Source organism: Rhodospirillales bacterium (assembly GCA_023898765.1).
Lineage (GTDB): Bacteria > Pseudomonadota > Alphaproteobacteria > Micavibrionales > Micavibrionaceae.
The window spans coordinates 1655629-1712789 of sequence record CP060238.1 but is presented as its reverse complement, the minus strand read 5'-3'; the positions used below and the strand labels follow the sequence as shown (position 1 = coordinate 1712789).

Below are 57161 nucleotides of genomic sequence, written 5' to 3'. Positions count from 1 at the left end.
TGCAGTTCGCGCTGCTGCGGCGGGGGCTGGGAAAACTGCCGGAGGCGAAGTTCGATGCGCGCCTGCGGACCGCCGTGCTGAAAATCATTTTCTCCAGCGTGCTAATGGGCGCGGCGCTGTACGGGTTTGCTTACATCGCTGCCGACTGGTTTGCCGGTGCTCAAATGGAGAAGGTTCTGGCGTTGATCGCCCTTGTCGCGGGCGGGGCGATGGTTTACGCTTTCGCGATTATTCTGACCGGCGCCGTCAAACCGGCGGAGTTGAAGAGGTATTTGAAGAGATAGATTAAGGTTTTTTCTAACACGAAGGAACACAAAGTATATTTTCCTGCAGAAAAACTTCGTGTGGCTTTGTGTCCTTCGTGTTTAAAAATTTACAGCGCGCCGGCGCGCGCGTGGTTTGAAATGGTTTGAAAAGGAAGTAAAGAATGAAACGTATCCTCTCTTGCATGCAGCCGACAAACAGGCTTCATCTGGGCAATTATCTGGGGGCGCTGCGGAACTGGGTGCGGCTTCAGGATGACGGGGAAAGCGAATGTCTTTACGGCGTCGTGGATATGCACGCCATTACGGCCGGGCACGATCCGGCGGCGCTGGCGCACTCCACGCGGGAAATTGCGGCGGCCTATATCGCGGCGGGCGTAGACCCGAAGCGCTCTTCCCTCTTCGTGCAATCGGCCGTGCCGGGACATTCGCAGCTTCAGTGGCTTTTTGCCTGCCTGACGCCGCTGGGCTGGCTCAACCGCATGACGCAGTTCAAGGAAAAGGCCGGCAAGAAAAAGGACCAGGCATCGCTGGGGCTGTACGGCTATCCGGTCCTGATGGCGGCGGATATCCTGATCTACAAGGCGACCCACGTGCCCGTCGGGGACGACCAGAAACAGCATCTGGAACTCGCCCGCGATATCGCGGCAAGCTTTAACCAGCATTATGCCGGCGGAGAAGAATTTTTTGTGATGCCTGAGCCTGTGATTACGGGAGAAGCAACGCGGGTCATGTCCCTGCGCAACGGAACGGAAAAAATGAGCAAATCCGCCGATAGCGATATGACGCGGATCAATTTGACGGACGACGCGGACACGATCGCGCAGAAAATCCGCAAAGCCAAAACGGACCCGCATCCCGTGCCGGGGAGCGCGGCGGAAATGGAGGGGCGTCCGGAAGCGGCAAACCTGATCGGCATTTACGCGGCCCTGTCCGATACGACCAAAGCGGAGGTCATGGCGCAGTTCGGCGGAAAGCAATTCTCGGATTTCAAGGGGGCGCTGTCCGACCTGGCGGTGGAAAAGCTCGCCCCCATTACGGCGCGGATGAGCGATCTCATGCGCGATCCGGGTGAAATCGACCGGATTCTGGCCGCCGGAAACGAAAAAGCCAACGCGCTCGCCGCGCCGACGGTCGAAGACACCATGAAAAAACTTGGGTTTTGGGGGTGACGCTGTACCACAAATGTCATTCCGGCTGGAGCGAAGCGGAATGGAGGAATCTGTGAAAGAAGGAAAAATAAAAGATCCCTCGGCTACGCTCGGGATGACATGAGGGGGGATTGCGGCTACAATGCGATTCATGTTTCGGATTCTTTTGCTCATTACCGTTTTGTTTTACGCCTCTCCCGCCCGGGCGGACTACTTCCTGTGGGAAGACCAGAAGAGCGGGCTGACGATCTCCTTCCCCGACACATGGAAAGTGCAAAGCAACCGGAACCCGGACGACATCTTCACCGTGATGGCGCCTTCGGAAAACGACCAGCCCGTCTGCAAGGTGAAGGTCCGCGAAGAGCGGCGCTATGTGATTTATCCGCCGAAATTCGGCTCCGACGTGCAGAAGGTGGCGGTCAGCGCGCCGTTCTGGGAGCAGTATCTGGGCGAATATAGCGGGCACAACCTTTCGAACGTCTATGACGGGGCGGGGCTGGGGCGCTGGTTTGCGTCTTACGCGCTGGCAAGTTATGCCACATATAGCGGAAACGTGCTGCAGCACCGCCGCGCTCTTATGTTCGCCTCTTTATATAACGATAAACTCTATATTCTGGAGTGCTCAACCCTGAATCATGCCTATGAAGACTGGCGCGTGATCTTCCAGAGCATTGTGAAATCCATCGACTTCAAAAAAGCCTATAACGAGAACGTCACCGGCTATTACGCCAATTTCCTGAAAGGCGCCGACCATTATTTCTGGTCGCAAACCGACCCTGTCGGCACGGCCGGATACTAGACGTTCTGCTTCTGCAATCATCTGGTCGGGCACGGCCCGCTTTGTCATCCTGAGCCGAAGGAGAAGGATCTCAGGGTTTCCCGGAGATTCTTCGCTGCGCTCGGAAATGACAGAATGGAAACAACCACACGCTCAGAATGACAGGGCTGCGCTCGGAAATGACAGGAGGGAGGTTGACTTTTCTTATCTTATGTAATATAAAACCGTCTCCACGTGAAGAGGAAAAGCCGGAATGTCCAGACGCAATCCATCCAAGGAAGGCCCCGGGATCAGGGTAAGCGATCCGTTGCCTCCGGAATCCGGGACGTCCGCAAAACCTGCCGGATGTTTGAGGGTTTTTGCCGTTGCCGCGATACTGGGTCTGGGCGGCAGCGCTTTGGTCTATTCCTTTCACAGGCTTTCCGAGGAAAACGCGGCCCGCGAGGCGCGCCAGCGCGCGGAGATACTGGCCCGTCAGGAAAAGGAGGCGTCCCGCCGCCGGGAATGGGAGGCCGCCGGGAGGGAAGCCCGCCGCAATGCCTGGAAGGAAAACGGCTCTATCGCGATTGCCGTGGGCAGCCGCAGGGACGGGAGCGGAAACAATATCTACGGCGTTGCCGGGGAGTTTTCCTTTGTCACGCGTCCGGACGCTCTTGCGCAGTGTTCCGGTGCAGCAGGCTATAACCAGTGTTACGCCCTTCCGGATATCGAGACAAAGAACCGGCCCACCTGCGCCGGGGTCGGGGTGGATTACCTGAAACTGCCGTCCGGCGCGCAGAAAACGCCGAAAGAAAAACTGATCGGCTATGCGCTGGAAATCCGGGAGACGCCCGAAGAGGCCGGAAAAGCGATCAGGGACGCCTGCAGGCAGCGCAGAGGGCAATGCCGTCTGGGCGCAAAAGTTTTTTGCAATTACACGCCTTGATCCGGCGCCTGATTTGTCTTGGGTTCCTGCTCTCCCGGTGATAAGAATTCTTCCATGTTTATCCGGACCGAAGATACGCCGAACCCGTTAACGTTGAAGTTCCTGCCGGGGCAGAACGTTATGGCCTCCGGCACGGCGACCTTTGAATCCGCCGAAGAGGCGGGATCTTCCCCGCTGGCTACCCGCCTGTTTGCGCTGGAAGGCGTGGACGGCGTTTTTTTCGGCCATGATTTTATCTCTGTCACGAAAGACGAAAAGGCCGCGTGGGAGAGCCTCAGGATGGAAATCCTGCAAGTCATCATGGCGTATTTCCAGACCGGCGCGCCGTTGTTCCATGAGACGGAGGCCGCCGCCCCGGACGCAGCCGAATTGCCCCAATCCCCCGGGGAGGCTGCGGAAGACGACGAAATATCGCGTCATATCCGGGCGCTGATCGACGAGCGCGTGCGCCCGATGGTCGCGATGGACGGCGGGGATATCGTTTTTGAACGTTTCGAAGAGGGAATCGTTTATCTGCATTTGCGCGGCGCCTGCTCGGGCTGCCCCAGCGCGGCGGCGACGCTTAAAATGGGCGTCGAAAACATGCTCAGACATCATGTGCCGGAAGTTATCGAGGTGCGGCAGGTATAGCATCGCCCGGCGGGAGCAGGAGCATGCCCAGCCAGCGCCAGCGCGGCAGGGCGTCCTGCGTATCCGCAGGGCCGGGCAGGGTGCAGTTCATCCGGGTGCGTTCCTGTGTCAAAGGCTCTTTCAAACGCACTTCCACGCGGCCTTCGTCCAGAAGCTCGATATCCGGTTTTTCCTGCCCCGACACAAAACACGACAGCGATTTCAAAGACGGCGCCAGCGCCTCGTCCACCGTGAAGCCGATGGCGGGGGCCGCACTTTGCACAAGGGGGGCGGCGGGCTGCAGGTCGCTTACGGGAAGCGGCAGCGCGCGGGCCGTCATCTGGAACCTTTCCAGGCTGCCGTAATTTTCGCTCATCGTAAAACGGGGCAGGGCGAAGAGATCATCGGAGGCATGGACCACGCCCGAATGCTGCCCGAAGGCCGCAGCGAAGCCCTGCGCCCGGACAATTTCCTTGAAAACGGGGCTGAATTCCCCGAAAGGATAGGCGAAAAACAGGGGCTCGGTTCCCAGATTCTCGCGGTAAAGCGCGCGCGCCGTATTGATCTGGCGTTTGAGTTCCTCTTCGGACGCCTGCGCCAGATGCGCGTAGGACGCCGTATGCAGCCCGATCGTCGCCAGCCCCGTTTTTTGCAGTCTGCGCAAATCTTTCCAGCCGACGGTCCGTCCCGTTTCTTCGCCGATCTGACCGGCCGGGATAAACAGGGTGTAGGGCAGTCTGCGTTCTTCCAGCAGCCCGGCGGCATAGCGCAGGAAGGAGGCGTCCGCCCCGTCAAAAGTCAGCGCCACCGTTTTGCCGGGGAGCGGTTTGCCCGACGTCACGGCCTGAAGGATCTCCGGCAGGGGTTTGACGGTATAGGCGTCTTCAACCAGTTCGTGAATATGCGCGGTGAATTGCTCCAGCCGCAAAGAAGAGGCCGGGGCGTCATCTTCCCCGATCTGCCCGTAGGCAAAAACGACGGCGGAAGAGGAATCGTAGCCGGTCGGGGGAGCGGCTGCAGCTTCGGCCTCGGCTTTTGCCGGAACCGGGGGGAAGGCAACGGCCAGTAAAAAACCCGCCGTCAGGACGCATTTTTGGAAAAAAGCTACCATGTTGAGGAGGATTACCTTATTTAAGCCGTCAGGAACATGAAAAGTTTTGAAAACATACTGGCCTTCGATACCGCGCTGGGGGGAATGAGCGTCGGGGTTGTCACAAGGGAGGCAAAGGTGACGCGCCGCATCGAAACGGCGCGCGAACAGGCGGCCCTGCTCGTCCCGCTCATCCGGGAAACGCTGGAGGAAGCGAACCTGTCTTTCGCCGACCTGGACCTGATTGTCTCAAGCACCGGACCGGGATCCTTTACGGGCCTGCGGATCGGCCTGTCCACGGCGCGAAGCCTTGCTCTGGCGCTGGACAAGCCCGCGCGGGGCGTAAGCACGCTCGCAGTCGTTGCCAGACAAACGCAGACACGGGATAAACGCGCCGTTTTGCTGGAAACCAAGCGCCGGGATTTTTACGTGCAGGTGTTTGACGAAAAGGCTCGCCCCCTTGGAAAGCCGCAGGCACTGGAAGGGGAGGCGCTTTTGTCCAGTCTTCAGGAAAACGGCCCCTGTCACCTGGCAGGGGACGCGCTGGCGCGTTTTACACGGGAGGCGGGCGCCGAATGGGTGCGGGCGCATGCCTGCGGCCAGAGCCCCATGGTCCTTCTCGACCCGCTTGTCATGGCCCGGATGGGAAAAGAGGCGGCGGCGCTTCCGCCGGAACCGCTGGAGCCGCTTTACCTGCGCGGGGCGGATGTGTCCCGGCCGAAAGTCCCGCCAAGAACGCTGGAAGGCTCTTTTAAGTAATTCTATTGTTGAATTTAAATAAAAACAGTGTATTTCTATCTCCTGTTCAAGTTATGGAGGTAAAAATGCCGGATAAACCATCACAAACGGAAATTCTGGCGCTGACGGCAGACATTGTCGCGGCGCATGTTTCAAACAACGCGGTGGAGACAGAGGATATATCCGGCCTGATCGAACAGGTCTTTCGGACGCTCTCCCGCATGGGCAGCGAAGGAAACGCAAACAGAGACCATCTCCAGCCCGCCCTTCCGATCGAAAAATCCGTGACGCCGGATTATCTGGTTTGCCTGGAAGACGGCAAGAAACTCAAAATGCTCAAACGGCATTTGAAAACGGCCTATAACATGACGCCGGAAGAATATCGCGAACGCTGGGGCCTGCCGATGGATTACCCCATGGTGGCGCCCAACTACGCCCGCCAGCGCAGCAAGCTGGCCAAGGATATCGGCCTGGGGACGCAGACGAAGAAATAGGCGTTTTTTTTGCAGGGAGGCCCTAGCCGGACAGCTCTTTGCTGCGCTTTGTTGCGGCCTGAACGGCTTTGTCGAGACTGTCCTGAAAAGTTCCATCCATCAAAATTTCCAAGGCGGCTTGCGTGGTCCCGCCGGGGCTTGTGACATTTTCACGCAATGTTGCGGCCGGAACCGCGCTTTCAAAATCCGCCAGCGCGGCGCTCCCGATAACGGTCCGGCGGGCCAGTTTCATCGCAAAATCCGCCTCAAGTCCCGCAGCCTCTCCCGCTTTGGCCAGCGCCTCCATGAAATAAAAAACATAGGCCGGGCCGCTGCCGGAGACAGCCGTGACGGCGTCCATATCCCCTTCATTCGCCGTCCAGAGAACTTCCCCGACAGCGGACAAAAGCCTCTCCGCAATATCTTTCTGGCCGGCCGTCACGCCGGCGGAAGGGCAGGCCACCGTGATGCCCTTTCCAATGGCGGCCGGGGTGTTGGGCATGGCCCGAATAACGGGCTGCCCGGCGGAAAAATATCCCTGAAAAGACGAAATGCCTTGCCCGGCGGCGATGGAAAGGACGGGCAGGTCTTCGGGCAGGCCCGGCGCAAGCTGTTTGCAAACCTCTTTCATGACCTGCGGCTTTACGGCCAGAACCAGCATATCCATATGGGAGGCGAGGGACGAAAAGTCCGACAGGCTTTCATGGCGGCCTAGATCTTTGAATTCTTCGGACAGGGGGTGAGGATCGAAAATCTCGACGTCACGCAGGCCCGCCTCCCGCCAGCCCCGCAGCATCGCCCCGCCCATTTTGCCGCAGCCCACAAGGGCGATGCTCAGTTGAGAAAGATTTGTCATGAGAGTTCATTACCATCCATGTACGAGGCCGCCAAGGTTTGTTTGGCGAAAGGGCACATTTAATTGACATAATTAATACAATTTTGTTATGTTGCTTTCATGAACAGCGAAGCGCAAAAGGAGCCGGTTTTCGGGCATAAACTTGATGGAGAAAGTTACGGCTTTGATCCGTCCAGACCGCTGCATGTGGATTGCAGCGCCGATCCTCTCGATGTTCGACCGCTTCTTACAACCACGCTGGCCGAGATAGACCGGATCAGGGAGGAAGAGCTTGTCGAGGGGCAAAGAATAGTTCTTCTTGCGGGAGAACACCATCTAAGACCTTTCGGTTTGATGTTTTGTTCCGCTTTGGCCTTTGCCTTGTATAAATGCGGGCGGGAAAATGCAGCGCAAAGAATGCTGACGGCACTGGAAATCCCCCATAGCTATATGCCCGGAATAGATATGCATTCGGCGCTTTGTCATGCGGCAGAAGAATCTACTTTTTATATGCCCTATACAAACGCATATTTTATGAATCTTCTGCAGAAAAAGCGTATCCCGACTCTTTTTAACGATTTGTCTATGGTACGGCGTGGAAAAAAAGTTTTTCTCGATCCCAACGATCCTTTTACGGCAAAATTCACGGAAGGTTCAGGGCAGGAAGGTATGGAAATTAACATCACTTCACCCGAAGGTGTGGCGATACGCAATCAGTGGATGGCTTGTCTTGCCATGGCGAATGACGCGTCTGTCGTTTTGCAAAACACCGGTGGAGGGCATATCTTCGGGTATGTTCCTAAAGGGGCTGAGTTTAAGGACAGTCTGTATCTTGCATACAAGGAGGGGGTAAAGGACGAGAAACCTGCACCTTATATTTTGCCGATTATTCTCAAGAATAATATTTTTAAACTTCGTGATCTACCGCAAGAGGCCCGCAATGTGTTAGTGCACAGTGTTATCGGTCAAGGAGGGGACGAAACTCTATTTGAGGTCTCCCCTCAGGAGGACAACGAAGATCGGCAGGCGTATTTTCGACGTATTGCATGCGATCTTGCGAAGGAAAAGAGACATGTAAGAAAGATTTTCGAGCATTCCGGCGGGCGGGAGACTTTTCCTTTTGCCCCCAAGGGGTTTTCTCAAATGGAGAAAAAGATACAGCGGTCATATCAATGGGCGCGCTTTGCTGCGCGTATAAAAAACGCTTTGTCTTTTACGCATCCTTAAAGGGACTTAAGACTCGCCGGCGGGGTCCATCATCGCCAGAGCCAGCGCCGCGCCGCTTTGTTTTTTCGCTTTCGAAAGCAGGTCAAAGGCGGGGTAGTAACGCTCGCATTCCGACAGGGCAATATCGACCAGATCTTCCAGATGATCCGCGCCGGAGCTGTAGGTCATGCCCCGGAACAGGCTGGTATGGCGGAAGGACGGAACGTTCGTCTTCGGACGGATATCGAAATGCCCCAGCCAGAGGCCGTTATTGATGGCGGAGGCCGTTTTGGCCGCCCTGTCCAGCACATCCGCAGGGATGGTCAGGTCATATTCACAGCAAAACTGCATGGCGCTGTAATCTTCCTGCCAGACGAAAAACATTTTATATTCGCCCATCTTGCCGGAAATCTGGACGCAAAGCTCTTCCTCGCTCATGCGGTCAAACGCCCAGTCATTGGCGCAAAGAATTTCCTCCACGCTGTCAAGCGGGTTGCTTACATCCTCGAAGACGTCGATTTGTTCGTTCATAGTGAGAGAAGTCACTATCACCGCACTTTCATGAGGGCAAGACCGAATCGGAATGCTATTCCCCTTTGCTGTGGAAAAGAATTCGTGTGAGTATAGGTTTTGGATTTTGCAGGCCAAGTGGTATGACTTAAGGGGACGGATTCAAGAAGGGGAATAAAGATATGATTATTGTAACGGGCGGCGCAGGGTTTATCGGGTCCAACCTTGTCGCGGGACTGGAAGAGCACGGGTGCAGGGATATCGTCATTTGCGATGTTCTGGGCTCCGAGGGCAAATGGATGAATATCGCCAAGCGCGAGATTCGCGATGTGGTCCATCCCGACCGGCTTTTCGATTATCTGCATACGCATGCACAAGATATCGAGATGATCTTTCATGTCGGCGCGATCTCTTCGACAACCGAACGCAACGCGGACCTGATTATAGATACGAATTTTGTCCTCTCCCGCCGGATCTGGAAATGGTGCGGGAACAATAATGTCCGGCTTGTTTATGCGTCCTCCGCTGCAACATACGGCAGCGGAACCAACGGGTTCGAAGATGACGGGACCATAGAGGGGCTTGCAAAGCTGCGGCCTTTGAATGCCTATGGCTGGTCCAAGCATGTGTTCGACCGCCGGATCGCCCGCGTGGTGGAGGAAAAACTGGAATCCATCCCGCCGCAATGGGCTGGGCTCAAATTTTTCAATGTTTACGGCCCGAACGAATATCACAAGGGCGAACAGATGAGCGTGATGTGCAAACTCTATCCGCAGGTTGTGGCCGGCGCGGCGGCGAAGCTCTTCAAGTCGTCCAACCCGGATTACGAGGACGGGGGACAGCTGCGCGATTTCGTCTGGGTCGGGGATTGCGTGGATGTGATGCTGTGGCTCTATGACAACAAGCAGGTCAGCGGCCTGTTTAACGTCGGAAGCGGGGAGGCCAGAAGCTTCAAGGATCTGGCCGAAGCCACTTTCCGGGCGGCAGGGAAAGAGCCGAAAATCCAGTATATCGACATGCCGGAGGTCCTTCAGGCCAAGTACCAGTATTACACGCAGGCCGATATGAACAAGCTGCGCCAGGCCGGATACGACAAGCCTTTCACAAGTCTGGAAGAAGGCAGCAAAACATATGTGAACGATTATATGCGCGCGAAAGACATTTACAGGTAACGACAGGTAGCCGGTTTACATGAGTTTGCAATTCCCGAATATCGACCCTGTGGCCCTGTCCCTGGGGCCGCTGGATATCCGCTGGTATGCGCTGGCCTATCTGGCGGGATTTTTGCTGGGCTGGCGGTACGCGCTTTTCATCATCAGCCGGAGCCAGGGGCAAAGACCCGGCAGGACCGATATCGACGATTTCATGTCATGGGCCGTTCTGGGGGTTATCCTCGGCGGGCGGCTGGGCTATGTCCTGTTCTACCAGCCCGCTTTGTACCTTGCGCATCCCTTGAGCATCTTCAAAGTCTGGGAGGGCGGCATGTCCTTTCACGGCGGCGTGATCGGCGTGATTGTGGCGCTTGTGAGCTTTTCCCTTGTCCGGAAAATCAATGTTCTGCGCCTGTCGGACATTTTTTGCGCCGCCGCGCCTTTGGGGCTGTTTTTCGGGCGGATCGCGAATTTTATCAACGGGGAGCTTTACGGACGTGTCACCGAAGTTCCCTGGGGCATGGTCTTCCCCGGCGGGGGGGCGGAGCCGCGCCATCCCAGCCAGCTTTATGAGGCGGCGCTGGAGGGCGCGGTGCTCTTCACGGCTTTGTTCTTCCTCGTGACAAGGCCGGATATCCGGAAACGCCCCGGGCTTGTGACAGGCGCTTTTCTGGCCGGATATGGAAGCGTGCGGATCGGTGTCGAGTTTTTCCGCGAGCCTGATTTTTATCTGGGACTGTTCTGGGGAAGCGTTTCAATGGGGCAGCTTTTGAGCCTGCCGATGATTTTGCTGGGGGGCGCTGTTATTTTTTACGCGCACCGCAGGGGCTATGACTCCGCTCGCTAAAATCATCCGGGAGGAAATGCGAGAGCGCGGCCCGATGGATCTGGGGCGGTATATGGCGCTATGCCTCGGGCATCCCGAATACGGTTATTACATGACCCGCGACCCTTTCGGCGTAAAAGGCGATTTTACGACCGCGCCTGAAATATCGCAGATTTTCGGGGAAATGATCGGCGTCTGGCTCGCCGATACATGGGAAAAAATGGGCGCGCCTGCAAATTTTATCCTGCTGGAATGCGGGCCGGGCCGGGGAACGCTCATGGCCGATGCGCTGCGGGCGACCAAAAATGTGGCGGGGTTTCATGCGGCGCTCGCGCTTCATTTGCTGGAAATGAGTCCGGTCCTCAGGCAGGCGCAGGAGGAGGCATTAAAGGCGCATAACCCTGTCTGGCATGCCGGGCTGGAGAGCGTGCCGGAGGATATGCCTCTTCTTGTCATTGGAAACGAGTTCCTGGACGCGTTGCCCGTGCACCAGCTTGTGCGGCAAAAAGACGGATGGGCCGAGCGGACCGTTGAACCGGCGCAAGGCGGCGGCTTCGCTTTGGGGGCGCGCGAAGCGTCACAGGAGATGATTGCGCTGGTGCCGCCGTCCCTGCTGCCCTGGCAGGACCGGGACGTGGTCGAAGTGTCTCCCATCTTAATCCGGTTTCTTAAGAGCCTGTGTTTTAGATTGAAAAAACAAAAAGGTAGCGCCCTTTTTATAGATTACGGCTATATGTCTTCCGCCGCCGGGGAAACCCTTCAGGCCGTCCATAAGCACCGCCCCGTATCGATATTGGATGCACCGGGGCAGGCCGACATCACGGCGCACGTCAATTTCGAAACGATCGGTACTATCTCTATGGCGGAAGGAGTCACGGTTCACGGTCCTGTCCCGCAGGGCGCCTTTCTGGAACGGCTCGGGGCAGGGATTCGGGCGGCTGCTTTATGCAATAACGCAACGGAGAGTCAGGAAAAGGACATTGCCGAGTCAATGAACCGGCTTTGCGCGAAAAACCGGATGGGAACGCTGTTTAAGGCGCTGGCCATTTGCGATGATCCCGCGCTTGATCTGAGTGGTTTTCAGGCGGTGGAGGGGCCATGATTGTTTTTGAAAACGATACGTTCCTGAAGGGGAAAAAATCTGTCCGGTTCGGATTTTTCGGACGCCGCGGCGGGGTCAGCAAAGGGATTTACAGCAGCCTGAATTGCGGATCCGGGTCAAAGGATGACCCGGATATGGTTGCGGAGAATCGCCGGCGGGCTGCAAACCATCTGGGAGGGGACACCGGAAGCCTCGTCTCCCTCCAACAGGTTCACAGCGCGGATTGCGTGGAAATCACCGCGCCGCCGGACCGTCCCCCCAAGGCGGATGCGCTTGTAACGGATCGCCCGGGACTGGCCCTGAGCGTTTTAACGGCGGATTGCGCCCCCGTGCTGTTTTACGGGGAAAAAGCCGATGGCGCGCCCGTCATCGGCGCGGCGCATGCGGGCTGGAAAGGGGCTTTAAACGGGATATTGCCCTCAACGCTCCGGTCCATGCGCGCGCTGGGCGCGGAACCGGAAACCGTTCGCGCCTGCGTCGGGCCGTGCATCGCACAGGCTTCCTATGAAGTCAGCAGGGGGTTCGAAGCCCCTTTTCTGGCGCAATCGGGCGAAAACGAGCGGTTTTTTAAAGCCGGCCAGACGGACGCGCATTTGCTGTTCGACCTGCCGGGCTATATCGCCAGCGTTCTGGCCCTTTCCGGAGCGCGCGATGTCTGCCTTATGGGGATAGACACATACCGGGAAACGGAAAGCTGTTTCAGCTACCGCCGCATGATCCATCGGAAAGAAGCCGATTTCGGCCGGCAGATCTCGGCGATTATGATAGCTTAAAATACTTGTTTACATAATTATTTTATGTTACCTTTTACGTTGTTTTTTGCGGTAATAAGGTATTTCTTATGAGTTTTCTTGCGATCAGCGCGTCCAAATCACCCTATCTTGCGCATGCCCAAGAGTGGCTGAAAGCCCATTTCCATGATGCGGGAACTATTCTGATTATCCCTGACGCGGTGCCAAAAAGCTATCGCCTGAAAGCTTTGGCAAAAGAGCTTGAAGATTGCGGCGTTGGCGATGCCGTGGCCATGGCCGGAGCGTCCCTGGCAAGGGTTCTGGCCGATAAGGAGGTCAGCGCGGATATTATGGCTTCAGCAACAGAAGCATATGCGGCGGATAATGAAGCCTTTTTTAAAGGGATCGGTATTGATTGCGTTTCCGCCCATCGTTTGAACGATCCTGTCAGGGCTTTGTATAACGGAGCCTTTGGCGGAATTTATATTGGCGGCGGCAGTATCGTTGATCTAACGGAAAATCTGCAAGCCAGCGGCCTGTTTAACGAGATTAAAGAGCGGGCTCTGGAGGGCATGCCGGTTGCCGGCGCGAGCGCCGCAGTTCATCTGATCTCTCCGGAGGCGACAGCGACAACGGTGGAGCAGCCTTATGATGGGCGGGAGCTTCCAGAACTGGAAGGGATGGGCCTGATTCAAAGTCAGTTTGTTGTGCATGCGGACCCTGAAAACATGGGCGGGAAAAGGGCTTTTGCAACCGCCTATTTCGAGAAAGGCGGCGTGAATCCGGTTATTGTTCTGCCGGAGAACGGGGCGCTGGTTATTCCCGTCACGGAGGCTGAAAAATACGGAGAGTTGGCCGCTCATATCAGTATTTTGGGCGAAGACGGCGTTGAAGTTGTCTCGCCGGGAAATCATATTCAGGCGCAAAAGGGACAGATGTCACCGCTTTTCTCTCCCCCCGCACCATAAAAATACGGGGAAACATAGCTTTTCCCTGTTGCTTTCTGCGCATATTTTCCTATAGTCGCCGCAAGCTCACATAACCGTTCCATAACCGGATGAGAGACAAATGAAAATTATCTCTGGAAATTCGAACCGCCCGCTGTCCGAGGCTATTTCGGCGCATTTGAAAGTTCCCCTGACCGAAGCCAGTATCCGCCGTTTTTCAGACATGGAAGCGTTTGTCGAGATCAAGGAAAACGTGCGCGGCGAAGACGTTTTTGTCGTCCAGCCGACCTCCTACCCGGCCAACGATACGCTGATGGAGCTTTTGATTACCATCGATGCGCTCAAACGCGGTTCGGCGCGCCGGATTACGGCTGTGATCCCTTATTACGGCTATGCCAGACAGGACCGGAAAACCGGAGGCCGCACGCCGATCACGGCCAAGCTGGTCGCCAATCTGATTACGGCCGCCGGCGCGGACCGCGTGTTGACGATGGAGCTGCATGCCGGCCAGATTCAGGGCTTTTTCGATATACCGACCGACAACCTGCATTCTTCCCCCGTTATGATCCCGCATATGATGAAGCATTTTAACGGAGACGAGACGGTGATCGTATCGCCGGATGTGGGGGGCGTGGTGCGCGCGCGGGCCGTGGCCAAACGGCTGCACGCCGATCTGGCCATCATTGACAAGCGCCGCGAAAAAGCGGGCGTGTCGGAGGTGATGAACATTATCGGCGCGATTCAGGGAAAGCATTGCGTCCTTGTGGACGATATCGCGGATTCGGCCGGAACGCTGTGCAACGCGGCCAAAGTGCTTACAGAGCGGGGCGCCGCTTCCGTTTGCGCCTATATCGTGCATGGGGTCCTTTCCGGCGGGGCTGTGGCGCGCGTCGCCGAATCGCCCATGGAGAAACTGGTGATTACAGACACAATTCTGGCCACGGACGCGGTGCGGGCGTCTCCCAAGATCGAGCAACTGACCGTCGCGCCGCTGATGGGGGAGGCCATGCTCCGCATCGCCGAGGAACGCTCGATCTCCGCTTTGTTTAAATACTAACAACTGTTGACATAACTTTTTGCTTTGGTATTTTCGGGCCTCATATTTGGCGGCGAGAGGTTTATGTTATGCGTTTAATAAAAAAGAGAGAGCGGGAATATTATAGTCTAATTGTGGATTTTCGGTGTTCGGTGGGAAAGGGACAAGAGATCGATGAGAAAGACCTGTTGAATCTTACCCGGTTATCCATTGATTCAGGTGAATTATCAATTAGCGAACTGGAGAGAAAAACAGGTGGTTTGCCTGTCACTGAAACTTTTAACAAGGTATGGCACGAAGTGCAGGGGTGGCATGCGAAGGAACTTGATGTGCAAGGGGTGGAGCAACCAAGATTGCCTGAAAACATCAGAGCTGTTGTCGTCCAGGAACTGAAAAATTTGCACCTCTAGGCTTTCAAATCAGTATTTTCTTGAAATTTTGCCGTATTTCTGCTCTTTAGGTGCGCGAAAAGGGCCGTTCATCCCCCTGGAGGTGCGGCCGTTATTTTAAAACCGAAACAAAAAAGAAGGAAAAAACCGATGACAAAGCACTACGCACTGTCTGCGGCAAAACGTGAGGGGACAGGTAAGGGGATCGCCCGCGCACTACGCCGTGAAAACAGAATTCCCGCCGTGATTTACGGCGATAAAAAAGAACCCGTCTCCATTTCTCTCCCCGCCAAGGAATCCAATCTGGAGTATAACAAGGGGCACATGTTCACGACCCTGTGCGAACTGGATCTGGAAGGTGAAAAAAATCTTGTTCTGGCGCGGGACGTTCAGGTGCACCCTGTTACGGACCAGGTCCTGCATGCCGATTTTTTGCGGGTAACGCCTAAAACAAAGATTACAGTGGCGGTGCCTGTGAGCTTCATCCATCAGGAAGACTGCAAGGGCCTGAAAGAAAAAGGCATTTTGAACGTCGTGCGCCATACGGTCGATCTGGTTTCTCAGGCCACGAACATTCCGTCTGAAATTGAGGTGGATATGACTCCCTTTGCAATCGGCGATTCTATCAATATTAGTGCCGCTACGATGCCGGAAGGGGCAGTGCCGGCCATTCAGGACCGCGACTTCACACTGGCCACTATTGCCGCGCCGCGCCTTCTGATTGAAGAAGAGCCGACGGAAGAAGCCGCCGAAGGGGAAGCTGCCGAAGGTGAAGCCAAGGCCGAAGGCGAAGAAAAAGCCGAAGACAAAGAAGACAAAAAGGACTAGCTGTTTTTTATTAACCACCAAGGACACCAAGGTCACCAAGCGTATATTATTTCTTGGCGTTCTTGGTGGGCTTGGTGGTTAAATGTTTTCATTTCTACAAAAGAAAAATTCCGATATGTGGCTTTTCGTAGGGCTTGGAAATCCCGAAGACAAATATGCCAAAAACCGGCACAATATCGGTTTTATGACGGTGGATGAAATCGCCCGGGAGCCTTCTTTTACGCCTTTTAAATCCAAATTTGACGGCCTGCTCAGCGAGGGGCGTCTGGGCGGCAAAAAAGTAGCGCTTCTCAAACCCCAGACCTATATGAACGAGTCCGGCGTCTGCGTCGGGAAAGTGGCCCGGTTTTATAAAATTTCACCGGGGCAGATTGTCGTGTTTCACGACGACCTTGATCTGGTTCCCGGGAAGATAAAGGTCAAGCAGGGCGGCGGCAGCGGCGGCCATAACGGATTGAAGTCTATCGACGCGCATCTTGGCACGCAAAATTACTGGCGCGTGCGCATGGGGATCGGGCATCCGGGCGATAGAAACCGCGTCACGGGATATGTCTTAAGCGATTTTTCAAAGGAAGAACAAAAATGGCTGCCCGCGTGGATAGAGGCCGTGGCAAAGCACGCGCCTTTGTTGGTGGAAGACAATAAATCAGACTTCATGACGAATGTGGCGGAGGAGATGAATGGGATTTAACTGCGGAATTGTGGGGTTGCCGAATGTCGGAAAATCCACCTTGTTTAACGCGCTCACGGCGACGGCCGCCGCGCAGGCGGAGAATTTTCCCTTTTGTACGATCGAGCCCAACGTGGGCAAGGTCGCCGTGCCGGACGCGCGGCTGGACCGGATCGCCAAAATAGGGAAGTCGGCGAAAATCGTTCCCACCCAGCTTGAGTTTGTCGATATCGCCGGACTGGTCAAAGGCGCCAGCAAAGGGGAAGGGCTGGGCAACCAGTTTTTGTCCAATATCCGAGAAACGGATGCGATCATTCATGTCCTGCGCTGTTTTGAAAATCAGGACATTACCCATGTGGAAGGCTCCATCGACCCTTTGCGCGATGCGGAGGTGATCGAAACGGAACTGATGCTGGCGGACCTGGAGTCCCTGCAAAAACAGTGCGACGCCATCGTGCGCAAGACAAAATCCAACGACGCGGAGATCAAGGCGCAATATGCCTTTATGCAGACGGTCCTTAAAGCTTTGGAGGAAGGGAAATCCGCCCGCACGGTGACGCCTTCGAACGAGGACGAAAAACGCTGGATGCATTCGCTGCATCTTATGACGGCAAAGCCGGTCCTTTATGTTTGCAACGTAAATGAAAACGATGCGGCGGCGGGGAACGACTGGACGAAAAAAGTGGAAGAGATGGCGGCGGCGCAAGGGTCCGAGGCCGTGACGATTTGCGCGGCGATTGAATCGGAGATTGCGCAGCTCGATAACGCCGAAGACAAGGCCGAATTTCTGGAAAGCCTCGGCCTGACAGAGCCGGGGTTGAACAAGATTATCCGCGCCGGTTACGCGCTGCTGGGGCTGCACACCTATTTCACGGTGGGGCCGAAAGAAGCGCGGGCCTGGACGGTGCGCATCGGAGCCAAGGCGCCCGAAGCCGCCGGTGAAATCCACACGGATTTTGAAAAGGGCTTCATCAAGGCCGAAGTGATCTCTTTCGAGGATTACACCGCCCTGGGCGGCGAACAGGCCGCCAAGGATGCCGGAAAAATGCGGCAGGAAGGCAAGGACTACGTCGTGCATGACGGCGACCTTATCCTGTTCCGGTTTAACGTTTAGACCAAATCGTTAATTTCGTGTAATTTCAAGTCATCTCATATATTGCTTAATTGCATGATATTTAAAGATTTTATTCTCTCTTAGCACATCATTACATTTCTTGCCATCTCATATAAAACCGTGTACAGTATCGGGTATGGTTCAAAAACACGGCCATTTTAAACCGTGTATAAATGTGTGAGGCAAGATGCTTACTGATAGTGCGTGTCGTGGTGCGAAGCCGAAAAAGAAGCTGTATAGAATAAAGGATGCCAAAGGGCTTTATCTTGAAGTTAAGCCTAATGGTGTGAAGGCGTGGCGTTATCGCTTTGAACTTGTCCACGAGGGTAAGCGTAAAGAAAGCATGTTCGCTATCGGTGAGTATGCTTACGTTTCTGGTAAAGAGAATGAAGAAGAAGCTGAAACACGTAGAAATGATAGGCGCTTTACGTTGGCCGAAGCCCGTAAGGAGCGCGATAAAGCCAGATCGCTTGTTAAGCAAGGTATAAATCCGGCGCATAATCGCCAATTAGATAGGATTAAGCGGGAACAAGAATTTTCCAATACTTTTGAAGTGGTGGCTGACAAGTGGGTTGATTTGCGGGATTGGGAAGAAATCACCAAAAAACGTCGGCGCGATATGCTGAAACGGGTTGTCTATCCGCATATAGGAAAACTTCCCATCCGTCAGGTCACTTCGCGCCACATTCTCGATATTCTACAAAAAGCGGCAGATAATAACGGCCCATCTGTGAAAGATGAGGCTAAGCGTACTATGTCGTCGATTTTTGAGTTTGCTATTTCAAATTTGATGGTTGAGGTAGACCCTGTTTATCCAGTCCGTAAGGCCTTGCCCCCTAATAAGACACAGCACAAACGTCCTTTGGAGAAAGAGGAAATTGGTGAATTTTTACGTGATCTTGCAGGATATGAGCGGAATTTTCAGGTGGTTTCTGCTTTCAAACTCATGTGGCTGACTCTGGCTCGTCCGAAAGAGATCGTGGGTATGCGTTGGGATCAAATAGATTTTGAAAAAGCTGTTTGGCACCGTCCTGCTGATCTAATGAAAAAGCGTAAGCAACATACAGTGCCTTTGCCTAAACAGGCTGTAGAGATACTTGAAAGCATGAAAAAATTTACAGGCCATCGACCTCACGTTTTTCCTCACAGGGATAAGCGTGATGAACCCATGACGGACAATACCTTCCGCCAGGCGCTAAAAAACATGGGTTGGTCTGGTCGTTATAGCCCTCATGCTACGCGCACCACAGGAAGCACTCACCTTAATGAAATGGGGTTCCATGCTGATTGGATTGAGCGTCAACTTGCTCATTCAGAGCCTAATGCGGTGCGCCGAACTTATAACCATGCCGATCACTTGGAGGATCGTAAAATTATGATGCAACAATGGGCAAATCTTCTCGACACTCTTGCCAATGGCGAAAGCGATAAAGTTGTTGTTGCCAATTTCAGAAAGTAGGAAGCTGAAATGAGTGCGGAAGCGGCATTTATTAACGAAATTATTGAAAAATCAGACTCTTTTATACGCTCTCATGGAGGAGAAGTCGGTTATGAATTGTTTCGTGAGGAGTATTCCAAATCAATATCAATCAATACCGATATAAATGAGTTTGCCCTTGAATATATTCAGTCAATAGAAAGAAAGGAGGCTGAATCGCCGCTTTATGCAAGGGTCTTACTTTCTCTTTATGTGGTTTCTGAACAGAATGGGCAAGCACCGGATTTTTTAAAAGACTGGGTTTTTGAAAGGTTGATAAAAGTAAGTGATGGCGCAAGTGCTGACGATGCCTTTCATCTAAAACCCCAACGTGGAGTAAGGCAGACAAAACGCCAGCATAATAGATTAAGGTGTGTCTGCTATGTGGAATTAAAAATGAGAGAGGGCGTGAGTAAGACGGAAGCTGTTCAGGCTTGTAAAAAAGAGTTTGGGGCAGACGAAAGAACGATATTCGGCTTTCTTAAAGGCATAAAAATTGGCAGTGATGTATCTGACCAAACCCTTATCTTTTATCGCGATTGCGACATTTCTAATGATTATTTTCCCTACTGAAATCAAATAGGGGTATTTGCCGTCAGTTATCAGTGACACGGAATGTGATTTCCTAATGCGTATTGAGGCAACGCAAAGGAGATTTTCAATGTCACAGCACCAGCAAACTCTATCAAACTTTGACCAACTTCCTGATTCCGCGCATGTAAGGCAACCTGTTGTAGAGGCCTTGTATATTTGTTTTTTAAAGGGTTGATCGACTGATATGGAACGTAAAAGTGCAATAGACAGAAAACGTGATGCGGCTATTCGTTTTGGTTCCGTCCATTATCAAACCTGCAACATTTTTTGCCAACGTTGGATGCTGATAATCATGGGTGTTTGCGCGTATGGGGAGTTCTGCGAGATGACCCTTGGCATTTAGCAGGCATTTTTGCATTTCGAGAGCAAGCCGAAGCGTATATAAATGAATTTGATGATGATTACAGAGTTGTGTTTGGAAGTAATCGTATCGGGACTGATGATTTTATTTATTCGTGATTTTGGATAGGTGAAAATATAAAACCGAGTACAGAAACGGGTATAAAAACAAATGTGTAATTATTTATACTATTTAAATCAGCTATTTAAGTCCGATTTAACGGTTTAACGTTTAAGAGCGCGGCAAATCCGCGCACATCCCTGGATCCCCGCCGTTTAAGCGATGCTGCGCATCGTCGCGGGGATGACGGTGAAAGGGATTCAACTTAAACGTACAATGCTCTAGCTTTTAAGCGCCGCCTATTCCAAGGTCCATGGTAGGGCCCCGGTTGATTTGGGGGGCTGGCCTGTCTGCTTCGGGGGCTTTGGCTTCCGCAGCTTCCACAGGGTTGAAGAATTTTGAAAAGAATCCGCGTTCCTCTGTTACTTTAATTCCTTCGTCTGCCGCGACCGGGGCCTGGAAATTTGCGCCGGACTGCGTCACGGTGGCATCTTTGCCCGAGGCGGCAGCGGCTGCCCTGCGGTCGATTTCATTTTCTATCGAGCTGGCAATATATTTCTTCATGTTCGCCAGCTGTTCCTCGAAACTCTTGGGTTTGTATTCAGAAGGGGCCGCTTTAATCGCGCTGTTGTCAACGGCAGCCTTTACAGGGCTTTGGCTTTTGGCGATCATTTCTTTCGGGTCGCCGATGGCGGGCTCCGGTTCCCCTGCGGCTTTTATGGATCTTTCAATGGCCGCGATTTTGTCCGGCTCGCCTGTCGTCATGACCACGGCGTTTTTGTATTCTGTGTGTCCCCGGCGTATCGCATCCATATAATGGTCCGTTTCGGCATGAACGTTCAGCAGGGCAATCCTGTTTTGTTTCAGGTAGCCAACAAGTTCCTCCCCGTCGAGATTGCGGATAGCCTCTGCGTGTTTCTGGCCGTCTTCCCCGCGATGCTCCAGAAAATTCACGAGTCTCTCCCTGTGATCGAGCATCCGGGACTTTCCGGCGACCATGTCTCTTAGCTCCGGCGGGTTCTCTTTCATCTCGGCCAACACATCCACATTGAGTCTGGGATAGAGGCTCTCGGCGGAATTTTCGAATTCCGTTTTCAGCGTAGATGCCTGCGCATCCAGCGTTCTTGCCGCCGCATGTTCGTTGCGCGCTTCGATGACTTTTGTATAGACGGCATGGTCGCCCATATATTCCCTGGCCATAAATTCTTCGCGTGTCGTAACGCCCGGCGCCTCCGGGTCCACCCCTTCATCCTGCGCGGAGGGGAGGGATTTCATCGCCGTGATCTGGTCATCGCTCAGCCCCGCGGCTTTCAGCTCCGCGACGCCTTGTTCTGTCCCGACATCCGGAACATAAAGACGCCCGCCATTGGCGGCGTTGAAAACCATGGTGGGGTTGGTAGAGCCCGTGGCGTTTTCAACAAAGTTCAGGTCTTCAAAATCTGTCTGGTATCCGGCCCGGATATAATCATTCCCTGCATCAAGGGTGGCGCGGTCGATCCGGCCTGTTGAAGGTATCCCCAAAACAGCCTGCGCCATTTTAATCTGGTTGGCGTCGCCGCTTTCCATCCATGTCTGGACTTCTTCCGCCATGTGCATTCCGTTCACGCCGGCACGGGCGACGTCAAGCGCGCCGCTTTGAACCTGCCAGCCCTTTTCTCCAAAGGCCATGTCCTGTACATGGTCCAGACGCATGCGGCCTTCCTCAAAAACGCCTTCCTGCTGCATATATTCGGAGTCCGTGGCCATGAGCTCGTTGAGGCTCTGCGCCCGCTGCATTTCCGTCAATGTCCCGATCTGGTCCGGCCTGATGAGGCCTCTGGCCGCCAGCGCGGCATCCACATTGACTTCCAGTTCCGATTGCGTGACGGCCGCCAGTTTGGCTTCTGCAGCTTTGGCGGCGGCGTCCCGCGCGGAGCTTGCAAAGTCCCCGCGCAAAGAATTGATGGACTGTCCCTTGGCCAGCCCGTCCGCGATGCGCTGCGCATCCGCTTTTTCCGCCGCGCTTATCGTGTCGTCAAAGACCGGGTTGCCGCCATAAACAGCCAAAAGCGCGTGAAACTCCAGCATATCCGGACCGGCGCCTTTGATGCCTTTGTCCAGAACGGATCTGGCGGCCTCGCGCGTGCCGGTTCTGGGGTCGGCGTCTTCTTCGCCTGTGAAGCGGCGCATAAAGTTGCCAAACCTGGAAGCCAGATCCTGCTGCCCGACTTTCGCACCGGGCGTTTGCAACTGTTTGGCCTGATTTTCGATCAGCGCTTTCAGCGGACCTGCGGGCAGGTTGGGAACCTTGACATCTTTGGCATCCATCCCTTCAAGAAGGCCCTGAAGCCCCTGATAGGTTTTGCCCAAATCCTGCTCTGTCAGTTTATCCAGTCCCATCGATTTTCCCGCGTTATGTAATTGTGCCTAAATTATACGGGAAAAGATTAAAAAATTGCAAAAACGGGAAAAAAACCCGTTTTTCCTGTTTTGTTTCAAAAGGTTAAGCGGCAGCGGCCTTTTGGGATCTTACGAGGGATTCGTAGGTATCGCGGAGCTGCCGGGTTACGGGTCCGACCTTGTATTGCGTCTCGTCGATTTTCCCCACCGCCGTGAGTTCGGCGGCGGTTCCCGTCAGGAACACTTCGTCCGCCGCGTGAAGCTCTTCGGGTTTGATGTGGGTCTCTTCGAGAGGGATTTTCAGCTCTTTGGCCAGCGAGATAACCGTCTGGCGCGTCAGGCCGTTCAGGAAACAATCCGGCGCGGGCGTTTTGATCGCCCCGTCTTTAACCATGAAAAGGTTGGCGCCCGTGGCTTCGGCGACAAAGCCGCGGTAATCCAGCATCAGGGCGTCATCAAAGCCCTTGGCTTCGGCGGCGTGTTTCGACATGGTGTGCGTGGCGTAGATCCCCGCGGTCTTGCTGGCGGTGGCGGCTGTGCCGGGCATCGGCGCCATCCATTTTGCCGTCTGAAGATTGATTCCCCTTTCGCGCTGTTCTTTCGAGAAATAGCTGGGCCACTCCCAGCAGGCGATGGCCATGTGCGTTTTCGTGGCCTGCGCCGAAATGCCGAGCTGTTCGCTCCCGCGCCAGGCGATCGGGCGGATATAGGCATCCGTGAGATTGTTCGCGCTTAAAATTTCCATCTTGGCTTCGTTGATTTGTTCCGCGCTCATGGGCATGGGCATGTCGATCAGCTCCGCCGAGCGGATGAGGCGCTCCGAATGGTCCTGCATGCGGAAAATCCGGTTGTTGTAGGCGCGCTCCCCCTCAAAGACGGAAGAGGCGTAATGCAGGCCGTGGGTCAGAATGTGAATTCTGGCGTCCCGCCAGGGAATAATCTTCCCGTCCATCCAGATAAGTCCGTCCCGGTCACCGAAATCTGATCCTGCTGCCATGGTTTTTCCTTCCTTACCGCTTACATCTCCCCTAAAATGCCGCTATGACAACAAATTATCAAGCGCTTCCTCATATTCTTGTCGTGGATGACGACGAGCGCATCCGTAAACTGGTCTCCCGTTACCTGGGCGGGCACGGATTTCTGGCTTTTTCGGCGGCGGACGCGCAGGCCGCGAAAGAGCTGCTCAGGGTGGCCGTGTTTGACGCGCTGGTGCTGGACGTCATGATGCCGGGACAGGACGGGCGGGCGCTGACGGAAGAACTGCGGCAGACAAGCGACATTCCGGTTATTCTCCTTACCGCGCTGGGTGAAACAGAGGATAAAGTCGCCGGGTTTGGGGTGGGGGCGGATGACTACCTTACCAAGCCTTTCGATCCGCAGGAACTGGTTTTGCGCCTTCAGGCCATTTTGCGCCGCCGCCCGAAAGTCGAAACGGAAGAAAGTTCCGTTAAGGTGGGGGAGTGGATTTTCGATCCCCGGCAAAACGAACTGGCCAGAGGGGAGGAAAATATCCGCCTGACGGATGTGGAAGCGACGCTTCTAAAGGCGCTGGCGAGCCGGCCCGGCGAGATTTTAAGCCGGGAGAGACTGGCGGCCCTGTGCGGCATGGACGCCGGAGAGCGCACAATCGACGTACAGGTGACGCGGCTGCGCAAGAAACTGGGCGAAGACAGCAAGGCCCCGCGCTATCTTCAGACCGTGCGCGGAAAAGGGTATCTTTTGCGCGCGGAGGTGGTCTAGATGAGTTGGAACGTTATCAAAAAAATGCTGCCGCGGACGCTTTTCGGGCGTTCGCTCCTTATTCTGGCGACCCCGATTTTGCTGACGCAGGTGATTACGACCTACATTTTTTTCGACCGGCACTGGGAGCGCATGACGGACCGTCTGGCCTATGCCGTGGCGGGAGAAATCGAAATTATTGCCGACCAGATCGAGCAGACATCCGATCCCGAAACGATTTCCCAAATCGGCCGTTATTTCGGACAGGGACTCGATTTCCGCGTGTCTTTTCAGGAAGGGGCGCAGCTCCAGTCCCAGAACCAGACGCGTGAATCCTGGGCCTCCGTCGTCGCGAAAACCCTCTCGCGCGCCATCGAAGCCCAGGTGCGCCGCCCGTACGACATTCGCATTGATATCACGGAAAAGTGGGTTGAAATCGCGCTCCAGCTTAAAAACGGGGTGCTGGTGGTGGTCACGCCGCAGCGGCGGCTGTTTTCCTCTTCGGCTTATATCTTTTTGCTCTGGATGATCGGAACGTCGGTGGTTTTGCTGGCGATTTCCGTCCTGTTCATGCGCAACCAGATCCGCCCGATCCGCAGGCTGGCCATTGCCGCAGAGCGCTTCGGGAAGGGGCGCGACGTGCCGTTTTTTAAAATTGAAGGGGCCAAGGAAGTCCGGCAGGCCGCGCGGGCTTTTCTGGAAATGCGCGAGCGGATCGACCGGCAGATCCAGCAACGCACAGCCATGCTGGCCGGCGTTTCCCACGATCTGCGCACGCCGCTAACCCGTATGAAGCTGCAACTGGAAATGCTGGGGGACGGGCAGGATGTCCGGGACCTCAAGGGCGATATCGCCGATATGGAGCGCATGATTTCCGCCTATCTTGATTTTGCGCGCGGGGAAGGCGTCGAAGCGCCGGAACGTACAAATATCCGCGATGTTCTGGAGCGGGTCGTCGCCGCAAGCAAACGCGAAGGCGCGAAGGTAAATCTGGCAGAGGGGGAGGATCTGTTTCTGGTTCTGCGTCCTGTCGCTTTCGAGCGCTGTTTTTCAAACCTGATCGGAAACGCCGGGAAATACGCAAAGGAATGCTGGGTGTCCGCGCAGCGTAAAGACGACCATATTGAAGTTTTGATCGAGGATGACGGTCCCGGCATCGCGCCCGGTTTGCGTGGAGACGTTTTTAAGCCTTTTTTCCGCGGGGAAGGGTCCCGAAACCAGAAAACCGGCGGGGTCGGGCTGGGCCTGCCGATCGCGCAGGACATTATCCTGTCGCATGGCGGGCAAATCCGGCTGGAAGACTCCTCCAGAGGGGGGCTGAAGGTCGGGGTATATCTTCCCGTCTAGAAAAAGTTAAAGCCGGAATACCCGCTTTTTAAGAGTTCGTTAACCTTAATCGCCCAGAGTAAAGAGGGGTAAAAAATAACGAATCTCGAATCGATATGAGCATCATCGGAAACGATAATTTCAGGCCGGGGCTGAAACCGCCGCCGCCCATAAAGAATACCGGATGGCTGTCCAGTAACATGGCGCAGCTCATGGTGTTTTTGAACGGCCTGATTTTGACGGTTACGGCCTATGCGACTTTAAGCGTTTTTATCAGCGAGATTATCAATGAAAGCCTCGTGAATTCGACGGAAGATGTTCGAACGCGCATCGCCTATTATCTCGACGATATAGGGGAAAGCTTTTCAACGGCGGAGGCTTTTGTGTCCCTTGCACAGGAGAGCGACAAAGAAGATGTGCTGGAGACGGTCTATCAATCCATTCCCAATGTCGATATTTTCGAACAGTTTTACGATGTCCGGTTTTCCGAAGACGGGGAAGCCGACGAAGTGAAAACGCTTCTCGGGTATAAGGTGGACGGCAGGAAATCCATTCTCAAAGAAATTCTCGAAAGAAGACAGGAATCAATGCAGGGCAGGGACGTCTTGATGAGCGGTCTTGGTAGGCAGAATACGGCGCTTGTTTCTGAAACCTTCGGCGTGGAGAGCCGGATGGCCGCGCTTTTGAAGCCTTATGGTCAAAAAAGAGGTGTTATTGCCCTGTTCGATCTGCAGCAGGCCATAGACGAACTCTGGCTGAAAAAGAATGAATCTTTGTCCCGCCTGGTTGTCGTCGACCGTACAACCGGAAATTTTTTGCTGAAAGTTTCCAATGTCGGCGCAAATAAAAATGAAAAAGCGGCATTCGAAAAAACGTTTCAGTCTTCGCTGGGCGGATCGATAGTCGATGTTTCGGTTTCCCTGGATATGAGCAAGCGGGAATCGTTTTTGCAAAAAATTCCCTTCCTGATGCTCCTGTTCGGAAGCACGCTAACCCTGATCGGGACTCTTTACGTGCGGAACAACCAGAAACAGTCCCTGCGGCTGGCCAATATGAACAAGGAACTGGCCCAGAAAAACTTCGAGCTGAACACGCAGGTGAACGAGCGGGAAAAACTGAACCAGGCGATCCAGAAATCCGAACGGGAAAACCGCGCCGTGATCGATTCCGTAAGCGATATTATTTTTGAAACGTCCGTGGATGGAGAGATACTCTTTTTGAACGAAACGTGGAAAAAGGTTACAGGGTTTTCCATTGAAAACTCCCTGTCCCGGACCCTTTTCGATATGCTCTATCCGCAGGATCAGGCGGAGCAGCAGAAAAACTTCGAACAGCTTGTCAAAGGGCACAAGCAATCCTACCGCGCCTTTACGCGCCTTCGGACGTCCGACGGAACCTTTCGCGCCGTTGAAATGGCCGTGTCCATGATGCGTCAGGATGGAAATAAAAACCTGCGCATCGTCGGAACCTTTACGGATGTCGAAGAGCGCCGCCGGGCCGAACGCGCCTTAAGCGAGGCGGAGAAAAAATACCGGACAATCGTTGAAAACGCCGCCGGCGGTATTTACCAGACAACGCCGGACGGGCAGTTCCTGAGCGCGAACCGCTCTATGGCGCGTATCCTTGGATACGACGCGCCGGAAGAGATCCTGCGGGACGTCCGCAACGCCAATACGCATATTTACGTCGATGCGGAAGGGCGTTCGAAGTTTCTAAACGAACTGGCCAAAACGCAGGAAACGAGAAACATGGAAGCCAGAGTCTACTGCAAAAACGAAGACATTATCTGGGTCAACGAGAATGTGCGCAGCGTTTTCGACGAAGAAGGAAACCTCCTCTACTTCGAAGGAAGCATGGAGGATATCACCAAAAGAAAAGAGGCCGAGATCGCCCTGCGGGAAGCCAAGGTCGAATCCGATTTGTCCAGCCGTGCCAAATCCGAATTTCTGGCCAATATGAGTCACGAACTCCGCACCCCGCTCAACGCGATTATCGGTTTTTCCGAGATCATCAAAAACGAAGCGTTCGGCCCCGTCGGACGCAAGGAATACTGGGAATACGCCCGCGACATTTACAGCAGCGGGAAAAAGCTTCTGAATGTCATCAATGAAATTCTCGATGTGTCGCGCATAGAGGCCGGCGAACGGCAACTGAATGAAGGGATCGTCGACCTGAACAAAACGGTGAAGATTGCCCTGGAGCTTATGGATCCGAAAATCCAGGAAGGCGGCATGGTCGTCAATAACCTGATCGGGCCCGATGCGCCGAAAGTGATAGGCGAGACGCACGCCATCAAACAAATGCTGCTTAACCTGCTGTCCAATGCCGTGAAATTTACACCGGATGGTGGGCGGATCAGTGTCGATACCGATATAGATTCGTCGGGCAATCTGCGCGTTTCCGTCACGGACACAGGGGTCGGATTGAACGAAAGTGAAATCAAAAAAGCCCTGTCTCCTTTCGGGCAGGTCAATACGGAGATGAGCCGGAACGATTCCGGGACGGGGCTGGGTCTGACCCTCGTCAATGCGCTGATCCGTCTTCATGGGGGCACGTTGGAACTCTTCTCGCAAAAGGGAATCGGAACCACGGCGACCCTTGTCTTTCCGGCCAAGCGCGTCTCCACGTATTTTGTGGAAACGGAAGGTAATGAGGCCGGTGAATTTTCGCGGCACGGAGAGGTTTCGGAACCGACGGAAGATATAGAGCCGACCGAAGATATAACGAGTTAAACGTCGTCGTCTGTCCCGACAATTTTTTGAACAATATCGTAAGAATATCCGGCGCGGGCGAGAGCGGCCATTTCCTTCTGGATGTCCGGCTCTTTTTCCTTGCGGCGGAAGGGGCCGATTCCTTTTTTTCTGGCGAGGATAAGCGCAGCCTCCATCTCTCCGTTCCGGCCGTCATATTCTTCTATGTCGTAGGTTCTCACGGCGTTTGCAATGTCTGTGGCGGCAAGGCCTTTTTGTTGCAGTCTGGCGGCAATCGCACGGGAAGAAAGTCCGCGCCTGCGCAGGGATGTCACCATGCCGCGCAGATAGGCGGTATCGTCCAGAAGTCCGAGTTCCTGAAATTTCAGGACCGTTTTTTCCAGCATTTCGGCGCAGGGTTCGGGCGCCTGATCCTTGTGAAAACGGCAGGAGCGGTCTATTTTTCGGGCCATGACGGCTTTGAAGTGGTGCGTGGAGGCCGGAAAACGCTGCAAATAGGCCAGACCCGCATTGTACAAATATCTCTCCGAAATCTTTTTCGGGGGTTTCTTTTGGGGAGCGGAAGGCTTATTTTTATCCATAGTCGGATCATAGAGGCTCCCGCTTTGGCGGGAAAGACAGGAATTATCATGCAGGACTTTAGCCCCCGGAAAATCGGCGCGGTCAATATCATCGGTCTTCGAACCCTGGTTGAGAAAGAGGTTTTGAGATTTTTGAACGTGTTTTCACAAACCGTTATCGCCCCTGTCATGACCACATTGCTGTTTTATGCCGTTTTTGCGCTGGCGTTCGGCGCGATCGCCAAAAGGGTTGGGGACGTTCCCTATCTTGAATTTCTGGCGCCGGGACTGCTGATGATGACGATGGTGCAAAACGCGTTCGCGAACACGTCGTCTTCGATAGTCATCGCGAAGGTTCAGGGGAATATTGTGGACATTCTGATGCCGCCCATTTCACCGGCGGAATTTTATACAGGCTATGTCTTGGGCGGGATTTTGCGCGGCCTGTGCGTTGGCGGGGCGACGGCCCTCGTCCTTTACATGATTGTGGGCGTTGAAATTCATTCTGCGGGCCATATTTTCCTTTTCGCGCTTCTGGGGACGATGTTCCTGTCCAGCCTCGGTCTGGCGGGCGGCATATGGTCGGAACGATTCGACCATATTTCAGCCGTGACAAATTTCCTGATAACGCCCATGACGTTCCTGTCCGGCACGTTTTATTCGATCGGGCAATTGCCGGAATTCTGGCAGAAACTTGCCCTGTATAACCCGTTTTTCTACATGATTGACGGATTCCGCTACGGCTTTATCGGTCAGGCGGACGGGAACGTTCAGGCCGGGATCGTTTTTCTTCTGGTGTTGAATTTCCTGATGGGGGCCTTGTGCCTCCGGATGATCCGCAGCGGCTACAAAATCAAGAGCTAGGGATTATACGCACATGCCGGAAAAAGAAGATTTTATCCTGCCCTTCCAGCTCGAAAGCTGCCAGCTTCGCGGGCGGATTATCCGGCTTCACGGGGCGGTGGACGATATCCTTGGCGCCCATGCCTATCCTGAAAAGGTCAGCCGGCTTCTGGGGGAAACCGTGACGCTTTGCGGGCTGCTGTCTTCCATGCTGAAATACAGGGGAATATTTACGCTTCAGGTGCAAGGCAGCGGGCCTCTTTCCATGCTGGTGTCGGATATCAATTCCGATGGCGGCATACGCGCCTGCGCGGCGTTTAAAGAAGAGGCGCTTGCGGCGGCCGGCGACGCTTTGCCGGATTTGACGGGGAAAGGGCACATCGCCTTTACGGTCGATCAGGGGCCGGAAACGGACCGGTATCAGGGAATCGTCGAACTGAAGGGGCGGACGCTCCTTGAGTGCGTGCAGCATTACTTCGCCCAGTCCGAACAGATCGAAACAGGCATTGTGATGGGGGTCGGGCTGCGGGACGGGAAATGGCGGGCGCAGGGACTTATGCTTCAGCGCATGCCCGAAGAGGGCGGCACCGCCTCCGGCAATATCGAGGAAGACGACTGGCGCCGGGCCATGATCCTGATGCAAAGCTGCAAGGAAGATGAGCTTCTGGATCCCGGTCTTTCGGCGGAGGATATTTTAACGCGTTTGTTCCACGAGGAAGGGGTGCGCGTTTACGACCCGCGCTTTCTTGAAAAGACGTGCCGCTGCTCCTTTGAAAAAGTGGAGGCCGTTTTGAAAACAATGCCGGAAGAAGACAAACAGGATATGGCGGAAGACGGCGTCATTACGATGACGTGCGAGTTTTGCAACCAGGACTACGTCTTCGATCTTTAGTCTTTCCAGAAGGCGGGCATAAACAGGACAAGGACGGTGAATATCTCAAGGCGTCCAAGCACCATGCCGATGCATAAAATCCATTTGGCGCTGTCCGGCAGCGGCTGGAAGGTGCCGGCAGGGCCGATAATATCCCCCAGCCCCGGCCCGACATTCGAAATGGCCGTGGCCGCGCCGGACATAGCGGTCAGGAAATCCAGCCCCGTATAGGACAGCGCAACGGCCAGAAGGGAAAAGCACAAGGCAAAGACAAAAAAGAAGCTCATGACCGAGGTGGCAACCCCTTTGGGCATGGCCCTTTTGTTGTAGTGGGGAATAAACACGCCGTGCGGGTGCAGAAGCTGTTTGACCTGCGAATTCGTCACGGCGTAGAGAACCTGAAAACGGAAGATTTTAATGCCGCAGGTGGTGGAGCCCGCGCAGCCGCCTACCACCATTAAAAAAAACAGCAATGCGCTGGGAAATTTTCCCCATAAGTTGTAATCATTGCTTGCATATCCTGTCCCTGTCATGACTGAAACCGCATTAAAGGCGGATTTTCTAAGGGCTTCTCCAAAAGGCAAAACATGATGGATTGATAAATAAAGTGCCAAGATGAGGGTGCTGATCAAGGCTATGGACAAAAACCACCTGACCTGAGAGTCTGTCAGGAGGCGCTGGACATTGCCGCGCACAGCCTTCACATAGAGGATAAAGGGCAGGCATCCCAGAATCATGAATAGGATACAAACGGCCTCTATCGGGGCGGAGCTGAAATAGGCCATAGAGGAGTCTGATGTAGAAAACCCCCCCGTGGAAATCGTCGTCATAGCATGAATCAGCGCTTCGAATTTGGTCATGCCGAACAGGGAAAAAAGAAGGGCACAGGTCGCGGTCAGGACAACATAAATGATCCCAATCGTACGGGCCATATTTTCAAGCCGGGGCAGGGCTTTTTCATTTTCCGAGAGTTCGATTTGGAAAAGCTGCATACCACCCACCTTCAAGAAGGGCATCACAGACATCGCCATCAAAATAATCCCGATGCCGCCGAGCCACTGGAGAATCGCGCGCCAGAGCAAAATGCCCGGCGGTGCATGGTCCAGTCCTGTAATGACCGTGGAGCCTGTGGTGGTGATGCCGGACACAGCCTCAAAGACCGAATCTGTCAGGCTCATTTTCAGGTCGGACATCAGGAAGGGCAGGGCGGCAAAGGCCGCCAGAACGATCCAGCTTGCGCCGGTCAGGAGAAACGCCTGGCGAACGGTCATTTCAAAATTAAAACCGGTATTGGTCACGATGAGCGCCCCGCCGAAGAACAGCGTGAACATCGCGCAGAAGAAGAAAACCTTCCAGTCCGGGTTTCCGCTTCCCAGATCCACCAGCAGCGGAAGCACCATACTGATGGCCAGTGTGGAGAGTAAAATACCAATCACATAAAAAACGGGTCTTAAGTCCATCTGTGCAGTTTATGTCCGGGGAAGGGGCGGAGCAATAAAAAAGCCCGCCTCTTCGTAGAGAACCGGGCTTTTTTCAATTTTATTTTGCGCGGCTTATTCGAATGTGATCTGCGCGCGGCGGTTGCCGGGTTCGCGGACATTGTCCGCCGTCTGAACCATCAATTCGTCTTCCCCGCGGGAGTCGACACGAATGATATTGGCATCAATGCCCCGCTGGATCAGAGCGTCCCGCACGGAATTGGCGCGTTTCATGGCCAGTTTGCGGTTGTACGCTTTCGAGCCGGAAGTGTCAGCGTGCCCGACAACATTTACAACATTGACGGAACGGCCGGAGACTTCCTGCGCCACGGAATCCAGAACGGTTTGAGCGCCAGGTCCGAGCGCGGACTCGTCAAAGTCGAAGAAGACCAGATACATGGCGTTCTCAGGGGCCATAGGCTCGGACGCATCGACGTCGAAAGGCTCGTCCGGTTCAGGGGCCGGGGGCGGAGCCTGTGCCGGTATGGCGGCTTCCAGTTCGTTCAGGGCTTCAATGAACCCGTTGCGGCAGATATTGATGTCGTTGGTCTGCCATCCCTCTTCCTGCTGTTCAATCCAGCAGTCAAAACGGGCCTGCGCAACGGCGGAGACATCCGGTTGCAATTCGCGGGCGCCAAGGTCAAAGACGTTGACGAGCCGTGCACGGGCAACGCTGAGCTCTTCAAAAGGACCCGGTTCGATATTCCAGTCCGTGATAGGCTCGGGCATCACAACATCGCCTCTCGCGGATGCCAGGCCCTTGCGCGCGAAATGGAGGCTGTCCGCATGATCGTGCATCATATCCATTTCATTGTTCACAAAGTCCCGGTATTCAGCGGTCAAACGCTGTGTAAAGGGGGATCCTACGGCCTCCGTATTGTTGAGGGCCTGTACTTCGTCCATATCGTGGAAACTGCCACATGCGCCAAGCAGGGCAACAAAGCCTACGAGCACAAAACCGCGCAAAATTTTCATTAGAAACTCCTTAGAATTAAAAAACATGGATAAAAGAAAGCGTTATCCCTTGCTTTTTATACCCCAGACATTTGAAAAGTAAAGGCTTCTTCTCTTAAAAAGGGGGGGTTATTACAAGAATAATGTCGGTTTTTATGCACAGCTCCGAGAGGAACGATATCAAAGCTTTTCGTTCCGGAGGTTGAAATTTTATATCGAGGCGCTTGACATTTTCCGGTTCTTGCGCGAATTTCACCCGCAATGAGGGTTTTTTCTTTACATAAATAAAAGCAAAAAAGAAGAAGGGTGTGCGTTTTATGGTGAAATCAATGACAGGGTTCAAAATTGCGGTTCTGGCGGCCAACGGCTTTGACGAAAAGGATCTGACGCTGGCGCAGCGCGCGCTGGTGGATGCCGGGGCATCGGTTAAAATCGTGAGTACGGATCAGGGTCTTGTGAACGGCTGGGACGGCCGCGGATGGGGCCATAATTATGCGGTGGATGCCCAGATCAATACGGCGCTGGGGGTCGATTACGACGCGCTTGTCCTGCCCGGCGGCCAGCGGTCTCTGGATAAGCTGAAACTGACAGCCCATACGAAACGCTTTATCGGAAGCTTTATGGCGGCCATGAAGCCTGTCGCCGTTATGGGAGAGGCCCTTCAGTTGATGGCGGATGCCGCGCATCTTGCAGACAGAAAGGTTGCCGGACCGGATTTTTGCCGCGCGCGGGTTGAAGAGGCCGGCGGAACATGGTCCGGAGAAGACGTTTGCATCGATCATGCCCTGATTTCAGGAGCGTGTGACGCAGAAACAAAGGAAGCGTTCGTTCAGGCCATGGCAGCGCATTTTGAAAGACACATGGCCCTTTCCGAAGCCGCATAGATTTAAGGTCAAGTCCCCCGATGAAAGCAGAGATTGAAAATATAGCCCGCGAGATTGAAGGCGCCCTGTCTTTGCTGAGGAGGCATCTTTGACTGGGACAAGGCGCTCGCACGGCTTGAAGAGCTGAACAGGCTTTCCGAAGATCCCGATTTATGGGCCGATTCGCAGCGCGCCCAGGCTTTGATGAAAGAGCGCACGACTCTGGATAACCGGATTTCGGCCGTGCGCGAGATCGAAACAACTCTCAAGGATAATATAGAACTCATCCAGCTCGGGGAGGAAGAGGGCGATGACGGGATTGTCAGGGAAGCGGAAGCCGGCCTTGAAAAATTGCGGGTCAGCGCCGAAAAAAAACAGCTTGAAAGCCTTCTTTCCGGAGAAGCCGACGGAAACGACGCTTTTTTGAACGTCAATGCGGGCGCCGGCGGAACCGAAGCGCAGGACTGGGGCGAAATGCTTTTGCGCATGTATATGCGCTGGGCGGAGCGCAGAGGATACAAGGTTTCCCTGCTGGAACGGAGCGACGGGGAGGAGGCCGGAATTAAATCCGCAACGATCCGTATTTCCGGAGACCAGGTCTATGGCTGGCTTAAGACGGAAACAGGCGTTCATCGTCTGGTGCGGATTTCCCCTTTCGATTCAGGCGCAAGGCGCCACACAAGCTTTGCCTCCGTGTCGGTCTCGCCGGTTCTGGACGACAGCATAGAGATCGAAGTTCTGGATAAGGACCTAAGGGTGGATACGTACCGCTCCAGCGGCGCGGGGGGCCAGCATGTGAACACCACGGACAGCGCCGTGCGGATAACGCATATTCCGACGGGAATAGTCGCGGCCTGCCAGAACGAACGGTCCCAGCATCAAAACCGGGCCAACGCGCTCGCGATGCTCAAGGCCCGCCTTTACGAAGCGGAAATCCGGAAACGCGAAGAAGACGCGGCGGCCCAGCACAGCGAAAAAAGCGAAATCGGATGGGGGCACCAGATCCGCTCTTATGTGCTCCAGCCTTACCAGATGATAAAGGACCTGCGGACCGGCAAGGAAACCAGCAATACGCAAGCCGTTCTGGACGGGGATATCGACGCTTTCCTGGAAGCGGCGCTGGCAGCGCGTCTGGGGGGCGCTAGTTAAAAGGGCGGCACGCCGGTGGATTCTGACCTTGTGTCCGAAGTGTACGGCAATGCTCCGCATCGACAGGAGGCTGCTCGTTCAGGTTTCTCCACTCATTTGCAAGTGTGTACAGAGATCGTCCAAGAGGATTTCCGCTTTCCGGGTTTTTCCAGCCTCTACCCTCTTTCCACGTTACCGTATCTCCTGCATTATACATGGCATTGATACAAGACTTGATTTTGTCCATATCCGGCGCTTTTTCAGGCACTAACGGGTCTGTTCTTTCTGCAATCGCAAGTTCCGTACTACCGGTCATATCACCACAGTCAGCTTTTATGCCCAGGATTACGATATTCGTTCCTCCTCTTTGCCATAAATTCCAACGGGAGAGTTTTTCCTTTTTTGTTTCAAGGGCCCGTGTAAATGCTTCTGCGATATTCACCGTATTTGCCATCAGCCCTTTTTGTTTTTGAAGGAGGTCAGGGTTTTCCGTAGTATCGGCAGCGGACGTAACACTTGTGAGAGACGTAGCGGCCAGAAGAATCGTTCCAGCAATGTTTTTCATAATGTATAACCCTTCGTTTCGTTCAAAATTTTACAATATGAAAAATATTAAAATATCAAATATTTGTAAAGAAAAAAAATCCCCTGGAATTGTTTCTCTTGCACAAGGTTACCAGCTTCACATTGAACCGAAAAGAGTTGGGTATGACACCAACTCAGCGTACCGGGGAGGTTAATAATAAAAGAGGAAAAAGCGCTTAAGATACTTGCGATTTCATGCATCTGTCCTTATTGTCGGAAGCGATTTCAAAATACTTTATAAAGAGGTGCGGTCCGGGGCCATGAGGATTTCTCATTCATCGACATTGTTTTTGGTTTTGTTTCTTTTTTCGGCCTTGTTTCCGGGCGAAGCCGCGAAGGCGCAAGGCGCCGCCACGCCGCAGTTTTTGCCCGTCAGCCCCTGGGTGGTCGGGGATACGGGGCTCTCGAAAACAAGGGGGCTGAAAAATATCAAGCTTCCCTGCGTGATGGTGAACAAGTTCAATAACGGCTTTATCGTGCGTTTTTCGGGCGGCGAGCGTAAAATCCTGGCGATGGCGATTGATTTTCGCCAGGACGTTTTTCGTCAGGGCGCACGCTATGACGCCAGGCTTTCCGTCGACGGCGCCCTGCGGGCCGGCGCGAAAGGCTCCGCCTTTTCGCCCAGCACGCTCGTTTTCAACATGCGGGATGTCAGGGGATTTTACGATGCGATTGCCGGCGGCGCGTTGCTGGGCATTGATGTCGAAGGCAATAAAATGGCCTTTTCTCTCAGCAATATAGGCAAAGGGCTGGAAGAGCTGGAATCCTGCTATAATTCCGGCATGGACCGGGAAGCGGTCATGGAAGGATCGCCCGTGGTGAATATCAAAACCGGTCCGGGCGCCCAGAATATGGCGCCGGTCCCGGTTCAAGACCCGGCGGGCGCGTACGAAGCGCCTCCTGCCGCGGAAATGCTTTCTGCAGAATTGCCTTCTTTTGAAGCGCCTCCGGAAAGCCTGAAGGAAATTCGCGCCGCTTCCGCAATGCCGCGTCCGGGCGCAACGCGTATGGGCGCAGGGGGAGGCAGACCGGACGCCGGAGGCAAAGTCTGGCGCGCGCAGGCCGGGGAAGATTTGAAAGCCGTGCTTTCGCGCTGGGCCGCACAGGCCGGAACGCAGGTCGAGTGGCAGGCGTCCCGTAGCGGAAATGTTGTGGCGGACTTTAACCAGAGCGGTTCTTTTGAAGAGGCTGTGGCGGCAATCCTGGCCCAGAATGCTGCAGCTTCGGGGCTTCAGGGGCATATGCAGGCAGGCGCGGAATCCAGAGCGCTGCCGGAAACGGCAACGCCCGTTTCCGTGACACCGGCGCCACGCTTTCCGCCGGAGGGCATGAGAGAAGCTCCTGTTATGGACCGCGGCGCGGCCCGTTGGAATGCTGCGCAGGGAAGCAGCCTGAGAGACGTGCTGGCGCAGTGGAGCAAGCGCAGCGATGTGCAGCTTATATGGAACGCGCAGCACGGTTATGCCGTAAAAACGGACGTGTCGCAGGACGGTTCGCTTGAAGCGGCCCTTGCCGCTTTGCTGGAACCTTACAGCGGAGATCTGGATCATCCCGCCGTCCAGTTCAATACGGACCCTTCCACGGGGCGCCGCGTTTTGATCGTTGAAACCAACCGGACTTTTTAGAGGCGAGGGGCGAATGAAAATGCGCAGATCTCTTGCTCTTTCATTTCTCCTTACCGGCACGGCCTTTGTTGCGTTTTCTCCTGCTTTTGCGCAAGGGGGAGCAGCGGGCACGCTGGCTCCGCAGGGCGGATGGTCGCTGACACGTGTGGACAATCCCTCCAACGGCGCCGCCACTTATTGTGCGCTGGCGCGGCCCTACGAGAAGAATATCATCTTTACGCTCGGGCGGAACATCACAGAGGAATATTCGATTGCGGTCGATTTTCAAACGCCGCAGATGGACCCCGAAAAGCCGTATAAAATAACCCTTCAGCCCGGGCCGGGACAAATTCGCGCCTTTGAAATGTTGCCGGTTTCAGACCGGGCCATGGTTGTCCGCCTGGGATGGGACGAGAGTTTTTTCGAGGCGCTTGAGGCTTCTCAAAATCTCAAAGTCAGTATCTCCGGCGTTGATTACGCTTTTTCCATGCCGGATATCAAGCGCGGGCAGGAAGATTTAAGCGGGTGTATCAGGGAGGTTCAGGCGGCCCGGAAAGCCGCTTCTCCTTCCCCTGAGAAGGTCGCCAGAGGGGACGTTTTGAATGCGGAGGCCGGGAGCGGCCTTAAAGGTTTTTCCGCCCGGAAAGACGAAGGAAAATCCCAAGGAAATGTTCCGCCGCCGGCCCCTGCCAAGCCTTCCGCTAAAACCGCGGCGAAAAAAGACGTGTCGCCGACCATGCCTGCGATGTCTTCGGCCGCCCAGGCGGAGGCCGCGGACATTCGCAATGAATTAAGCGCCGTGAGAGCGGAGAATATAACCTTGCGGCAGGCGCTGGAACAGCAGCGCAGGCATTTTGAAGAAGACTATAAAAAGGCGGAAGACAGCAATGCCGTGGCCGAAATGAAAGAGAAGATACGCCTTCTCGAAAAAGAAAAGGCGCAGCTTCAGGCCCGGGCGCTTCCCGAAACAAACGGGGAAAAGGATAAGATCGCCTCTTTGGAGCGCAGCATAAAAACGCTGGAGGAAAACAACAGGAACCTGAAAGGGGAGCTTCAGGCCGTTTATGCGAGCGAAAAGAAAGAGGCCCTGTTGCGGAAGGACCTGCCTAAAAATGAAGGCGGCGAGATATCCGTGGCGCAGGCCAAAGAGCTGAAAACCCTTCAGGAGGACCTTGCCGCCGCGATCGCGGAGAAAAACAGGGTGGCCAAAGAGCTCGAAATTGTGCGGACGCAGGCCGAAGACAAACAGCTTGCCGCCGTTGCGGGAGACAAAGGGCTGGAGCGGGCGGTACGGCGTTTCAACGAGGCCGAGCGCGAAATCAAACGTCTGGGCGGCGTTTTGGAGCAGGAACGTAAAGAGTCAGCGGCGGAGAAAAAAGCACTGGAAGACAGGCTTGCCGCAAGAGCCGCCGGGGAAAATCAACAGGCCGCCCGGATTTCGGCTTTGGAAGAGGAACTCGAGAGCGCCAAAAAACAACTGGGCGCCGCGCAAAACATATCCGCAGACGCGGCCCGGCTTGAAACGGACAAACAAAAGCTGGCGCAGGATTCCGCCGCTTTGAAGACGCAGCTTGAGTCTGAAGCTGCGGAGAAGGCCCGGGCAGAGCAGGAAAATCAGCGTCTGGCCGGTCTTCTGGAACAGGAGCGCAATGTGTCCGCGGCGGAGAAAGCGGAGAAAAAAGCGCTGGAAGACAGGCTTGCCGCAAAGGCCGCCGGGGAAAATCAACAGGCCGCCCGGATCGCCGCCCTGGAACAGGAGCTTGAAAGCGCCAAAAACCAACTGGGCGCCGCGCAAAAACTGTCTGTAAAAACGTCCCGGCTCGAAGCGGACAAACAAAAACTGGCGCAGGATTCCGCCATATGGAAGAAGCAGGTGTCCGAGCTTAAAACCCGGATGCAGGAAATGACAGAGCAGAATAAAGTTCTGGCTTCGGAGAAAGAGCAGATTGCCCGCCGGGTTGAAACCCTGGAGGCCGAACATATGGCCCAAAAAGAGCAGGCGCAAAAACAGGCCCCGCAAAACATCGCGGAAACCGAGAGACTTCAGGCAGATATCGTGAAAAAAGACGCCGAAATTAAAACATATCGGGACCGGCTCCGCACGGCTGAAAAAGACATAAGCTCTTTGCAAGAGCGTTTGGCGTCTTCAACTCCCGTTCCTTCCGCCGCCGCCCGCCTGAACGAAGCCCATCCCGCCGCAGGAACGGAGGAACGGGTGATAAGCATCCCGGCAGGAATGTCGCAGGGGGATGTGCAGGGCCTGTTAACGCGCGCCGGTCTTCCCTTGCGCGGAAATATCAAGAAATCTTCGTCCTCTGCCGCCCTGTCCGTTTACAGTTGGGAAACGGGCGCGCTCCGCGGGCAGGCGGAAGTGTCTCCGCTTGACGCTTCGCCGGACGGGTTTAACGGGCTGGTGGAGTCTTACGTTGAAAAAGCCCGCCGTCAATGTACGGGGGATTTTGCGGCGGCCGCGTCCGGGCAAACGCCGCAGCGCACGAATTATGAACTGGCTTGTGTCAGCGGCGGCGGGACCGTTGCGTCTTCCGTCGTTTTCTTTCAGGAAAAAGGCAGCTTTGTTGCGATTTCCCACGAAACATCCGCAGAAAACATGGATATGGCCATGGATGCGCGGGACCAGCTGGCCTCCGGTATCCGGTAAAGAGGCAAAGAAAAGCGCCGCCTGAAAATCCAGGCAGCGCTTGTTTTGTTCCGGATATCACGGCCGGGAACAGAAAAAATTTACTTCTCTTCGTTCAGGCTTCCGCCCATCGGCCCCATGGGGGTAAAATTGGAAAACATCTTTATCGTATTTTCCAGCATCGCCATGTTCTGTTTGTTGATTTCGTCCATATTGGGAACCTGAAACATGCCTTCAATGGATTTGTTGATCTGGTCCCGCAGTTCTTCCTGGTTTTTGGAAAACGCCTGAAGGCTTTGCTCCAGATAGTTCGGGACAAGCGTGCCGACATTGTCGCCGTAAAAACCGATCAGGTCGCGCAAGAACCCGACGGGCAGTAAATTCTGGCCTTCCTTGGATTCCTGATCGACGATGATCTGGGTGAGGACCTGACGGGTCAGGTCTTCGCCGGATTTTGCATCGCAGACAACGAAGTCATAGCCGTCTTTGACCATTTCGCACAAATCATCAAGCGTTACATAGCTGCTGCGCCCCGTGTCGTACAGACGGCGGTTCGCATATTTTTTTATCACAGTAGGTTCATTACTCTTCTTTTTAGACGTAGCCATAAGGTCGCCCTTTCTTCTTCTTTGCTGCAATGGAATATCTTTCCAGTATGCACGATTTTGTTGCAAAGCAAAAGAATAAAAATTTGCTGCGCTTGTAAATCATTTGGCGCATAGTGGCTTTTATGACTGATATAACCCGTCTCGGCCCGACACCCCTGCCCATTCATCTTGCGCTGGCGACATCTGTCTGTATGCAAAAAGGTCCGGCAGGGCAGGAAATGCTGCAAAGCCTTATGACCGGGATTAAAAAGTACCAGGCCCATCCTTACAAGGATGACCGGCCCGAGCTCCCTGTTTTCTGGAAAAGCGGAGAGGTCAGGATTTTCAAGATGGCAGGCGGGGGCGGCCGTCCGCTTTTCCTCCTTCCCTCCATGATTAACAAGGCGCATATTTTCGACCTTTTGCCGGAGCGGAGTTTTTTGCGCTGGATGGCAAAAGACAGGGATGTCTTTTTGCTGGACTGGGGGGAGAGCACGCAGGACAGGGGGCAAAGAAATTTTGACTCCCTTTTCAGGGAGAGACTTTTGCCCGGTCTGAAGGCCGTGTCGCAGGACTGCGGGCGGCCGCTTCATACGCTGGGTTATTGCATGGGCGGGACGCTTTTGGCCGCAGCCGCGCAACTGGAAGGCGCATTGGTTCATAGCGCCGTTTTTCTGGCCGCGCCGTGGGATTTCAAGGCGGGAGACCAGGTGCTTTCAAAGAGCATTTCCTTTTATGAACCCAGCGCAAACACCCTGATGGGACAGCGGGGGCTGTTACCCTCGCAATGGATCCAGACGGTTTTCGCAAATCTGGACCCGCAGCAACTGGTCCGGAAATTTTCGGATTTTGCGGGGCTGGAGGACGACGATCCAAAAGCTGTCCGCTTTGTGGCGGTGGAGGAGTGGCTCAATAACGGGGTCGATTTACCGGAAAGGCTCGGGCAGGGCTGCCTGCGGGACTGGTACAAAAACAATCTTCCCGCGCACGGCAACTGGCAGGTGTGCGGGACGTATATCAGGCCCAAAACCCTCCAACTTCCGGCCCTGATCGTTACGGCGGAGCGGGACCGTCTTGTGCCGCCGGAATCGGCCAAAGCCCTTGCCGGCGAAATAGAAGGCGCCGATTATCTGGAAGCCCGGACAGGGCATATCGGCCTGATCGCCGGGGAAAGGTCCGTCGAAGATATCTGGCAGCCGATTGCGAACTGGCTCGGCGAAAAAGAGTAAGCGGCAAGCTTTCATTTTGATTTAACGGGCGATCGGTCTTGAAACGGAGGGAGCATGAGGGTATTGTCCGCGGTGGTTTGTCGTTTAATTCTTCTTTTGAAAGTTGTTTCCCATGCGTGCACAAGATCCTGTTGTTATCGTCTCCGCCAAACGGACTGCCATCGGCAGTTTCAACGGCCAGTTTGCCAAAACCCCTGCGCATGATCTGGGCCGGGCCGTGATTGTTGCGGCGCTTCAGGAGGCGTCCGTTTCGCCGGAAGAGGTTGACGAGGTCATTATGGGGCAGGTCTTGACGGCCGGAGCTGGCCAGAACCCGGCGCGGCAGGCGGCGATGGGAGCCGGAATCCCCGAGAGCAAAACGGCCTTTACGATCAATCAGGTTTGCGGCTCGGGTCTGCGGAGCGTGGCGCTGGGCGCGCAGGCGATTTTGAACGGGGATTCAAACATCATGCTGTGCGGCGGCCAGGAAAACATGAGCGCGTCACCCCATTGTATGCATTTGCGCGAGGGCCTGAAAATGGGAAGCGGCGAGATGCGCGACACGATGATCCAGGACGGGCTGTGGGATATTTTCAACGACTACCATATGGGGCTGACGGCAGAGAATATCGCGCAGCAATACGGCATCAGCCGCGAGGATCAGGATGCGTTCGCGGCGCACTCGCAGCAAAAGGCGCAGGCCGCGATCGAGGGCGGGCGTTTTGCTGCGGAAATAGTGCCTGTTCCTGTTCAGGTCAGGAAGGAAGAAGTTCTTGTAGACAAGGATGAATTTCCACGCGCCGGGGTCACGGCAGAAAGCCTGTCCAAATTAAAACCCGTTTTCAAAAAAGACGGCACCGTCACGGCGGCGAATGCCTCCGGCATCAATGACGGCGCAGCCGTGGTTCTTTTGATGCGGGCCAGCGAAGCGAAGAAAAGGGGACTGAAACCTCTTGCCGGCATTGCGTCCTGGGCAACGGCCGGCGTCGACCCGGCCGTGATGGGCACAGGGCCGGTTCCGGCCTCCCGAAAAGCGCTCGAAAAGGCGGGGTGGGGCGTGGAGGATCTGGATTTAATCGAATCCAACGAAGCGTTCGCGGCGCAGGCCTGCTGCGTGATGAAGGAAATGGCGTTCGACGCGGGCAAGACAAATGTCAATGGCGGCGCGATTGCTCTGGGCCATCCGATCGGGGCGTCCGGCACGCGGGTTCTGGTGACCTTGCTGCATGAAATGGCGCGCCGGGACGCGAAAAAAGGGCTTGCCACGTTGTGCATCGGCGGCGGCATGGGAATTGCAATGTGCGTCCTGCGGGATGGAACCATGGACGAATGGAAGGCACTATCATGAGCAAAGGCGTGGCAATTGTAACGGGCGGAACGCGCGGGATCGGGCTGGGGATCGTTCACGGTCTGCGGGAGGCCGGATACGACGTCGCGGCGACCTATCACGGCGATGAAGAGGCGGCCAAAAAATGCGAGGAAGAGACCGGCGCGAAATGTTTCAAATTCGATGTGGCGAATTTCAGCTCTTGTCAGGAATCCTGCGCGCAGATCGCAGAAGAAATGGGAGATATCTCCGTTCTTGTCAACAATGCCGGGAAAATGAAAGACGGGTTTTTGCACAAAATGCCGGAGGAAAACTGGCACGATATTATTGAGACGAATCTGACCTCCTGTTTCAGCATGTGCCGCGCGGTGGTCGGCGGGATGCGGGAGCGGGGCTTTGGCCGGATCATTAATATCAGCTCCATAAACGGCCAGAAAGGGCAAATAGGCCAGACGAATTATGCGGCGGCGAAAGCGGGCATTCTAGGGTTTACCAAGGCACTGGCGCAGGAAAGCGCCCGGAAAAACATTACGGTGAACGCCATTTGCCCGGGCTATATCGAAACGCAGATGACGGCGGACATGAATCAGGATATTCTTGCCTCTATTGTGCAGCAAATTCCTGTAGGGCACATGGGCGACCGCCGGGATATCGCGGATATCGTTGTTTTTCTGGCGTCGGAAAAAGCGGGATTTATAACCGGATCGACAATTACGGCCAATGGCGGCCAGTATATGGTATAAGGAAAAAGAATGGCACGGCGGAGAGAAACGGTTATTCTGGAGAGGCGCTTTGTCCCGGAAGGCGCGGTTGTGATAGAGGAGGGGACGTTCGGGGCCCAGGCCTTTTTAATCCAGTCCGGAAGCGTGCGCGTTTATACCAGCCATGAAGGGCGGGAGGTCGAACTCTCCCGTCTCGGGATTGGCGAGATTATCGGTGAAATGGCCCTCATTTTCGACGGCCCCCGTACGGCCAGCGTTCAGGCGCTGGAAGACTGCAATCTCATCGTTATTGGCCGCCAGCAGTTTATGGACAAATTGAAAGATACGGATTCGACCATCCGGGCGGTGGTCCATATGATGACCAAGCGCATGGTGGATGTGAACAATTCACTGGTCAGCAAAAAGAGCAATATGGACGATTTGAAGGACACGGCGCGCGTGATCTACCAGAACATTTCAGGCGCCCTGCCGCAAAAGCAGCAGGCGCTCTTTCAGAATACCGTCCTTCCCCCGCTCGAGGAGTTTCTGGCCGCGATCGAGGACTTTCAGGAACGGTACGGACCGGAAGACGGGAAATCGTAAAACCTTTCGCCCGGTTTTACCGTGGTCCAGGCGGATTTAAAAAGCGCAAAACCCTTTCCAGAAGCGAATTGTCAGCATAATCCGGGCCGAGCAGTCCTTTGATATGCTGGCCCATATCATAAAACATATTGCTCCTCTTCTGTTCTTCGAAGGTGACAGGATGTGAGGCGCTGGAAAACGTCAGATCAGAATCCCATGAGGAGACGGGCTGCATGGCCAGGTGGAGAAGATTCAACAGGGACAGTCCGTCCTTATCCGAAGGGTTTACAGGCTGTCCGGCTTCCTTCAGGGCTGTGAGAACCTCTTTATGGCCGTTCAGGGCCGCGATATGGGCCAGGGAAAATCCCCTGTTATCCATGAGGGACATATCGGGCGTTACCTTTTGAAGCGCGCCTTTCAGTGCAGCGACATCGCCCGTTGCGGCGTAACCAAAGAGCCTTTTGACGAGATCGTCTGCGCTGTCTGAAAATTCACCCCTTATCACACGAATGCCGTTTTGGTCTGATGCCATGATGTTTGCCCTTTTTTCTTGTTGCCCGTCCAGTGGTGTAAAGAGAGGTTTATTTTATGTCAATCATAAAATACCTTGATTTGCTCTGATCTTCTCGCAATGGCGGCTGTGTTGGTGTAAGGTGCCGGTCTCTATTTATGATTTTTAATAAAGGAGTGTCCGCAATGAAGCGTCTGGTGCTGTTTTCGTTTTCCCTGTTGTCTCTTTTGATCCTTGCCTTGCTTGTGGGGCCGTCTTTTGTGGACTGGAACCGCTACAAGCCGCAAATTGTGGAAAAAGTGAAAGCGGCGAGCGGTTACGATGTGCGCATCGACGGGGACCTGAAACTTTCCCTGTTGCCGTCACCAAGCGTGCGCGTTTCGGATGTCTCCGTTGCAGCCCCCAAAAAGGTCAAGGCTGAAAACCTGCTGAGCATGAAATATGCGGACGTGCATGTTGCGCTGCTGCCCCTGCTGCGCGGGGAAATGGAGGTTGCTTCCATCAAACTGATGCAGCCCGATATCCGGCTGGAAGTGATGCAGGACGGCCGTCAGGGCTGGATGAGCGACCGGCTTCTTGGCGCAAAAGAAACGGTGCCTGCGGCCGCGCAGGAAGGGGCCGCCAAAGCCGCCGGAGGAGCGATGGAAAAAGTGGCGCTGGATCGTCTTTCGATCCGGCAGGGGCGCATTTCTTACCACGATTATACATCCGGGGCGCAGCATCTGGCCGAAAATATCGATCTCGATTTGTCGGCAGACAGCCTGAAAGGCCCTTTCGAAGCGGAAGGAAAACTTGTCTATCAACAGCAGGAAATCGCGTTCAGCGCGGATATAGGAAAAATAGAAGAGCATGAGAATTCGTTTACCCTGCGGGCGGATATAACCCTGCCGGAAGCGGATGCGAAGGCCAGTTTCTCCGGTGTCGTCGAGAAGGGGCTGGAGTTTGAAATACAGGGGGAAACCGCCCTGCAGGCGCGGGATCTTTCGGCGTTGGTAGCCTTTGCCGGCGGAAAGGCCTCTCCGGCGCTGGCGCAGAAGGTTTCCGCAAAAGGCATGCTGACCGTCAACGACAATGCGCTGTCCTACAAAGACGCTTCGCTTGCGTTCGGGGATATATCGGGACAGGGCGGAATCGAAATCACGGGCCTGAAGGACCGCAAACCCATCAAAGCCAAGTCCGCGTGGAACCTGAAGGGCATTCTTGATCTGGACCGGTTTGAAGGAGCAAGGGCGAAAGCGCCGGACGACAAGGAGAGCCTGAAACAGGCCGGAAAAACGGCCGCCGGGAAAAAAACGCCGGGCCTGCTGCCGGAAAGCCTGACGGTCCCGGCTCTGGTTGACGCAAGGCACCTGATCGAAATGGAGGGGGTCGCGTTTAAAGGAAAAACCTATAAAGGCATCCTGCTGGATATTGCAAAGACGGGAAATATCATTCAGGTCACCTCCAAAATCCTGTCCGTTCCCGGCGGCGGAAAACTGGACGCCAAAGCGGGCGTGAGTTTTGCCTCTTCAAGCGTTTCCGAAAAAACGGGCGCTGTCACACTGGCGGATCCCTTGCTGACATTTGAAACACAAGGGAACCTCGACCAGCTTCCCGTCTTCCTGTCGGCGTTTGTAGACGACGGCCCTGCCTTGTCTGTCTGGAAAACGGCGCAGTTTTCCATGGAAGGAACCGTGACGCCCGCGACGATCAAAGTAAAAACGGGGCGGCTGAATCTCGATAAAACATCCTTTACGGTGGGCGGGAGCTATACGCCCGCCGCGCGCAGCGGCGGCAAACCGGAGGCGCAGGTCATCCTGTCCGCCGGAACGATTGATATCGACGATATCCGGGCACGTCTGGGCGGAAAAAGCAAAGCGCCTGCGTCTGCAGCAAAATCCGAAAGCGGAGGCAGCGGCGCGCCGGACCTGAAAACGGCGTTAAAGCCCCTGCAGGACTTTTCCCTGCCGGTCAATCTTGCCTTTGACTTAAGCGCCAGTCAGGCCCGTTTGAACGGCACGGATATAAAAGGGTTGCGGCTGAAAGGAAAAAGCCGGGGCACAAGCCTTGTGCTGGAGTCCCTGTCAATCGACAGCATGCTGGGCGCCAGCGGAAGCGCCAAGGGGCAGATCGGCAATCTCGGCGATCTTTCAGCTATAGACCTGGACCTGTACGGGAAAACATCCGATGCCGATGCCCTGATGAAAACGCTGAAGGTGGACACTTCCAAGCTGCCGCAAAAAATCGGCGCGGCGGAGATTGCGCTGGGCCTGAAAGGATCCGCACAAAAACTGGACTTTACCTCTAACGTCAAAGCGTTGAGCGGACAGCTCGATGCAGCGGGGGTTGTGACCGGCGCACTGGACAAACCGGCTGTGGACAACCTGACGCTGGGGCTTCATCATCCGGATTTTGTGCGGGCCGTGCAGATTGTGACGCCGTCTTTTGCCGGCGGGCCGGGGCTTCAGCAGAAAGTCGATTTTTATACGAAAATGGTCCGCAAAGGGGACGCGTATGTCCTGTCCGGCATGAAGGCGAGCCTCGGGGACACAACGCTTGAGGGCGCTCTCACGGCGAATATGGCTGGCGAGCGGCCCGCAGTAAGCGGCGATATCCAGACCGGTCCTTTGGCGCTGGACCGTCTTTTGGCCACATCAAAAGGAAAGGCTTCCTCGTCCTCCGCCAGCGGCGGCGGGCAGTCTTCCGCCAAAGGCGGGCGCTGGTCCGACAACAGGATTGAAACAGCCTGGCTGCGCAGCCTTGATATGGACCTGTCCATCTCCGCCCGGTCCATCACCTATGGCGGGTGGAAATTCGACAATCCCCGCACAAAGCTGACCCTGAAAAACGGGGATCTGCGGGTGGACAACCTGAATGCCGGGCTGTTCGGCGGAAAGGCCGTTTTGAATTCCCATGTAACCGCGCCCGCCGGACAGGATCTCAGCCTGTCCGTCGACAGCGCCATGACAAATGTCGCGCTGGAGCCGCTTGCGTTTGCGATGAGCGGATCGCGGAAATTGAAAGCCAGCGGAGACGTGTCTTTGAATATGGACGTGAAATCCGCCGGCGCCAGCCCCAATGCGCTCGTCAACGGGCTCGGCGGCAGCGCCGCGCTGGACGGGAAGAACGTCATCATCAAAGGCTTCGATCTGGCGCGTCTGGCGCGCGGGTTGTCGGAGGATGAAAAAATGGGGCATTCCGTTGAAAACCTGATTGTCGGCACCACAAGCGGCGGGGAAACGCGGTTCGATACGATCAAGGGGACCTACGCCATTCAAAACGGCATCGTGAACATTACGTCGATGGTGATGGACGGTCCGTCTTCCGTTATCCGGTCGGCGGGGAACGTCAATTTGCCGCGCTGGACCATGGATACGGTCCATGAGATATCCCTGAAAGGCGTGGACGATCTGGATCCCTTCAAGGTGACGATTAAAGGCCCGCTCGACAATCCGGCCAACACGTTTGGCAAGAGCATTATCCAGGATTACTTTAACCGCAAAATCCAGCGTAAAATCCAGAAAGAACTGCCGAAACTGCTGGGCGGCGACGTCGGGAAAAAACTCGAAAAATTCGGGATTTTACCGCAGCAGCAATCCCCGCAGGCCGGTGAAGCCTCCCCGGCGCAAGAGCAGGCGCCTGCGCAGCAACAACAACCTGCCGCCGATCCTGCCGATAGCTGGGCGCCCGCACAAGAAGAGGCGCCGCAGCCCGCACAGCAGCAACAGCAGCAGGAAATCACGCCGGAAGAGGCCATTAAAGGCGTTCTGGAGGGGTTGCTGCGTTAGGTTATTGCTGCGTTAGATTGTGCAGCACGTAAAGGCGCAGCGCGCTGGAAAGATTCGTCCCGCGCGCCTCGTCGATTTCGGTGATGAGCGCATTGAGGGACAGGCCGCGCTTTTGCGCGTCCCGGTTTAACAAATCCCAAAAAGGCTTTTCGATTGAAACACTGGTAGCGTGCCCCGCAATCTTCACGGAATGCTTGACGACGGGCGCGCAGAGATAGTCTTCCGGCGTCATGGTGTCAGTCTTTTGGCCTGATCATCTCTTCCGGGCGGACCCAGGCGTCAAAATCTTCCGCCGTGAGCAGGCCGAGCTTGACGCCGGCCTCTTTCAGGGTGCTGCCGTCCGCATAGGCCGTTTTGGCGATCTTCGAGGCGTTGTCATAGCCGATATGCGTGTTGAGCGCCGTGACCAGCATCAGGGAGTTTTCCATCAGGCTTCGAATCCGCGCCTCATTGGCCTCAATCCCCACCACGCAGTTTTTGGTAAAGCTCGCGGCGCTGTCGGCCAGCAGGCGGATGGACTGAAGGACATTGTAGATAATCACAGGCTTGAACACGTTCAGCTCAAAATGCCCGTTGGAGCCCGCGACGGTCACGGTGACATGATTGCCCATTACCTGCGCGCAGACCATCGTCAGGGCTTCGCACTGGGTCGGGTTGACCTTGCCGGGCATGATAGAGGAGCCGGGCTCGTTCGCAGGCAGCGTGATTTCCCCGATGCCGGAGCGGGGGCCGGAGCCGAGCAGGCGGATGTCATTGGCGATCTTCATCAGGGAGGCGGCAAGGACATTCAGCGCGCCGGAAAGCTCCACCATGGCATCCTGCGCGGCCAGCGCCTCGAATTTGTTCTCCGCCGTCACGAAGGGAAGCCCCGTAATATCGGAAACGGTTTTGGCAAAGGCTTCCGCAAAGCCGGTGCGGGCGTTGATCCCCGTGCCCACAGCCGTGCCGCCTTGCGCCAGTTGGAGGACGCGGGGCAGGGCGGCTTCGATACGCGCAATGCCGTATTTTACCTGACAGGCATAGCCGGAAAATTCCTGCCCCAGGGTCAGCGGCGTTGCATCCTGCAGATGAGTGCGGCCGTTCTTCACAAGGGGGGCGAAGGCCTGCGCCTTATCGGCCAGCGCCTTGTGCAGCCCTTCCAGCGCGGGGACAAGCTCGTGATGGACCTGCTCCGCGGCGCTGATATGCATCACGGTCGGGAAAGTATCGTTGGAGGACTGGCCCATATTGACATGGTCGTTCGGGTGGACGGGAGATTTTCCGCCGCGCGGGCCCCCGAGGATTTCATTGGAGCGCCCGGCAATCACTTCATTGGCATTCATGTTGGACTGCGTCCCGGAACCCGTCTGCCAGACTGCGAGGGGAAACTGATCCGCCAATGTGCCGTCGATAATCTCTTCGGCCGCCTGTACAATTGTGTTGCCCAGCTTTTCGTCCAGCGCGCCCAAAGCCATATTGGTCAGGGCGGCGGCCTTTTTTTGAATCCCCAGCGCGCGCACCAGCGGCGCGGGCATTTTTTCCGTTCCGATCTCAAAATTCTGCAGGCTTCGCTGCGTCTGCGCGCCGTAATAAGCGGTTTCAGGGACTTCGATGTCGCCGAGGGAATCGGTTTCGGTGCGGGTGGCCTGGTTATTCGTCGTTTTGGCAGCTTTCATTTCTTTTGTCCTTCAATATCGTAACATGACCCATTTTGCGGCCCCTGCGGGCCTCTTCCTTCCCGTAAAGATGGATGCAGGCGCTTTCCATGTCCAGATATTGTTGAAGATTGTCTACGTCATTTCCAATCAGGTTTATCATCTCCGCATCCGAATGCCGGCCTATCGGGGCCACAGGCAGGCCGCAAACGGCGCGCACATGCTGTTCGAACTGGGACACCGCGCAGGCGTCAATGCTCCAGTGCCCGGAATTATGCGTGCGCGGCGCGATTTCATTGGCCAGAAGGCCCCCGTCTTTGGTGACAAACAGCTCTAAAGCCAGAACCCCGATCAACTTCACCTCTGTAGCGATCTTTTTCGCCATATTGGACGCTTCTTTTTGGAGGGCGCCGGAGATGGGGGCAGGGGCCGTCGTTTTCCACAGAATATGATTCCGGTGTTCGTTGAGGACGGCGGGATAGCTTTCCATGTGCCCGAACCGGTCCCGGGCGACGATCACAGAGATTTCAAAATCGAAATTTACGACCCCTTCAATTACAGCTTCTTGCGTATTTAAATTAGACCAGCTTTCCTGAATAGTATCATTATCCCTATGAAAAACCTGTCCTTTTCCATCATATCCGAAACGGGCCGTTTTAAGGATGCACTCTGACACGTTCCATCGGGTCAGCGCCCGGGAGATATCTTCCGCATTTCGGGCGGGAAGCCATGGCGCCGTCGGGATGCCGATATCGTTTAAAAATCTCTTTTCTTTCAAGCGGTTCTGGGAAACTTCCAGAAGATTTTTGTCCGGATAAACCGGTTTAAAATCCTGTAGATAAGAGACTGTTTCCACAGGAATATTTTCAAATTCATAAGAAATAACATCAACTTGATCTGCAAATGCTTTGAGTTTTTGTCGATCTTCGTAATCCCCACAAATATGGCTTGCGGAGACCTGAAAAGCGGGCGATGACCCTTCGGGGCAGTAAATGCAGGTTTTGATACCCAAACGCGCAGCGGCCAGCGCCGACATCCGGCCTAACTGCCCGCCGCCAAGAAGCCCCAATGTCATGGATTTTATAGACATCACAAGGCGTTATGGCCTTCTTTTTATCTCTCTTCAAGTCTTTATTTGGGAAACTAGTCTTCCGGGGTCAGTTCAACGCTGTTTGTTTGTTTCTCGCGATATTCGGCGAGTCGCATCATAATAGCCTCGTCCGCGGTTCCAAGGATCGAAACTGCGAGGAGCGCGGCGTTTTTGGCGCCGGCTTTTCCGATGGCAAGCGTCCCGACGGGAACGCCACCGGGCATTTGCGCGATAGACAGCAGGCTGTCCATCCCCTTTAAGGCTTTGCTTTTTACCGGAACGCCTAAAACGGGCAATGTCGTCAGGCTGGCGACCATTCCGGGCAAATGGGCGGCGCCTCCGGCCCCGGCGATAATCACTTTTATCCCCCGGTCCCGCGCCGTTCTGGCATAGTCGAACATACGCTCCGGCGTGCGGTGTGCAGACACGACTCTGCATTCATGCGGAATATCAAGTTCGTGGAGTATCTCATGGGATTCTTTCATTGTTTCCCAGTCAGACCGGGATCCCATGATGACCCCTATTTGAGGGTTTTGATCTGCGTGCGTCATGGACAGGAGGATGACTTATCCACAGCCTCAAATCAAGTATAATCCACAATGTCAGGCAATAATGTCGGGCAGGATGTCGCTTTTGATTTTTGAAATCTGGTCTTTCAAAAACAGCTTTTTCTTTTGCAAACGTTTCACCTGCAAAAAATCCACCGGCGGCGTGCTCCGCAGGCGCTCAATAATCTCGTCGAGGTCCCTGTGCTCCCGCTCAAGCTCGACGCGCTTCTCTTCCAACTCTGTAATATCTTCCATTAAATAATCAGAATTTTCGTCTAAGTGTCTTGAATTGCTTATTCTATCAGAAAAAAGAGATTTTTGTAAGAAAAATAATACGAAAAAAGCCAGAAAGAACGCAAGGGGGCCGGAATCTTCTTCATTGGTTTTGCCGGGCTCTTGCGTTAAAACATCTGTCTTGACCATTTTAGAGGCAGGACACAAAAGCATCATGAAGAAAATCGGCATACTGACAAGCGGCGGAGACTGCGCCGGGCTGAATGCGGCGATCGGCGCCGTCACCCGTGCGGCGGCGCAAAAAGGATATGAGACAATCGGTATCCGCGAGGGCACCAAGGGGCTGATGGGCCCCGATCTTTCCTATGAAGTTCTCAATCCGGCCCGGTTTACGGCCGATATCATGCAAAAACCCAGCACCTTCCTGGGCACGACCAACAAGGGCGACCCCTTCGCATACCCGATGCCGGACGGGTCTAAAAAAGACCGTTCCGACGAGATTATCGAGAATATTCACAAGCTGGGCATTGAAACCCTGATCGGGATCGGCGGGGACGGCAGCATGGAAATCCTGCATGCTTTGGCCAAAAAAGGCGGGTTTAACCTGGTCTGGATCCCCAAGACCATCGACAACGACGTCTATCATACGGAGCTGTCGATCGGCTTTTATTCGGCGGTGCGCACGGCCGTGCATTTCATGCACGACCTGCACGCCACGGCGCAGACCCATGACCTGATCATGGTGACGGAAGTGATGGGGCGGGACGCCGGGCATCTGGCGCTGCACGCGGGACTGGCCGCGAGCGCGGATATCATTCTGATCCCTGAAATCCCCTACACGTTCGAACATCTCATTCAAAAATATGAGGACATTAAAAAAACGGGCCGGAATTACGCGCATATCGTCGTTTCCGAGGCCGTGAGGGATATGCAGGGACAAAAGGTCCAGAAACAGCACGCCAGCGGGAGAGTCAGTTACGGGGGCATCGGCGCGTATCTGAAGGACAAGCTCGGCGAAGCCACGCAGGCCGAAGTCCGCGTGCAAAGCCCCGGCCATACGCTGCGCGGCTGCGCCCCGACGGCCAATGACATCATACTGGCCATGCGTTTCGGGGTCCGGGCGGTGGATTTGATCGTCGAAGGGCGTTTCGGCCGCATGGTCGCCATACAAAACGGGGATATCGTCGATGTCGCCGCGGAGGACGTCGCCGGACGTTCCCACACGGTAGACGTCAATGGCGCGATGGTGCATACTGCGAAAAGTCTAGGGATTTCTTTCGGAGATTAAGGTTTATGCAATATATCAATCAATCCTTGTCAGACGGTGAGGAAATCATCCACGGGGGGTATTTCCACTGGATGTATAATGTCAGCGCGGTCGTAAATATCGTTTTTAGCGTTGTTCTGGCGATCGTCATTATCGTTTTCGCCATCAAAATGGAACCGGTTATGTTCAATACCGTCGGGTTTGAACAAATGGACTGGCTGGAAAAGATCAGAAACCTTCATCCCGGTATTAAAATTCTGGCCTTTTTTGTCGTGCTGATGGGGCTTATGCGTTTCGTCCAGATGATGATTATCAAAGCTACAACCGAAATCGCCATTACCAATAAACGCCTTGTCTACAAGCGCGGCCTCGTGGCCCGCTATGTCGGGGAAATAAGCATCGACCGGATCGAGGGCGTGAACGTCATCCAGGGCATCTTCGGGCGTATTTTCGATTACGGGCGCGTGATGATCCACGGAACAGGGGTTGGGGAGGTTATCCTGCCGCCGATCGCCGAGCCCATTATTTTTCGAAAGGCCATTGAAAGGGCCCGGAGCCTGTAATTATTTATATCTCTTGATTTTTGACATTGCGATTTAAGGAAAGGTGACCCCATGACCAAATGGGATAAGTCGAAACTGCCGAGCCGTCATGTAACGGTGGGACCCGAAAGCGCGCCGCATCGGGCGATGCTGTATGCTATGGGCCTGACGGAAGAGGAAATCAACCAGCCTTTGGTCGGGGTGGCGACCTGCTGGAACGAAGCGGCGCCGTGCAATATCGCGCTCTCGCGCCAGGCACAGTCCGTGAAGGCCGGGGTGAAAGCGTGCGAGGGCACGCCGCGCGAATTTACGACGATTACCGTGACGGACGGGATCGCTATGGGGCATGAAGGGATGCGCTCTTCGCTGCCTTCGCGCGACGCCATTGCCGATACGGTGGAATTGACCATGCGGGGGCATTGTTATGACGCGCTGGTGGGGCTGGCGGGCTGCGACAAATCCCTGCCGGGGATGATGATGGCGATGGTACGGCTCAACGTGCCGAGCGTCTTTATGTATGGCGGCTCTATTTTGCCCGGAAAATTCCGGGGGCAGGACGTAACGATCGTCGATGTTTTTGAAGGGGTCGGAAAGCACGCTTCAGGTGAATTTTCGGATCAGGATCTCAAGGAGATGGAATGCTGCGCCTGTCAGGGCGCCGGGGCGTGCGGCGGGCAGTTTACCGCCAATACGATGGCCTGCGTGAGCGAGGCGATCGGGTTGGCGCTGCCGGGGTCGGCAGGAGCGCCTGCGCCTTATGAGACCCGCGATGCTTACGCGGAAGCTTCAGGAAAAGCCGTTATGGAGTTGATAAAAAAGAATATTCGACCCCGCGATATTGTGACCCGTAAAAGCCTCGAAAACGCGGCGCGCGTGGTGGCGGCGACGGGCGGTTCGACCAATGCGGCCCTTCACTTGCCGGCCATCGCGCACGAGGCGGGAATCGCGTTCGACCTGTTCGACGTGGCCGAAATTTTCAAAAAAACCCCTTATATCGCCGATCTGAAACCGGGCGGGAAATATGTGGCCAAGGACCTTTTCGACGTGGGCGGCGTGTCTGTCGTGATTAAAGAGCTTCTGGACGCCGGGTATATTCACGGGGATTGTTTGACCGTTACCGGCAAAACGATTGCCGAAGACGTCGCGCATATCAAATTTCCCGAAAATCAGGATGTTGTCTATCCCGTTTCGCATCCCATTTCCCCGACGGGCGGGGTCGTGGGGCTGAAAGGCAATCTCGCGCCGGACGGGGCGATTGTGAAAGTGGCGGGGCTGAAAGAGCTTGTGTTTGAAGGTCCGGCCCGTTGCTTTGACAGCGAGGAAGACTGCTATGCGGCCGTGCAGGCGCGAAAATACAAGGAAGGCGATGTCCTGATTATCCGCTATGAAGGCCCCAAAGGCGGCCCGGGCATGCGGGAAATGCTCTCCACGACCGGCGCGCTGTACGGGCAGGGAATGGGCGGCAAGGTGGCCCTGATTACGGACGGCCGTTTTTCCGGCGGGACGCGCGGTTTCTGTATCGGCCATGTGGGGCCGGAAGCTGCCGTGGGCGGGCCGATCGCCCTGCTTCAGGACGGGGATATTATCCGCATTGACGCTCAAAAAGGCATTATAGATGTGAATTTAAGTTCAGATGAACTTGAAACGCGCCGGAAAAACTGGACGCCCAGAGAACATATCTATGGCAGCGGCGCAATCTGGAAATTCGCGCAGGCGGTCGGTCCGGCGCGGACGGGCGCGGTCACACATCCCGGCGCCAAGGGTGAAAAGCACGTTTTCGCGGATATCTAGTTTGATGCCCCTCCCGTGAAAGCTGGCGAAAGATAGTTTTCCGGCATGTTTTGTATTTGTTAACCATTTTGGGTCAGTATCCTACTGTTGTTTTATCAAACGGTCTGGAGATCCCGTGATCTATTCTGCCTTACCAGCTTTTAAAAAAGTCCTTTTGCTTGGCCCGGTTTTTCTGGCGCTGATAACGGGCGCTTTTTTGTGGGGAAATCCCGCCCCTTCGCAGGCGCAGATGGCGGCGGCCCATGCGGGCAGCGAGTCCGACGCCCAGAAGTCTCTGGTCGTTGAAAGCGGGTTGATGGGGGTTTTACAGGATCCGCAGGCCACGCGGCATTCCTTTTTCGATGTTGCCGCTTTACGCGGATTTTATGAATCGCGCGATAACGAACCGGCCTGGGTGCGCGGGCGAACGCGTTATCAGTACAAGGCGCACCATATTCTGGAGGTACTGGAAGAGAGCTGGACCCACGGACTGGATCCACGGAAATACCATATTTCAGAGATAAAAGCGCTTCTGGATGCGCCCTTCGGACAGAGGCGTTTTGAACTTGAATTGCTCCTGTCCGATGCCCTGATCCTTTACGGGCGCGATTTAACAGGGATGCGTATTGACCCCGAAAAGAGGTGGGGAAAGATTCCGCAAAAGGTGAATTACTGGCGCCGGCCTTTGGAGGCCCGGGAGATTCTGGAACGTGTTTCCGGCACATCGGATGTCAAAAACGCTTTGCGCTCTCTGGAGCCGGAAGGAAAGCTTTACGGCGCGCTGCGGCGGGAACTGGTGGCGCTGGCATCGCAGCCGGCGGAAGATGGAAATTCCCCTCTTCATTTCAAAGGCGTTTTACGCGTCGGGGACGAACATAAAGCCGTTGCGGATATTCGCCGCTACATGGGAATGGATCCCGAAAAAGCGCTGAATGGCAAATATTATTACGATGACGAACTGGCGCAGGAAATCATGGCGTTCCAGTACCGGCACGGACTGGAGCCGGACGGCGTGATCGGGCCGCAGACAGTGGCGCTGATGAACGTAACGCGGCAGGACAAGATCAACCAGATCGTCGCCAATCTTGAGCGCCTGCGCTGGGTGGAGCAAAACAAGCCGGACCGCTATATCCTGGTCAATATTCCCTCGGCGACGTTATGGGCCGTGGATCAGGGGGCTGTGAAGCTTGAAATGCCTGTGATTGTCGGTAAAAAAGGCCGCCCGACCAATAGTTTCAAGACCGAGATTACGGGCGTCCGGTTTAATCCGAACTGGACCGTCCCTCCGACCATCAAGCGGGACGACTTCCTGCCCAGACTTAAGGAAGATCCTTATTATCTGAGCAAGCGCGGTATTCAGATCACGCAAGGTTCGGGCCGGAACGCCCGCCATGTCGACCCGGCCACGATTGACTGGAATACGGCGACCCAGAGAGATTTGGGCCAGATCAGAATGGTCCAGAGCCCCGGACGCAGCAATCCGCTGGGGCAGGTGCGGGTCATCATGGAAAACCCCTACAACATCTATTTGCACGACACCAACAAGCCGGAATATTTCAAGAAAAATTCGCGCGCGTTGAGTTCCGGCTGTATCCGGGTATCAAAGCCCAAAGAGCTTGCCGCGTTCATTTTGGATAAAAATGACGGATGGTCGGCGCAAAAGGCCGAAAATATCCTGGCCTCCGGCAGGCTGACCGACATCATGACGGACGAGCCCCTGCCGGTTTATATTTTATATCAGAGCGTCTGGCAGGACGACCGGGGGCGAATCGTCTTCGGGGCGGATTTGTACGGGCAGGACCGGCAACTGATCGAGGCTTTGTCCGGTAAAAAGGGGTTTCAGGTCCCTGAAAACCTTGTGAAATCCGCTTCAACCCTCCCGTTAACCGGC

54 protein-coding genes (2 of these 54 only partly in view) are annotated in these 57161 nt (G+C 54.9%); 38 read left to right on the top strand and 16 right to left on the bottom strand.

Features of this window, described 5'->3' with window-relative positions:
- The 5 genes from murJ to H6853_08390 all read left to right on the top strand — a co-directional run.
- Window positions 1–284, top strand: the final stretch of a protein-coding gene (murJ, locus tag H6853_08410) for a murein biosynthesis integral membrane protein MurJ (GenBank protein USO03533.1). It extends 1258 nt beyond the left edge of the window; 284 of the gene's 1542 nt are visible here — the last part of the coding sequence; its start codon lies beyond the left edge, outside the window; its stop codon occupies window positions 282–284.
- A gap of 143 nt (window positions 285–427) precedes the next feature.
- Window positions 428–1435, top strand: coding sequence for a tryptophan--tRNA ligase (gene trpS / locus H6853_08405; GenBank protein ID USO03532.1), 1008 nt, complete (start codon window positions 428–430; stop codon window positions 1433–1435).
- 121 nt (window positions 1436–1556) lie between these two features.
- Window positions 1557–2213 (top strand): hypothetical protein, encoded by a 657-nt coding sequence (locus H6853_08400; protein USO03531.1) that lies wholly within the window; start codon window positions 1557–1559, stop codon window positions 2211–2213.
- Between the two features lie 232 nt (window positions 2214–2445).
- On the top strand, window positions 2446–3117 hold the full coding sequence (locus H6853_08395; GenBank protein ID USO03530.1) for a hypothetical protein: 672 nt from the start codon (window positions 2446–2448) through the stop codon (window positions 3115–3117).
- 54 nt (window positions 3118–3171) lie between these two features.
- Window positions 3172–3747 (top strand): NifU family protein, encoded by a 576-nt coding sequence (locus H6853_08390; GenBank protein USO03529.1) that lies wholly within the window; start codon window positions 3172–3174, stop codon window positions 3745–3747.
- Here H6853_08390 and H6853_08385 read toward each other — a convergent pair.
- A complete protein-coding gene (locus tag H6853_08385; protein ID USO03528.1) occupies window positions 3725–4837 on the bottom strand; it encodes a polysaccharide deacetylase family protein in 1113 nt (370 codons plus the stop codon). The genes H6853_08390 and H6853_08385 overlap by 23 nt on opposite strands.
- A gap of 36 nt (window positions 4838–4873) precedes the next feature.
- Here H6853_08385 and tsaB point away from each other — a divergent pair, with 36 nt between their 5' ends.
- Both tsaB and H6853_08375 read left to right on the top strand, forming a co-directional pair.
- Window positions 4874–5575: a tRNA (adenosine(37)-N6)-threonylcarbamoyltransferase complex dimerization subunit type 1 TsaB gene (gene tsaB / locus H6853_08380; protein ID USO03527.1), complete on the top strand. Its 702-nt coding sequence runs from the start codon at window positions 4874–4876 to the stop codon at window positions 5573–5575.
- Between the two features lie 65 nt (window positions 5576–5640).
- A complete protein-coding gene (locus tag H6853_08375; GenBank protein ID USO03526.1) occupies window positions 5641–6048 on the top strand; it encodes a MucR family transcriptional regulator in 408 nt (135 codons plus the stop codon).
- A gap of 22 nt (window positions 6049–6070) precedes the next feature.
- Here the strand turns inward: H6853_08375 and H6853_08370 are convergent, their stop codons facing one another.
- Window positions 6071–6883, bottom strand: coding sequence for a pyrroline-5-carboxylate reductase (locus tag H6853_08370; protein USO03525.1), 813 nt, complete (start codon window positions 6881–6883; stop codon window positions 6071–6073).
- A 396-nt stretch (window positions 6884–7279) separates the two neighbouring features.
- On the opposite strand from H6853_08370, the gene H6853_08365 reads away from it, so the two are divergent.
- A complete protein-coding gene (locus H6853_08365) occupies window positions 7280–8089 on the top strand; it encodes a hypothetical protein (GenBank protein ID USO03524.1) in 810 nt (269 codons plus the stop codon).
- 6 nt (window positions 8090–8095) lie between these two features.
- On the opposite strand, the gene H6853_08360 is transcribed toward H6853_08365, so the two are convergent.
- On the bottom strand, window positions 8096–8614 hold the full coding sequence (locus tag H6853_08360) for a YbjN domain-containing protein (GenBank protein ID USO03523.1): 519 nt from the start codon (window positions 8612–8614) through the stop codon (window positions 8096–8098).
- A 146-nt stretch (window positions 8615–8760) separates the two neighbouring features.
- Between H6853_08360 and rfaD the strand changes: the two genes are divergently transcribed.
- From rfaD to H6853_08300, 12 genes are all read left to right on the top strand, one after another.
- The gene (gene rfaD / locus H6853_08355; protein USO03522.1) at window positions 8761–9750 is read left to right on the top strand and encodes an ADP-glyceromanno-heptose 6-epimerase; all 990 of its coding nucleotides are present in this window, start codon (window positions 8761–8763) and stop codon (window positions 9748–9750) included.
- A gap of 19 nt (window positions 9751–9769) precedes the next feature.
- A complete protein-coding gene (locus H6853_08350; protein ID USO03521.1) occupies window positions 9770–10576 on the top strand; it encodes a prolipoprotein diacylglyceryl transferase in 807 nt (268 codons plus the stop codon).
- Window positions 10560–11657, top strand: coding sequence for an SAM-dependent methyltransferase (locus H6853_08345; GenBank protein USO03520.1), 1098 nt, complete (start codon window positions 10560–10562; stop codon window positions 11655–11657). The genes H6853_08350 and H6853_08345 overlap by 17 nt, the downstream gene beginning before the upstream one ends.
- Window positions 11654–12430, top strand: coding sequence for a peptidoglycan editing factor PgeF (gene pgeF / locus H6853_08340; protein ID USO03519.1), 777 nt, complete (start codon window positions 11654–11656; stop codon window positions 12428–12430). The genes H6853_08345 and pgeF overlap by 4 nt, the downstream gene beginning before the upstream one ends.
- 68 nt (window positions 12431–12498) lie before the next feature.
- Window positions 12499–13356: a Type 1 glutamine amidotransferase-like domain-containing protein gene (locus H6853_08335; GenBank protein USO03518.1), complete on the top strand. Its 858-nt coding sequence runs from the start codon at window positions 12499–12501 to the stop codon at window positions 13354–13356.
- 100 nt (window positions 13357–13456) lie between these two features.
- The gene (locus tag H6853_08330; protein ID USO03517.1) at window positions 13457–14392 is read left to right on the top strand and encodes a ribose-phosphate pyrophosphokinase; all 936 of its coding nucleotides are present in this window, start codon (window positions 13457–13459) and stop codon (window positions 14390–14392) included.
- A gap of 68 nt (window positions 14393–14460) precedes the next feature.
- Window positions 14461–14781: a hypothetical protein gene (locus H6853_08325; protein USO03516.1), complete on the top strand. Its 321-nt coding sequence runs from the start codon at window positions 14461–14463 to the stop codon at window positions 14779–14781.
- 129 nt (window positions 14782–14910) lie between these two features.
- Window positions 14911–15588 (top strand): 50S ribosomal protein L25/general stress protein Ctc, encoded by a 678-nt coding sequence (locus H6853_08320; protein ID USO03515.1) that lies wholly within the window; start codon window positions 14911–14913, stop codon window positions 15586–15588.
- A gap of 115 nt (window positions 15589–15703) precedes the next feature.
- On the top strand, window positions 15704–16279 hold the full coding sequence (locus H6853_08315) for an aminoacyl-tRNA hydrolase (protein ID USO03514.1): 576 nt from the start codon (window positions 15704–15706) through the stop codon (window positions 16277–16279).
- On the top strand, window positions 16269–17372 hold the full coding sequence (gene ychF / locus H6853_08310) for a redox-regulated ATPase YchF (GenBank protein ID USO03513.1): 1104 nt from the start codon (window positions 16269–16271) through the stop codon (window positions 17370–17372). The genes H6853_08315 and ychF overlap by 11 nt, the downstream gene beginning before the upstream one ends.
- Window positions 17373–17559: 187 nt before the next feature.
- A complete protein-coding gene (locus H6853_08305; protein ID USO03512.1) occupies window positions 17560–18831 on the top strand; it encodes a tyrosine-type recombinase/integrase in 1272 nt (423 codons plus the stop codon).
- A 9-nt stretch (window positions 18832–18840) separates the two neighbouring features.
- A complete protein-coding gene (locus H6853_08300; protein ID USO03511.1) occupies window positions 18841–19422 on the top strand; it encodes a hypothetical protein in 582 nt (193 codons plus the stop codon).
- A gap of 709 nt (window positions 19423–20131) precedes the next feature.
- Here H6853_08300 and H6853_08295 read toward each other — a convergent pair.
- Window positions 20132–22222, bottom strand: coding sequence for a hypothetical protein (locus tag H6853_08295; GenBank protein ID USO03510.1), 2091 nt, complete (start codon window positions 22220–22222; stop codon window positions 20132–20134).
- A 103-nt stretch (window positions 22223–22325) separates the two neighbouring features.
- Complete coding sequence (locus H6853_08290) at window positions 22326–23219, bottom strand: branched-chain amino acid aminotransferase (protein USO03509.1); 894 nt, start codon at window positions 23217–23219, stop codon at window positions 22326–22328.
- A gap of 44 nt (window positions 23220–23263) precedes the next feature.
- Between H6853_08290 and H6853_08285 the strand changes: the two genes are divergently transcribed.
- From H6853_08285 to H6853_08275, 3 genes are all read left to right on the top strand, one after another.
- A complete protein-coding gene (locus H6853_08285; protein ID USO03508.1) occupies window positions 23264–23962 on the top strand; it encodes a response regulator transcription factor in 699 nt (232 codons plus the stop codon).
- Window positions 23963–25288, top strand: coding sequence for a HAMP domain-containing protein (locus H6853_08280; protein ID USO03507.1), 1326 nt, complete (start codon window positions 23963–23965; stop codon window positions 25286–25288).
- Window positions 25289–25383: 95 nt separating this feature from the next.
- A complete protein-coding gene (locus tag H6853_08275; GenBank protein ID USO03506.1) occupies window positions 25384–27999 on the top strand; it encodes a PAS domain-containing sensor histidine kinase in 2616 nt (871 codons plus the stop codon).
- Here the strand turns inward: H6853_08275 and H6853_08270 are convergent.
- Entirely contained in the window at window positions 27996–28559 is a 564-nt protein-coding gene (locus H6853_08270; protein USO03505.1) for a regulatory protein RecX, read from the bottom strand. The two genes, H6853_08275 and H6853_08270, sit on opposite strands and share 4 nt — an antisense overlap.
- Window positions 28560–28607: 48 nt before the next feature.
- On the opposite strand from H6853_08270, the gene H6853_08265 reads away from it, so the two are divergent.
- On the top strand, window positions 28608–29402 hold the full coding sequence (locus H6853_08265; protein ID USO03504.1) for an ABC transporter permease: 795 nt from the start codon (window positions 28608–28610) through the stop codon (window positions 29400–29402).
- A gap of 13 nt (window positions 29403–29415) precedes the next feature.
- The gene (locus H6853_08260) at window positions 29416–30273 is read left to right on the top strand and encodes an Hsp33 family molecular chaperone HslO (GenBank protein ID USO03503.1); all 858 of its coding nucleotides are present in this window, start codon (window positions 29416–29418) and stop codon (window positions 30271–30273) included.
- On the opposite strand, the gene H6853_08255 is transcribed toward H6853_08260, so the two are convergent.
- Both H6853_08255 and H6853_08250 read right to left on the bottom strand, forming a co-directional pair.
- Window positions 30270–31712 (bottom strand): TrkH family potassium uptake protein, encoded by a 1443-nt coding sequence (locus H6853_08255; protein ID USO03502.1) that lies wholly within the window; start codon window positions 31710–31712, stop codon window positions 30270–30272. The genes H6853_08260 and H6853_08255 overlap by 4 nt on opposite strands.
- A gap of 93 nt (window positions 31713–31805) precedes the next feature.
- Window positions 31806–32705, bottom strand: a complete 900-nt coding sequence (locus H6853_08250) for an OmpA family protein (GenBank protein USO03501.1) — start codon at window positions 32703–32705, stop codon at window positions 31806–31808.
- Window positions 32706–33001: 296 nt separating this feature from the next.
- On the opposite strand from H6853_08250, the gene H6853_08245 reads away from it, so the two are divergent.
- Window positions 33002–33568, top strand: a complete 567-nt coding sequence (locus tag H6853_08245) for a DJ-1/PfpI family protein (protein USO03500.1) — start codon at window positions 33002–33004, stop codon at window positions 33566–33568.
- Between the two features lie 20 nt (window positions 33569–33588).
- A protein-coding gene (gene prfB, locus H6853_08240) for a peptide chain release factor 2 (GenBank protein ID USO03499.1) occupies window positions 33589–34696 on the top strand; the annotation gives its coding sequence in 2 pieces (ribosomal slippage) (window positions 33589–33657 and window positions 33659–34696; 1107 coding nt in all).
- Here prfB and H6853_08235 read toward each other — a convergent pair.
- Window positions 34689–35240, bottom strand: coding sequence for a hypothetical protein (locus tag H6853_08235; GenBank protein ID USO03498.1), 552 nt, complete (start codon window positions 35238–35240; stop codon window positions 34689–34691). The genes prfB and H6853_08235 overlap by 8 nt on opposite strands.
- A 280-nt stretch (window positions 35241–35520) precedes the next feature.
- Here H6853_08235 and H6853_08230 point away from each other — a divergent pair, with 280 nt between their 5' ends.
- Together H6853_08230 and H6853_08225 are read left to right on the top strand one after the other, a co-directional pair.
- Window positions 35521–36885 carry a TcpQ domain-containing protein gene (locus H6853_08230; protein USO03497.1) on the top strand — a complete coding sequence of 455 codons (1365 nt, stop codon included), beginning with the start codon at window positions 35521–35523 and terminating at the stop codon, window positions 36883–36885.
- A 19-nt stretch (window positions 36886–36904) separates the two neighbouring features.
- A complete protein-coding gene (locus H6853_08225) occupies window positions 36905–39523 on the top strand; it encodes a hypothetical protein (GenBank protein USO03496.1) in 2619 nt (872 codons plus the stop codon).
- 80 nt (window positions 39524–39603) lie between these two features.
- Here the strand turns inward: H6853_08225 and phaR are convergent, their stop codons facing one another.
- Window positions 39604–40110 carry a polyhydroxyalkanoate synthesis repressor PhaR gene (gene phaR / locus H6853_08220; GenBank protein ID USO03495.1) on the bottom strand — a complete coding sequence of 169 codons (507 nt, stop codon included), beginning with the start codon at window positions 40108–40110 and terminating at the stop codon, window positions 39604–39606.
- A 122-nt stretch (window positions 40111–40232) separates the two neighbouring features.
- Here phaR and H6853_08215 point away from each other — a divergent pair, with 122 nt between their 5' ends.
- From H6853_08215 to H6853_08200, 4 genes are all read left to right on the top strand, one after another.
- Window positions 40233–41318, top strand: coding sequence for an alpha/beta hydrolase (locus H6853_08215; GenBank protein ID USO03494.1), 1086 nt, complete (start codon window positions 40233–40235; stop codon window positions 41316–41318).
- Between the two features lie 112 nt (window positions 41319–41430).
- Window positions 41431–42645, top strand: a complete 1215-nt coding sequence (locus tag H6853_08210; protein ID USO03493.1) for an acetyl-CoA C-acetyltransferase — start codon at window positions 41431–41433, stop codon at window positions 42643–42645.
- A complete protein-coding gene (gene phbB / locus H6853_08205; protein USO03492.1) occupies window positions 42642–43367 on the top strand; it encodes an acetoacetyl-CoA reductase in 726 nt (241 codons plus the stop codon). The genes H6853_08210 and phbB overlap by 4 nt, the downstream gene beginning before the upstream one ends.
- A gap of 9 nt (window positions 43368–43376) precedes the next feature.
- Window positions 43377–43928, top strand: coding sequence for a cyclic nucleotide-binding domain-containing protein (locus H6853_08200; GenBank protein USO03491.1), 552 nt, complete (start codon window positions 43377–43379; stop codon window positions 43926–43928).
- A gap of 16 nt (window positions 43929–43944) precedes the next feature.
- Here H6853_08200 and H6853_08195 read toward each other — a convergent pair whose 3' ends face one another.
- Window positions 43945–44439 (bottom strand): hypothetical protein, encoded by a 495-nt coding sequence (locus tag H6853_08195; GenBank protein ID USO03490.1) that lies wholly within the window; start codon window positions 44437–44439, stop codon window positions 43945–43947.
- Between the two features lie 164 nt (window positions 44440–44603).
- Between H6853_08195 and H6853_08190 the strand changes: the two genes are divergently transcribed.
- Window positions 44604–48185 carry an AsmA family protein gene (locus H6853_08190; protein USO03489.1) on the top strand — a complete coding sequence of 1194 codons (3582 nt, stop codon included), beginning with the start codon at window positions 44604–44606 and terminating at the stop codon, window positions 48183–48185.
- 1 nt (window position 48186) lies between these two features.
- Here the strand turns inward: H6853_08190 and H6853_08185 are convergent, their stop codons facing one another.
- Genes H6853_08185 through H6853_08165 form a run of 5 tightly spaced genes read right to left on the bottom strand, consistent with a single transcriptional unit; the run spans window position 48187 to window position 51712 of the window.
- Window positions 48187–48417, bottom strand: a complete 231-nt coding sequence (locus H6853_08185; GenBank protein USO03488.1) for a ribbon-helix-helix domain-containing protein — start codon at window positions 48415–48417, stop codon at window positions 48187–48189.
- Between the two features lie 4 nt (window positions 48418–48421).
- Window positions 48422–49840 (bottom strand): class II fumarate hydratase, encoded by a 1419-nt coding sequence (fumC, locus tag H6853_08180; protein USO03487.1) that lies wholly within the window; start codon window positions 49838–49840, stop codon window positions 48422–48424.
- Window positions 49815–50909, bottom strand: coding sequence for a 5-(carboxyamino)imidazole ribonucleotide synthase (locus H6853_08175; GenBank protein USO03486.1), 1095 nt, complete (start codon window positions 50907–50909; stop codon window positions 49815–49817). The genes fumC and H6853_08175 overlap by 26 nt, the downstream gene beginning before the upstream one ends.
- Window positions 50910–50962: 53 nt before the next feature.
- On the bottom strand, window positions 50963–51460 hold the full coding sequence (gene purE, locus H6853_08170) for a 5-(carboxyamino)imidazole ribonucleotide mutase (GenBank protein USO03485.1): 498 nt from the start codon (window positions 51458–51460) through the stop codon (window positions 50963–50965).
- Window positions 51461–51511: 51 nt separating this feature from the next.
- The gene (locus H6853_08165) at window positions 51512–51712 is read right to left on the bottom strand and encodes a DUF465 domain-containing protein (GenBank protein USO03484.1); all 201 of its coding nucleotides are present in this window, start codon (window positions 51710–51712) and stop codon (window positions 51512–51514) included.
- A gap of 193 nt (window positions 51713–51905) precedes the next feature.
- Between H6853_08165 and H6853_08160 the strand changes: the two genes are divergently transcribed.
- From H6853_08160 to H6853_08145, 4 genes are all read left to right on the top strand, one after another.
- A complete protein-coding gene (locus H6853_08160) occupies window positions 51906–52979 on the top strand; it encodes an ATP-dependent 6-phosphofructokinase (protein ID USO03483.1) in 1074 nt (357 codons plus the stop codon).
- A 5-nt stretch (window positions 52980–52984) separates the two neighbouring features.
- Window positions 52985–53521, top strand: a complete 537-nt coding sequence (locus H6853_08155; GenBank protein ID USO03482.1) for a PH domain-containing protein — start codon at window positions 52985–52987, stop codon at window positions 53519–53521.
- A gap of 51 nt (window positions 53522–53572) precedes the next feature.
- Window positions 53573–55291, top strand: a complete 1719-nt coding sequence (gene ilvD, locus H6853_08150) for a dihydroxy-acid dehydratase (protein ID USO03481.1) — start codon at window positions 53573–53575, stop codon at window positions 55289–55291.
- A gap of 154 nt (window positions 55292–55445) precedes the next feature.
- A protein-coding gene (locus H6853_08145) for a L,D-transpeptidase family protein (protein USO03480.1) crosses the window boundary here: on the top strand, window positions 55446–57161 show its 5' portion. The gene runs 39 nt beyond the window's last position; only the first 1716 of its 1755 coding nucleotides appear in the window; the start codon lies at window positions 55446–55448; its stop codon lies beyond the right edge, outside the window.

Excerpts from the sequence above, each read along its gene's own strand:
- trpS (USO03532.1), top strand. The coding sequence starts at position 428 with ATGAAACGTATCCTCTCTTGCATGCAGCCGACAAACAGGCTTCATCTG.
- H6853_08400 (USO03531.1), top strand. The coding sequence starts at position 1,557 with ATGCGATTCATGTTTCGGATTCTTTTGCTCATTACCGTTTTGTTTTAC.
- H6853_08395 (USO03530.1), top strand. The coding sequence starts at position 2,446 with ATGTCCAGACGCAATCCATCCAAGGAAGGCCCCGGGATCAGGGTAAGC.
- H6853_08390 (USO03529.1), top strand. The coding sequence starts at position 3,172 with ATGTTTATCCGGACCGAAGATACGCCGAACCCGTTAACGTTGAAGTTC.
- H6853_08385 (USO03528.1), bottom strand. The coding sequence starts at position 4,837 with ATGGTAGCTTTTTTCCAAAAATGCGTCCTGACGGCGGGTTTTTTACTG.
- tsaB (USO03527.1), top strand. The coding sequence starts at position 4,874 with ATGAAAAGTTTTGAAAACATACTGGCCTTCGATACCGCGCTGGGGGGA.
- H6853_08375 (USO03526.1), top strand. The coding sequence starts at position 5,641 with ATGCCGGATAAACCATCACAAACGGAAATTCTGGCGCTGACGGCAGAC.
- H6853_08370 (USO03525.1), bottom strand. The coding sequence starts at position 6,883 with ATGACAAATCTTTCTCAACTGAGCATCGCCCTTGTGGGCTGCGGCAAA.
- H6853_08365 (USO03524.1), top strand. The coding sequence starts at position 7,280 with ATGCTGACGGCACTGGAAATCCCCCATAGCTATATGCCCGGAATAGAT.
- rfaD (USO03522.1), top strand. The coding sequence starts at position 8,761 with ATGATTATTGTAACGGGCGGCGCAGGGTTTATCGGGTCCAACCTTGTC.
- H6853_08350 (USO03521.1), top strand. The coding sequence starts at position 9,770 with ATGAGTTTGCAATTCCCGAATATCGACCCTGTGGCCCTGTCCCTGGGG.
- H6853_08345 (USO03520.1), top strand. The coding sequence starts at position 10,560 with ATGACTCCGCTCGCTAAAATCATCCGGGAGGAAATGCGAGAGCGCGGC.
- pgeF (USO03519.1), top strand. The coding sequence starts at position 11,654 with ATGATTGTTTTTGAAAACGATACGTTCCTGAAGGGGAAAAAATCTGTC.
- H6853_08335 (USO03518.1), top strand. The coding sequence starts at position 12,499 with ATGAGTTTTCTTGCGATCAGCGCGTCCAAATCACCCTATCTTGCGCAT.
- H6853_08330 (USO03517.1), top strand. The coding sequence starts at position 13,457 with ATGAAAATTATCTCTGGAAATTCGAACCGCCCGCTGTCCGAGGCTATT.
- H6853_08325 (USO03516.1), top strand. The coding sequence starts at position 14,461 with ATGCGTTTAATAAAAAAGAGAGAGCGGGAATATTATAGTCTAATTGTG.
- H6853_08320 (USO03515.1), top strand. The coding sequence starts at position 14,911 with ATGACAAAGCACTACGCACTGTCTGCGGCAAAACGTGAGGGGACAGGT.
- H6853_08315 (USO03514.1), top strand. The coding sequence starts at position 15,704 with ATGTGGCTTTTCGTAGGGCTTGGAAATCCCGAAGACAAATATGCCAAA.
- ychF (USO03513.1), top strand. The coding sequence starts at position 16,269 with ATGGGATTTAACTGCGGAATTGTGGGGTTGCCGAATGTCGGAAAATCC.
- H6853_08305 (USO03512.1), top strand. The coding sequence starts at position 17,560 with ATGCTTACTGATAGTGCGTGTCGTGGTGCGAAGCCGAAAAAGAAGCTG.
- H6853_08300 (USO03511.1), top strand. The coding sequence starts at position 18,841 with ATGAGTGCGGAAGCGGCATTTATTAACGAAATTATTGAAAAATCAGAC.
- H6853_08295 (USO03510.1), bottom strand. The coding sequence starts at position 22,222 with ATGGGACTGGATAAACTGACAGAGCAGGATTTGGGCAAAACCTATCAG.
- H6853_08290 (USO03509.1), bottom strand. The coding sequence starts at position 23,219 with ATGGCAGCAGGATCAGATTTCGGTGACCGGGACGGACTTATCTGGATG.
- H6853_08285 (USO03508.1), top strand. The coding sequence starts at position 23,264 with ATGACAACAAATTATCAAGCGCTTCCTCATATTCTTGTCGTGGATGAC.
- H6853_08280 (USO03507.1), top strand. The coding sequence starts at position 23,963 with ATGAGTTGGAACGTTATCAAAAAAATGCTGCCGCGGACGCTTTTCGGG.
- H6853_08275 (USO03506.1), top strand. The coding sequence starts at position 25,384 with ATGAGCATCATCGGAAACGATAATTTCAGGCCGGGGCTGAAACCGCCG.
- H6853_08270 (USO03505.1), bottom strand. The coding sequence starts at position 28,559 with ATGGATAAAAATAAGCCTTCCGCTCCCCAAAAGAAACCCCCGAAAAAG.
- H6853_08265 (USO03504.1), top strand. The coding sequence starts at position 28,608 with ATGCAGGACTTTAGCCCCCGGAAAATCGGCGCGGTCAATATCATCGGT.
- H6853_08260 (USO03503.1), top strand. The coding sequence starts at position 29,416 with ATGCCGGAAAAAGAAGATTTTATCCTGCCCTTCCAGCTCGAAAGCTGC.
- H6853_08255 (USO03502.1), bottom strand. The coding sequence starts at position 31,712 with ATGGACTTAAGACCCGTTTTTTATGTGATTGGTATTTTACTCTCCACA.
- H6853_08250 (USO03501.1), bottom strand. The coding sequence starts at position 32,705 with ATGAAAATTTTGCGCGGTTTTGTGCTCGTAGGCTTTGTTGCCCTGCTT.
- H6853_08245 (USO03500.1), top strand. The coding sequence starts at position 33,002 with ATGGTGAAATCAATGACAGGGTTCAAAATTGCGGTTCTGGCGGCCAAC.
- H6853_08235 (USO03498.1), bottom strand. The coding sequence starts at position 35,240 with ATGAAAAACATTGCTGGAACGATTCTTCTGGCCGCTACGTCTCTCACA.
- H6853_08230 (USO03497.1), top strand. The coding sequence starts at position 35,521 with ATGAGGATTTCTCATTCATCGACATTGTTTTTGGTTTTGTTTCTTTTT.
- H6853_08225 (USO03496.1), top strand. The coding sequence starts at position 36,905 with ATGCGCAGATCTCTTGCTCTTTCATTTCTCCTTACCGGCACGGCCTTT.
- phaR (USO03495.1), bottom strand. The coding sequence starts at position 40,110 with ATGGCTACGTCTAAAAAGAAGAGTAATGAACCTACTGTGATAAAAAAA.
- H6853_08215 (USO03494.1), top strand. The coding sequence starts at position 40,233 with ATGACTGATATAACCCGTCTCGGCCCGACACCCCTGCCCATTCATCTT.
- H6853_08210 (USO03493.1), top strand. The coding sequence starts at position 41,431 with ATGCGTGCACAAGATCCTGTTGTTATCGTCTCCGCCAAACGGACTGCC.
- phbB (USO03492.1), top strand. The coding sequence starts at position 42,642 with ATGAGCAAAGGCGTGGCAATTGTAACGGGCGGAACGCGCGGGATCGGG.
- H6853_08200 (USO03491.1), top strand. The coding sequence starts at position 43,377 with ATGGCACGGCGGAGAGAAACGGTTATTCTGGAGAGGCGCTTTGTCCCG.
- H6853_08195 (USO03490.1), bottom strand. The coding sequence starts at position 44,439 with ATGGCATCAGACCAAAACGGCATTCGTGTGATAAGGGGTGAATTTTCA.
- H6853_08190 (USO03489.1), top strand. The coding sequence starts at position 44,604 with ATGAAGCGTCTGGTGCTGTTTTCGTTTTCCCTGTTGTCTCTTTTGATC.
- H6853_08185 (USO03488.1), bottom strand. The coding sequence starts at position 48,417 with ATGACGCCGGAAGACTATCTCTGCGCGCCCGTCGTCAAGCATTCCGTG.
- fumC (USO03487.1), bottom strand. The coding sequence starts at position 49,840 with ATGAAAGCTGCCAAAACGACGAATAACCAGGCCACCCGCACCGAAACC.
- H6853_08175 (USO03486.1), bottom strand. The coding sequence starts at position 50,909 with ATGTCTATAAAATCCATGACATTGGGGCTTCTTGGCGGCGGGCAGTTA.
- purE (USO03485.1), bottom strand. The coding sequence starts at position 51,460 with ATGACGCACGCAGATCAAAACCCTCAAATAGGGGTCATCATGGGATCC.
- H6853_08165 (USO03484.1), bottom strand. The coding sequence starts at position 51,712 with ATGGAAGATATTACAGAGTTGGAAGAGAAGCGCGTCGAGCTTGAGCGG.
- H6853_08160 (USO03483.1), top strand. The coding sequence starts at position 51,906 with ATGAAGAAAATCGGCATACTGACAAGCGGCGGAGACTGCGCCGGGCTG.
- H6853_08155 (USO03482.1), top strand. The coding sequence starts at position 52,985 with ATGCAATATATCAATCAATCCTTGTCAGACGGTGAGGAAATCATCCAC.
- ilvD (USO03481.1), top strand. The coding sequence starts at position 53,573 with ATGACCAAATGGGATAAGTCGAAACTGCCGAGCCGTCATGTAACGGTG.